At 42.8% G+C, this 57,671-nt stretch carries 54 protein-coding genes and 1 riboswitch (2 of these 55 cut by a window edge); of the genes, 15 read left to right on the forward strand and 39 right to left on the reverse strand.

The window, feature by feature from the left end; all coding sequences use genetic code 11:
- From ISALK_RS06480 to ISALK_RS06490, 3 genes are all read right to left on the reverse strand, one after another.
- A protein-coding gene (locus ISALK_RS06480; RefSeq protein ID WP_160720359.1) for an ABC transporter substrate-binding protein crosses the window boundary here: on the reverse strand, nt 1–149 show its 5' portion. It extends 1,405 nt beyond the left edge of the window; only the first 149 of its 1,554 coding nucleotides appear in the window; it begins with the start codon at nt 147–149; its stop codon lies beyond the left edge, outside the window.
- Between the two features lie 55 nt (nt 150–204).
- Entirely contained in the window at nt 205–1,233 is a 1,029-nt protein-coding gene (locus ISALK_RS06485) for a class I SAM-dependent methyltransferase (RefSeq protein WP_442786237.1), read from the reverse strand.
- Nucleotides 1,189–1,368, reverse strand: a riboswitch (cobalamin riboswitch). Its footprint overlaps the gene before it by 45 nt.
- Nucleotides 1,369–1,835: 467 nt before the next feature.
- Nucleotides 1,836–2,444: a histidine phosphatase family protein gene (locus ISALK_RS06490; RefSeq protein ID WP_160720363.1), complete on the reverse strand. Its 609-nt coding sequence runs from the start codon at nt 2,442–2,444 to the stop codon at nt 1,836–1,838.
- Between the two features lie 328 nt (nt 2,445–2,772).
- Between ISALK_RS06490 and ISALK_RS06495 the strand changes: the two genes are divergently transcribed.
- Together ISALK_RS06495 and ISALK_RS06500 are read left to right on the forward strand one after the other, a co-directional pair.
- The gene (locus tag ISALK_RS06495) at nt 2,773–4,068 is read left to right on the forward strand and encodes a helix-turn-helix domain-containing protein (RefSeq protein ID WP_160720365.1); all 1,296 of its coding nucleotides are present in this window, start codon (nt 2,773–2,775) and stop codon (nt 4,066–4,068) included.
- Nucleotides 4,069–4,179: 111 nt separating this feature from the next.
- On the forward strand, nt 4,180–5,451 hold the full coding sequence (locus tag ISALK_RS06500; protein WP_160720367.1) for an MFS transporter: 1,272 nt from the start codon (nt 4,180–4,182) through the stop codon (nt 5,449–5,451).
- A 13-nt stretch (nt 5,452–5,464) separates the two neighbouring features.
- Here the strand turns inward: ISALK_RS06500 and ISALK_RS06505 are convergent, their stop codons facing one another.
- From ISALK_RS06505 to ISALK_RS06515, 3 genes are all read right to left on the reverse strand, one after another.
- Nucleotides 5,465–6,511, reverse strand: a complete 1,047-nt coding sequence (locus ISALK_RS06505; protein ID WP_160720369.1) for a hypothetical protein — start codon at nt 6,509–6,511, stop codon at nt 5,465–5,467.
- Nucleotides 6,512–6,722: 211 nt separating this feature from the next.
- On the reverse strand, nt 6,723–7,253 hold the full coding sequence (locus ISALK_RS06510) for a flavodoxin domain-containing protein (protein ID WP_160720371.1): 531 nt from the start codon (nt 7,251–7,253) through the stop codon (nt 6,723–6,725).
- Nucleotides 7,254–7,668: 415 nt separating this feature from the next.
- On the reverse strand, nt 7,669–7,932 hold the full coding sequence (locus ISALK_RS06515; protein WP_160720373.1) for a type II toxin-antitoxin system Phd/YefM family antitoxin: 264 nt from the start codon (nt 7,930–7,932) through the stop codon (nt 7,669–7,671).
- 468 nt (nt 7,933–8,400) lie between these two features.
- On the opposite strand from ISALK_RS06515, the gene ISALK_RS06520 reads away from it, so the two are divergent.
- The 5 genes from ISALK_RS06520 (at nt 8,401) to ISALK_RS06540 (ending at nt 14,186) form a co-directional block, all read left to right on the forward strand.
- Nucleotides 8,401–10,086, forward strand: a complete 1,686-nt coding sequence (locus tag ISALK_RS06520) for an ABC transporter substrate-binding protein (RefSeq protein WP_160720374.1) — start codon at nt 8,401–8,403, stop codon at nt 10,084–10,086.
- A gap of 131 nt (nt 10,087–10,217) precedes the next feature.
- Nucleotides 10,218–11,189: an ABC transporter permease gene (locus ISALK_RS06525; RefSeq protein WP_201756854.1), complete on the forward strand. Its 972-nt coding sequence runs from the start codon at nt 10,218–10,220 to the stop codon at nt 11,187–11,189.
- 23 nt (nt 11,190–11,212) lie between these two features.
- Entirely contained in the window at nt 11,213–12,109 is an 897-nt protein-coding gene (locus ISALK_RS06530; protein WP_160720378.1) for an ABC transporter permease, read from the forward strand.
- 2 nt (nt 12,110–12,111) lie between these two features.
- Complete coding sequence (locus ISALK_RS06535) at nt 12,112–13,158, forward strand: ABC transporter ATP-binding protein (RefSeq protein ID WP_160720380.1); 1,047 nt, start codon at nt 12,112–12,114, stop codon at nt 13,156–13,158.
- Entirely contained in the window at nt 13,155–14,186 is a 1,032-nt protein-coding gene (locus ISALK_RS06540; RefSeq protein WP_160720382.1) for an ABC transporter ATP-binding protein, read from the forward strand. The genes ISALK_RS06535 and ISALK_RS06540 overlap by 4 nt, the downstream gene beginning before the upstream one ends.
- A 303-nt stretch (nt 14,187–14,489) precedes the next feature.
- On the opposite strand, the gene ISALK_RS06545 is transcribed toward ISALK_RS06540, so the two are convergent.
- From ISALK_RS06545 to ISALK_RS06555, 3 genes are all read right to left on the reverse strand, one after another.
- Nucleotides 14,490–15,758 carry a putative glycoside hydrolase gene (locus ISALK_RS06545; RefSeq protein ID WP_236660296.1) on the reverse strand — a complete coding sequence of 423 codons (1,269 nt, stop codon included), beginning with the start codon at nt 15,756–15,758 and terminating at the stop codon, nt 14,490–14,492.
- A 152-nt stretch (nt 15,759–15,910) separates the two neighbouring features.
- Nucleotides 15,911–16,585 (reverse strand): YkyA family protein, encoded by a 675-nt coding sequence (locus ISALK_RS06550; RefSeq protein ID WP_160720386.1) that lies wholly within the window; start codon nt 16,583–16,585, stop codon nt 15,911–15,913.
- A gap of 250 nt (nt 16,586–16,835) precedes the next feature.
- Nucleotides 16,836–17,162: a GNAT family N-acetyltransferase gene (locus ISALK_RS06555; protein ID WP_236660297.1), complete on the reverse strand. Its 327-nt coding sequence runs from the start codon at nt 17,160–17,162 to the stop codon at nt 16,836–16,838.
- Nucleotides 17,163–17,467: 305 nt separating this feature from the next.
- Here ISALK_RS06555 and ISALK_RS06560 point away from each other — a divergent pair, with 305 nt between their 5' ends.
- Nucleotides 17,468–18,799 (forward strand): ATP-binding protein, encoded by a 1,332-nt coding sequence (locus ISALK_RS06560; protein WP_160720388.1) that lies wholly within the window; start codon nt 17,468–17,470, stop codon nt 18,797–18,799.
- 109 nt (nt 18,800–18,908) lie between these two features.
- Here ISALK_RS06560 and ISALK_RS06565 read toward each other — a convergent pair whose 3' ends face one another.
- From ISALK_RS06565 to ISALK_RS06585, 5 genes are all read right to left on the reverse strand, one after another.
- The gene (locus tag ISALK_RS06565) at nt 18,909–19,814 is read right to left on the reverse strand and encodes a DUF6933 domain-containing protein (protein ID WP_160720391.1); all 906 of its coding nucleotides are present in this window, start codon (nt 19,812–19,814) and stop codon (nt 18,909–18,911) included.
- Between the two features lie 235 nt (nt 19,815–20,049).
- Nucleotides 20,050–20,352 (reverse strand): hypothetical protein, encoded by a 303-nt coding sequence (locus tag ISALK_RS06570; RefSeq protein WP_160720394.1) that lies wholly within the window; start codon nt 20,350–20,352, stop codon nt 20,050–20,052.
- A 13-nt stretch (nt 20,353–20,365) separates the two neighbouring features.
- A complete protein-coding gene (locus ISALK_RS06575; protein WP_160720397.1) occupies nt 20,366–20,629 on the reverse strand; it encodes a hypothetical protein in 264 nt (87 codons plus the stop codon).
- 781 nt (nt 20,630–21,410) lie between these two features.
- Nucleotides 21,411–22,019, reverse strand: a complete 609-nt coding sequence (locus tag ISALK_RS06580; RefSeq protein WP_160720400.1) for a hypothetical protein — start codon at nt 22,017–22,019, stop codon at nt 21,411–21,413.
- The gene (locus ISALK_RS06585) at nt 22,000–22,944 is read right to left on the reverse strand and encodes a sulfurtransferase (RefSeq protein WP_160720404.1); all 945 of its coding nucleotides are present in this window, start codon (nt 22,942–22,944) and stop codon (nt 22,000–22,002) included. Before ISALK_RS06585 ends, ISALK_RS06580 begins: the two co-directional genes overlap by 20 nt.
- A gap of 1,117 nt (nt 22,945–24,061) precedes the next feature.
- Between ISALK_RS06585 and ISALK_RS06590 the strand changes: the two genes are divergently transcribed.
- Together ISALK_RS06590 and ISALK_RS06595 are read left to right on the forward strand one after the other, a co-directional pair.
- Nucleotides 24,062–25,441, forward strand: a complete 1,380-nt coding sequence (locus ISALK_RS06590) for an MATE family efflux transporter (RefSeq protein WP_160720407.1) — start codon at nt 24,062–24,064, stop codon at nt 25,439–25,441.
- 21 nt (nt 25,442–25,462) lie between these two features.
- Entirely contained in the window at nt 25,463–25,735 is a 273-nt protein-coding gene (locus ISALK_RS06595; RefSeq protein ID WP_160720410.1) for a metal-sensing transcriptional repressor, read from the forward strand.
- A gap of 132 nt (nt 25,736–25,867) precedes the next feature.
- Here ISALK_RS06595 and ISALK_RS06600 read toward each other — a convergent pair whose 3' ends face one another.
- The 9 genes from ISALK_RS06600 to ISALK_RS06640 all read right to left on the reverse strand — a co-directional run bounded on the left by ISALK_RS06600 (nt 25,868) and on the right by ISALK_RS06640 (nt 36,643).
- Nucleotides 25,868–26,293, reverse strand: a complete 426-nt coding sequence (locus ISALK_RS06600) for a GNAT family N-acetyltransferase (RefSeq protein WP_160720414.1) — start codon at nt 26,291–26,293, stop codon at nt 25,868–25,870.
- A 274-nt stretch (nt 26,294–26,567) separates the two neighbouring features.
- Nucleotides 26,568–27,707, reverse strand: a complete 1,140-nt coding sequence (tnpB, locus tag ISALK_RS06605) for an IS200/IS605 family element RNA-guided endonuclease TnpB (protein ID WP_160720417.1) — start codon at nt 27,705–27,707, stop codon at nt 26,568–26,570.
- A gap of 10 nt (nt 27,708–27,717) precedes the next feature.
- The gene (tnpA, locus tag ISALK_RS06610; protein WP_160720421.1) at nt 27,718–28,119 is read right to left on the reverse strand and encodes an IS200/IS605 family transposase; all 402 of its coding nucleotides are present in this window, start codon (nt 28,117–28,119) and stop codon (nt 27,718–27,720) included.
- A gap of 286 nt (nt 28,120–28,405) precedes the next feature.
- Nucleotides 28,406–29,293, reverse strand: a complete 888-nt coding sequence (locus ISALK_RS06615) for a fructose bisphosphate aldolase (RefSeq protein WP_160720424.1) — start codon at nt 29,291–29,293, stop codon at nt 28,406–28,408.
- A 212-nt stretch (nt 29,294–29,505) separates the two neighbouring features.
- On the reverse strand, nt 29,506–31,488 hold the full coding sequence (locus ISALK_RS06620; RefSeq protein ID WP_160720427.1) for a TRAP transporter permease: 1,983 nt from the start codon (nt 31,486–31,488) through the stop codon (nt 29,506–29,508).
- Entirely contained in the window at nt 31,489–32,007 is a 519-nt protein-coding gene (locus ISALK_RS06625; protein WP_160720429.1) for a DUF1850 domain-containing protein, read from the reverse strand.
- Complete coding sequence (locus ISALK_RS06630; protein ID WP_160720431.1) at nt 32,008–32,985, reverse strand: TAXI family TRAP transporter solute-binding subunit; 978 nt, start codon at nt 32,983–32,985, stop codon at nt 32,008–32,010.
- A 228-nt stretch (nt 32,986–33,213) separates the two neighbouring features.
- Nucleotides 33,214–34,578, reverse strand: coding sequence for a sigma-54-dependent transcriptional regulator (locus ISALK_RS06635; protein ID WP_160720433.1), 1,365 nt, complete (start codon nt 34,576–34,578; stop codon nt 33,214–33,216).
- Nucleotides 34,571–36,643 (reverse strand): transporter substrate-binding domain-containing protein, encoded by a 2,073-nt coding sequence (locus tag ISALK_RS06640; RefSeq protein ID WP_160720435.1) that lies wholly within the window; start codon nt 36,641–36,643, stop codon nt 34,571–34,573. Before ISALK_RS06640 ends, ISALK_RS06635 begins: the two co-directional genes overlap by 8 nt.
- A gap of 329 nt (nt 36,644–36,972) precedes the next feature.
- On the opposite strand from ISALK_RS06640, the gene ISALK_RS06645 reads away from it, so the two are divergent.
- Nucleotides 36,973–37,212: a hypothetical protein gene (locus ISALK_RS06645; RefSeq protein WP_160720437.1), complete on the forward strand. Its 240-nt coding sequence runs from the start codon at nt 36,973–36,975 to the stop codon at nt 37,210–37,212.
- 34 nt (nt 37,213–37,246) lie between these two features.
- Here ISALK_RS06645 and ISALK_RS06650 read toward each other — a convergent pair whose 3' ends face one another.
- The 4 genes from ISALK_RS06650 to ISALK_RS06665 all read right to left on the reverse strand — a co-directional run bounded on the left by ISALK_RS06650 (nt 37,247) and on the right by ISALK_RS06665 (nt 41,035).
- A complete protein-coding gene (locus ISALK_RS06650) occupies nt 37,247–38,098 on the reverse strand; it encodes a patatin-like phospholipase family protein (RefSeq protein WP_160720439.1) in 852 nt (283 codons plus the stop codon).
- Between the two features lie 348 nt (nt 38,099–38,446).
- Nucleotides 38,447–38,647 (reverse strand): dodecin family protein, encoded by a 201-nt coding sequence (locus tag ISALK_RS06655; RefSeq protein WP_160720441.1) that lies wholly within the window; start codon nt 38,645–38,647, stop codon nt 38,447–38,449.
- Nucleotides 38,648–38,855: 208 nt separating this feature from the next.
- Nucleotides 38,856–39,947, reverse strand: coding sequence for an AAA family ATPase (locus tag ISALK_RS06660; RefSeq protein WP_160720443.1), 1,092 nt, complete (start codon nt 39,945–39,947; stop codon nt 38,856–38,858).
- 197 nt (nt 39,948–40,144) lie between these two features.
- A complete protein-coding gene (locus ISALK_RS06665; RefSeq protein ID WP_160720445.1) occupies nt 40,145–41,035 on the reverse strand; it encodes a metallophosphoesterase family protein in 891 nt (296 codons plus the stop codon).
- 223 nt (nt 41,036–41,258) lie between these two features.
- Between ISALK_RS06665 and ISALK_RS06670 the strand changes: the two genes are divergently transcribed.
- Complete coding sequence (locus ISALK_RS06670; protein WP_160720447.1) at nt 41,259–43,007, forward strand: LTA synthase family protein; 1,749 nt, start codon at nt 41,259–41,261, stop codon at nt 43,005–43,007.
- Between the two features lie 25 nt (nt 43,008–43,032).
- On the opposite strand, the gene ISALK_RS06675 is transcribed toward ISALK_RS06670, so the two are convergent.
- Together ISALK_RS06675 and ISALK_RS06680 are read right to left on the reverse strand one after the other, a co-directional pair.
- The gene (locus tag ISALK_RS06675; protein WP_160720449.1) at nt 43,033–43,236 is read right to left on the reverse strand and encodes a ferritin family protein; all 204 of its coding nucleotides are present in this window, start codon (nt 43,234–43,236) and stop codon (nt 43,033–43,035) included.
- Between the two features lie 104 nt (nt 43,237–43,340).
- Nucleotides 43,341–44,477, reverse strand: coding sequence for a SpoIIE family protein phosphatase (locus tag ISALK_RS06680; protein ID WP_160720451.1), 1,137 nt, complete (start codon nt 44,475–44,477; stop codon nt 43,341–43,343).
- A gap of 179 nt (nt 44,478–44,656) precedes the next feature.
- Between ISALK_RS06680 and ISALK_RS06685 the strand changes: the two genes are divergently transcribed.
- Both ISALK_RS06685 and ISALK_RS06690 read left to right on the forward strand, forming a co-directional pair.
- Complete coding sequence (locus ISALK_RS06685) at nt 44,657–44,998, forward strand: hypothetical protein (RefSeq protein ID WP_160720453.1); 342 nt, start codon at nt 44,657–44,659, stop codon at nt 44,996–44,998.
- Nucleotides 44,999–45,072: 74 nt separating this feature from the next.
- Entirely contained in the window at nt 45,073–45,429 is a 357-nt protein-coding gene (locus ISALK_RS06690) for a SpoIIAA family protein (RefSeq protein WP_160720455.1), read from the forward strand.
- Nucleotides 45,430–45,496: 67 nt separating this feature from the next.
- Here ISALK_RS06690 and ISALK_RS06695 read toward each other — a convergent pair whose 3' ends face one another.
- From ISALK_RS06695 to ISALK_RS06705, 3 genes are all read right to left on the reverse strand, one after another.
- Nucleotides 45,497–46,504: a DUF21 domain-containing protein gene (locus ISALK_RS06695; RefSeq protein ID WP_160720457.1), complete on the reverse strand. Its 1,008-nt coding sequence runs from the start codon at nt 46,502–46,504 to the stop codon at nt 45,497–45,499.
- 2 nt (nt 46,505–46,506) lie between these two features.
- Nucleotides 46,507–47,973 (reverse strand): M28 family metallopeptidase, encoded by a 1,467-nt coding sequence (locus ISALK_RS06700; protein WP_160720459.1) that lies wholly within the window; start codon nt 47,971–47,973, stop codon nt 46,507–46,509.
- Between the two features lie 245 nt (nt 47,974–48,218).
- The gene (locus ISALK_RS06705; RefSeq protein ID WP_160720461.1) at nt 48,219–49,490 is read right to left on the reverse strand and encodes a RidA family protein; all 1,272 of its coding nucleotides are present in this window, start codon (nt 49,488–49,490) and stop codon (nt 48,219–48,221) included.
- Nucleotides 49,491–49,832: 342 nt separating this feature from the next.
- On the opposite strand from ISALK_RS06705, the gene ISALK_RS06710 reads away from it, so the two are divergent.
- Nucleotides 49,833–51,092 (forward strand): M24 family metallopeptidase, encoded by a 1,260-nt coding sequence (locus ISALK_RS06710; protein WP_160720463.1) that lies wholly within the window; start codon nt 49,833–49,835, stop codon nt 51,090–51,092.
- A gap of 124 nt (nt 51,093–51,216) precedes the next feature.
- Here the strand turns inward: ISALK_RS06710 and ISALK_RS06715 are convergent, their stop codons facing one another.
- The 7 genes from ISALK_RS06715 to ISALK_RS06745 all read right to left on the reverse strand — a co-directional run.
- Nucleotides 51,217–51,951, reverse strand: a complete 735-nt coding sequence (locus ISALK_RS06715; RefSeq protein ID WP_160720465.1) for a metallophosphoesterase family protein — start codon at nt 51,949–51,951, stop codon at nt 51,217–51,219.
- Nucleotides 51,952–52,073: 122 nt separating this feature from the next.
- On the reverse strand, nt 52,074–52,925 hold the full coding sequence (locus ISALK_RS15335) for a CPBP family intramembrane glutamic endopeptidase (RefSeq protein ID WP_160720467.1): 852 nt from the start codon (nt 52,923–52,925) through the stop codon (nt 52,074–52,076).
- A gap of 194 nt (nt 52,926–53,119) precedes the next feature.
- The gene (locus tag ISALK_RS06725; RefSeq protein WP_201756856.1) at nt 53,120–53,377 is read right to left on the reverse strand and encodes an alpha/beta fold hydrolase; all 258 of its coding nucleotides are present in this window, start codon (nt 53,375–53,377) and stop codon (nt 53,120–53,122) included.
- A 46-nt stretch (nt 53,378–53,423) separates the two neighbouring features.
- On the reverse strand, nt 53,424–54,437 hold the full coding sequence (locus tag ISALK_RS06730; RefSeq protein WP_160720469.1) for a nuclear transport factor 2 family protein: 1,014 nt from the start codon (nt 54,435–54,437) through the stop codon (nt 53,424–53,426).
- A 10-nt stretch (nt 54,438–54,447) separates the two neighbouring features.
- Complete coding sequence (locus ISALK_RS06735; protein WP_160720471.1) at nt 54,448–55,137, reverse strand: nuclear transport factor 2 family protein; 690 nt, start codon at nt 55,135–55,137, stop codon at nt 54,448–54,450.
- A gap of 16 nt (nt 55,138–55,153) precedes the next feature.
- Entirely contained in the window at nt 55,154–56,434 is a 1,281-nt protein-coding gene (locus tag ISALK_RS06740) for an MFS transporter (RefSeq protein WP_160720473.1), read from the reverse strand.
- A gap of 43 nt (nt 56,435–56,477) precedes the next feature.
- Nucleotides 56,478–57,671 carry the 3' portion of an ester cyclase gene (locus ISALK_RS06745; protein WP_160720475.1) on the reverse strand. It continues 21 nt past the right edge of the window, so only the last 1,194 of its 1,215 coding nucleotides appear in the window; the start codon falls outside the window, past its right edge — the gene reads right to left on this strand; the stop codon is at nt 56,478–56,480.

The following is a 57,671-nucleotide window of genomic DNA, read 5'->3' on the forward strand; positions in this document are numbered from 1 at the left end:
AGTCGAACCACCGGGTACGTATATTCTCGGCCCTCTTGGGATTCCCGGGCTTTCTCTACCGTCTCCTCCCCGCCACAGGCACTTAATAACAGCAGGGTGGCCACTAGTAACACCGTTAGCCGTAATAATTTGTTATATCCTTTTGCCATGATACTCTCTCCTCTCGTTTATCCTCTCTAAGCTTTGCTTCTTTTATGGGAAGCTTCATAATTTCCAGGTAAGCAGCCCCTGGGTTACCTCGGTTTTTTCAGTAATCTTTCCTTCCTTTTCAAAACTCTTCAGGATTTCCTTAATTTTTTCCCGGTCCTCCTCAAGGAGGGTGGTTACAGCGGCGAGTTTATCCCGATAAAGAGCATAAGCCTCCTCCGAGGTAAACTCATCCTCCCAGGTTCTATGAATATACTCAACCTCCGGGGTATAGCCCCATTGCCAAAGGATGTTAAAGGCATAATATACTTTATTCTGTTTTTTTGCAGACACGCCGTGGCTGCGCTCAAAAAAACGAAATATCTCATCCCCTACTTCATCTTTTCTTTTGACAAAACCACTGAGATAGGCATATTGTTTACCGGCTTTGACCATTTTTTCCAAGGTTTCATAATTAAAGACCCCGGGGGTCATAGAAGCAAACACTAAATCAAAGGCCTTTTCCCAGTGCAGCTTTTTCAAATCCCCATCTTTCCAGTCAAGATGCAGAGGATCGATGTTGAATAACTTCGTTTTCTTCATGTTTTTTCGTAAATGCTCCAGCATATTCTCTGATATATCTAGGGCAGTAACTCTTTTTACCTCCCGGGCCAGGGGCAAGGTATGTTTTCCGGGACCGCACCCGATATCCAGCACCTCCATATCCCTGGTCAGCATATTTTTCGATTTTAAATGATTCACAATCTCACTGCCGAGTTTTTCTTCGGTAAATACCTTTCCGTTAAAAAAATCCGCCCGATTATCCCAAAACCCCTGCTGATCACACCGTTCCCGTTCCCCTTCCTCTTTCCTCCAACGTTCTTTCCAATAGCTTAAATCACGATCCATCCTCTCACGCCTTCCCTTTGTTTTTTGTCCTATAATAAATTCCATAAAAAAAAACCTCTTTCGAGGAATCCATGAACAACCGTTATTCAAAGAATCTTTGTCTTCCGACAAAAATCCTTTTATTACGTCGCCCATCTTCCCACCGAAGATTTCAATGCTTTCCCTTTCATGGCAGGTTTCCTGACTTATGGCTTTCATTCTTCGCCTTCTCGGTTTCCCAATGGCCTAATAAAGAATGCTATACCAAATACAGTAGCGGGGGCTGTAGCGGATTTGAACCGCTTTCCCTTTTAACCCCGGAGCTTCCGGGGCACCATAAAGGTTGATGTAATTGTTATTCTCATCATATCATAATATTTTTCAGGATACAATTAATAAGAGGTTCGATGTTAATACTTTAACATTTTCTTTTTTATTTTAGCAATTATTCATAATGGCCTTAGCATTAGGAATAAAGATTTTTGCCTTCGGAGCCACTTGAATATCTACACGATCTCCAATGAATACTCCCGCCACTTAATTGCTACGAAATTTGAAGTGGGGGAGTATTCATTATCCACTATGCCTTTATTAGACTGTAGCAATCAGGTCCCACATCCCTTTTTAAATTTCAGAAAAAGCCCTTTTCAAAAACAAAGGGGCTTTCGATCCATCGAGGATGTCATGACGCTTTGCAGCTTTTAGACAAAATCGTGAATATGACCTCACGCAGGGACGGTTATAATGTTAGATTTTCAAGCAACCACTCCATTTTTTTTTACGTACCCGCTCGAAATTTTTCCCTATCTTTATTTCACCAATTACTCCAGCTCCTCTAAATGTCCCAATCGATTAATATATTCAATATGGCATTTACCGTCACTTAACATAAACTTATGGATCGACGTATCTCCACAACTTATGGAATGCTCCGTCATCATGGGTAGATTCAGCAGGGAGCGGTAAAGCATATTGATCATTCCTCCGTGGGAGACCATACAAATTTCAGCATCCTTGGGATATTCCTCTTTCAATCTGGACAAAAACGTCTCTGCCCTTGCCCGAAAATTTATCATGGATTCCGTATTAGCATTGGTATGGTGGGGTTTCCTACCATCCTTTGGTAGGGGATATTTTCTCTCGGCTTCTTCCCGGGGCAGTCCTGCTAATAAGCCGTTATCCCATTCCATTAAATCCTCCACTAAAACGATCCTTTTCCCCGTCTCATCCCTAATGAACGCTGCCGTCTCTTTTGCTCTTTTCAACGGACTGGATAGGATTACGTCAAATTCTTCATTGCTAGCGATCCACTTACTAAGCAGTTTTGCTTGTTGTTTTTCTTTGTTTGTTAGGGAAAAATCCGCTCTACCCTCATGGACCTTTAGGATATCGGCTTCCGACTCCCCATGCCGAATTATGATTAATTTCATTTTATCACCTCACAATATTATTCTACATAATCCTCTCCAAATCCTTTATTTTCAGAGAATTCATCCCAAAAAACCTTCGCTATCTTTCGCATGCAAAAACCCATACACACAAAAGGACCCCTTTTTTAGGAGTCCGTATTCTTCTTATCATATTTTAGAAAAAGTGAACAATCAATTTGCTTTGCTCCGATAAAAGAGAGCAAGACTACCATAAACCAAGCCCCAAAGGCAGATACAAGATCCAGCTATTGCTTTGTTAACGCCGATAGTATAGGATAAAAAAAAGAGTTCTGAAGAGCGGATACTACAAGGATACGGGAGGGAAAAAATGAATAATCAATCGATGATGATGGGGATGCTGATAAAAAAATACCGAATCGAACAGTATATGAGTCAAGAGAGTCTTTGCCAGGGAATCTGTGCAGTTTCTTATCTCAGTAAAATCGAAAAGGGAAGTGTTACCTGTAGTGATGAAATTCTACACCAATTGATGGATGTCTTAGGCATTGATTTAAACCACAATCCCGGGAAGATAAAAATGCTAAAGGAGGCCATCGATCATTTTTATCGAAGCTATTTCCTCCACAAACAGGAAGAAATCCACCGATGGATGGACCTATTGAACGAGGAGCAAGAACTGCTACAGCACTCTTCTTTAGCCATTGATTATATGCTTATCCAGGGATTATTCGGATTGACCCGAGTAAGATTTCTTGATGAGGATCCCCAGGGATTTAAAAATCGTATTTATGAACTGTTAGAGTACGTAAGCTATATGAGCCCTAGCCAAACCCACTTGACCCATTATCTGATCGGCTATTACGAAATGATCCATCACAGTGATTTTAACAAAGCCTTACTGCAATTTCAACGGTCCGCAAGGATCAAACAGGATGGGATCATTTTGGAAGCCCTGGCCTCTGCGAATTACAATTTGGGAAATTATGCGGAAAGCATACGTTTAGGAGACTTAGCCTATAAGCAGTTGATGGAAGAGGGGTATCTTGAACGAGGGATCGAGGTGAATTTTGTCATTGCTGCGGCCTATGCCAATGTAAAGGATATCGACAACATGCTTACCTATTACCAGCGACTCCTTACCTTAAATGAACAAAGCAGTAACTCCAGAGAAGCCTTCGTATACTACAATATCGGCTCTACCTATCTAGCAGTGAGAAATTACCAGGAGGCAAAACAGCACTTAGAAAAATCCTATGCCGCTTATCATAAGGAGGATTCCGTAGGCTCCGATAAGTTCTATGTCCTGCAAAAATTAGCCCTGGTCGCCTATGGGCAGCAAAACTATGACTTAGCAACTACCTATACAAAAGAGCTACTGGGAATCTATGACCGCATTAAACATCAACGGCTGGAACCCTCTATGAAAGTTTGCCTAGACTGGCTGATAACCCTTTGTATTAAGAAAGAGAAACTAGAAAGTGAAACCTCCGTGGAGATCCTTCGAAAACTATACAAACAGGCAAAGAAGGACTCTCACCATGGCTTTCAAACGTTTTACGGTGACTATCTAATCGAGGCGTTAAAAGCCCAACATAAATACAAAGAAGCCCTTAAAATCACTGAAGAGATCTACGTTAAATGGAAACTTTCTTCAAACCTATAAAATAAGACCGCTTATACCCCTTTATCCCCTCTTATTTTCCCAATACTAATGGGTACCCCAAGAATCCATACCATGATAAAATTTTCTTATACAAATGAAGGGGTGATGGTTTTGGAATGGAAGCTGATGAAAAACAAGAACTTAGCATTATTGGTAATCGGTCAGTTTGTATCTCATTTTGGCAGTGGAATGCAAAGTTTTGCCCTATCTTTATACATTCTCCATTTGACAGGTTCCGGTACGATGTTCGCTTCGGTACTGGCTATCGGAATGGTGCCTCGGCTGATTGCCGGTCCCATCTGTGGCGTGTTCGCGGATTGGTTTGATCGAAAAAAAATAATTATCTATCTGGATTTACTCTCTGCGGTTATCATCGGAGGGTTATATGTCCTATCTAGAATCACAGAACTTAGCATTTTTCATATTTACCTTACGGTCATCAGCATGTCGCTGATTTCCGCACTTTTTTCTCCTGCCATCGGCACCGCAATTCCCTCGGTTGTAAAAAAAGAAGAACTGGTCGGGGCAAACGCTCTCAATCGATTAGCGCTGACCCTTTGTTATATGCTTTATCCTGTGGTAGCGGGCCTGATCTTTGGTTTATATGGAATATCCGTATTACTTCTCATAAACGCCGTTTCTTTTGTTTTATCCGCCATATCAGAAATGTTTATTGAGCTTGAGAGCCCCAACAAGAAAAAAACAAAACTATCTTATAAGGATTTTACCAGGGATTTTTCCGAAGGGATTAAAGTCGTTCAAAGACATAAGTTGATTCGTAACATCATGGGGCTTGCCCTTGCGGCCAATGCTTTGATTTCCCCTGCCATTTCCGTGGGTCTGATATATGTAGCCAATCAGCTCCTGGAAGTTACGGACTGGCAATTGGGAATTTTGCAAACGGCTTTAGTATCGGGTTCTTTAGTTGGAAGTCTGTTTACGGGCGTTCTAAGCAAACGTTATCCTTTGGAAAAATTATTGGCTTATGCGGTCATGGCCATCGGTGCACTCATTGTAGTAATCGCCTTTATTGCATCCGACTTTTATATCCAACAATTTGCCTTCAATACCGTACCTTTTATCACCATGGTTGCTGTAGCGATCATGATCACTTCCATCGCCATAGTTACTAATATAGGCGTATCCTCCCTGATGCAAAGGGAAGTTCCATTGGAAATGCTGGGCCGTGTAAGCTCCTTAAAGGAAACCCTCTCCATGGCAGCGGTGCCCATGGGTCAGCTCTTCTTCGGAATGGTATTCGACTACACCTTAGCCTCCATTCCCTTTATCCTAAGCGGTACCATGACATTACTGATCGGTTTCCTTTTCTTCAAATCAATTTCCGATTTTCAGGTCAATGAGATTTCAACCATGTCCAAATGAATACTCTCGCCACTTAATTTCCATGAATTTTGAAGTGGGGTTTCCGGGGTATCGACTGCAAGCATGACAATTCTTGATCAAACCATGTTTCAATGGCATCCCGTATCCCTAAAACAGAATCATCCAAGGATATGGGAAGTCCACGGCAACCGCCATCACAATGACCGATTTCTCTTTTTCTGCCGCAGCCATACCCCTTTGCAATCATTTCCTGCAAAATTGGGGGAAAGGTTTGGATGGTGTCAGTGTATTCGTAGGTCTTTGTCGATTTCACATTGATATGATAGCCGTTGTTGAGGGAAGCGTTAATTCCCCATAAAACTTTCCGTTTATAACAATACTTTATATAGATATGAAACCCTTTTACTTCCACAACGCAGGTAAGTCCTTTATTCAGATAGCGCTGATGCAGTTGCAGAATGAAGTCCTGCACCTCTTCGGATAAAGGCTTTATCGTATCCTGTAGAATGGAAAGCACATCGGTTTCATCCTTTTTCAATACTCTGTAATCACAGCGCAAGAAAACATCCTGGTTGATGAGGGTTCTATGGTCTATTTCGGCGATTGCCATGACCTTCAGGCCTGTGAGCATAGTGGGGTTATCCGGATATGTAATCTTTATGGTTTTGATGTCTGACAAGTTTTGCTTTTTTTTATTTGTATCTATGCCCTCAATGCAAATACCACAATCCGCCAAAAACCTCAGGCACTCAAGGGTCTTGGTAGTAGAGAGCTTCCCATTGAATAGGGAATTTCCACAGGCCAGCAATTGCCCGTTTTCAACTGGTATACCATGATAACCTATGTTCTTTAGTAGGGTGCTTACATTGTGCAGGAATGGATAATACACCGAAAGCGTGGTGCGGTTTTCATATTCATGGGCAACTTTTTTACTATTATCATAGACATTGCCCTTGGTGTATAAAACATCGTAAAGCCGAACCAAAAAAGCTCTGAAGACCAGAACGCCCTCACGTATGCTCTCTTCATCTGAAACATTTGTATAGATAGGATTGATCCCATATGTTTCCTGGCTTTCAGGCACCATAATTTCCGTCAAATAGCTTGCCACATCCTGAAGCGTTTTTCTCATGTGTTTCACCTCTTGTCATTTACTTTTCCTCTCAACCTAGATAATCAAGAATTGGTTTTATATTTCCCTTGTCTGTCCAATCATTATTGGAGCCAACGGCTTGCATCAAAGCAGCTTCCCAAGGTTCATAGTTTGCAGCATCTTTCTTTGCAACAGACTTTTTTAACTTTTATGATGGTTATTTCATCTCCTGTACACATTGAACCAAGGGCAAAACATATTCACGGGATGAGATATCATAAGAATCCCCAATGGCTTCTTCGCATCCGACCTCATCGGAGGTTTTATCTTTTTTTCTATTTAGCACCTTGGCCAGGGTTTTCATGATCAGGCGATCGCCCCTTCCCATCTTTTCATAATTCAGACCGCTTTGCATATAAAAATGGGGGATTTCTTGTAATTCCTCCTCAGAAAAACTGGCTTTCCAAATGCCGCGAATAGCACCCTCTACCGCTGAAGGTGTTCCCCCGGTAGCAAAAACCATAAGCTTGGGTCTATTAACCTTTTCAACCAAATCTTTGATCTTTTTTAGGCCATCTACTCTTCCCGCATGGATACGACTCCCATAAATAACCAGATCATATTCCGCAATCATCTCACGAAAAATATTTTCATACGTGGTAATATCACACTGCAGTTCCTCGACAATCCACTCTGCATACCTTTTGGTAAAACCGGTTTTCGATTTATAAACAACGATCGCCTTCATAGTACCTCCTTAATTACTAACAAATTTTTATCCCGCCATGATCCCTTCTTTCATGAAATTAGCTTCTCTAAAAAGTCTACTATTTCTTATTATAGCGTGAAAAAAAGAATCCCATAAGGGACCCCAGGCGGATCGTTTCTACTGTTTTGGAAAGAGAAGACATCAGCCTTAAGACGGAGTGACTCGGACAAAGCCGCAAAGGACAGCGGGACGTATCTTTTGTCCTCCCGTTCCAAAGCTTATATTTTTCAGAATTAGGACCTCACGCGGAGACGCTTCTAAATTTAGGTAAGCAACCACTCAGAAAAGCATATGATAATCAGATACTCTTATAGTAAACTTTGATATTTTTGTCTTCCATATAAAACTCGCATGATGTTCACTTGCAATGGGTGTAAATTTAATCTCGAAATTTTTACTTTCCATACTTGCCTCTTAATCTCTTAAAGACCTCTACTGCATCTTCCATGGGCTCTCCATTTTCCAACTGCTCTTCTGCTTTTGCTAACTTCTCGTATAGTTCAGCTTTAGCCAGTTTCTTTTCATAGGTTTCCATACTCATTACAACCATATCACCATAGCCATTTTTCGTAATAAAGATCGGCTCTTTATTCTCATGGCATAGTTTTGAAATCTCCGTTGTATTTCGCAAATCTTTAATCGGTCTAATTTCAGGCATTGTCAACACTCCTTTCACACATTCATATTATGTCTTAATTATATCATAATTATGTTCGACTTTCTACAGACCTCATGTAAGGTTTCCAAGCAATTATACCGTTTTTTGAGGTATATCAAGAGGACAGCGGGACGTATCTTTTGTCCTCCTGTTCGATAATTCCACCGATCTTTATTCCACCAAAAATCCTTTGATATTTTACATGCAAAAGCAATATAAATTAAATTTTATGTATAAAGTAATGAATAAATATAATTGAATGAATAAATAAAAAATTAAAACACCACTTAGAGAGAATGAATAAACTCCTCTGAAGAATGTTATTATTCCCCTGATCATTGTTATAAGAGGACTTAGGCCTCATTCTGAGAATATGCGTGAATTTTAATTTGACAGAATTATCAGAATGGTGTAAACTGACTTATGCATTTTTATAAATGTTGTGAATAAAAAAAGGAGGATGACAAAATGAAAAGAATCAATCGAAAGAAAGTTTGGTTGGCGGTCATGATCGCAGTGCTCATGTTGTTTACCGCATGTGGTGACGACGACACTAACGGTCAGGATGACACAGGGTCGGATATACCAGATGAAGAAATGGGAGAACTGGTTCCTGACCTTACTTTTTTAAGTTCATTACCGGAAGCTAACATGGTAAACTATGAAATGTCTCAGGAGGTTGCAGAAGAGCTGCAGGCACTGGGAGTAAATGCAGAATCTCAACCAATGGACTTTGCAGTATTGCTGGATGTTTTATATGGAGATGACATGGATTATGATGCTTACACAATCGGATGGTCCGGAAGAATCGAACGATTAGACCCGGATATGTTTATCCATTCCATTAACCACTCGGATAATGCGGGACCCGGAGGAAACAACACGAATCGATACCGAAATCCTGAATTTGATGAGATCGCCGATGCACAACGTCGGGAAATGGATATCGAAGCACGAAGAGAATTAGTATTTGAGGCTCAGCGAATCCTTGCAGAGGATGTTCCCAAAATAACAATGTACTCCAGAGCCAATATGCAGACTTATAACAAAGATTTGTTTGAAGATGTAATTAACATTCCCGGAGAAGGCTTATTTAATGAATGGACGCCATTCTCAATCAAGCCTTTGACAGATGAAACCGTATTGACCGTGGCAAGTAATGTAAATATTGATGATATGAATCCCTTAAGTTCCATCAGCGTTTACGGATGGAGAAACCTACGGTTGATTTATGACAAATTGGTCCGATTATCACCGAGTATTGAACCGGAAGCTTGGGCGGCGGAAAGTTGGGATGTAGTTGATGACACCACAATTGACGTAGTACTTCGTCAAGGTATGACTTTCCACGACGGAGAGCCGGTTACGGTTGAAGATGTAAAATTCAGCTATGAGCTATTTATCGATGAAAACGTTGAATACTTTGGTTCTTTCTTAACACCGATCGATACCATCGAGATCACCGATGATAATACCATTCGGTTTAACTTAGTAGAGCCCTATGCTCCATTTATTACAAATACCTTGGCTCAAATTCCTATATTACCGATGCATATCTGGGAGAATATTGAGAATCCTGTTCAATATACCAATGAAGATGCAATCGGAAGCGGACCCTTTAAGCTTGAACGTTTCCAAACAGGAGAAGAGTTAGTATTATCAAGATTTGACGATTACTTTGAACCGGTACACATTGACGGATATATTTTCCAAATTTTCGCATCTCCTGAGGGTGTATTGACTGCATTGGAACTCGGAAATGTTCACATGGTATCCTATGACTTGGTCCCTTCTCATACCGAGCAAATTGAGAATAACGACGGTGGACGATATGACCACCTTGAGTTAACAGAAGGAGACGATATCGGTTTCTTCTATATCGGTATGAATCTTGATCGTGCACCTTTCGACAACAAGCAGTTTAGAATTGCTATGGCACATTTGGTTGACTATGACCTTGCTTTAGATGTTCACTTAAACGGATACGGCGCAAGAGGCGGCGGTGGATTAACCATCGTTGAAGCCAACGAGTTCTGGCACAACCCTGATGTCCCGATATATGACACATATGATCCGGAACGCGCTCGAGAAATCCTCGCGGAAGCAGGATTTACCTGGGACAGCCAAGGTCGAATGAGAATGCCCGTAGAGTAAACAGGATTCACGGAGCTAAATTGTACAAGTTAAATTTGATATAAAACTAAAATATGAAAGTCGATTATTCGACTTTCATATTTTATATATTTGAACTCATAAGGGTAACTCTTAAGAAAGAAGGTGACGGTTTGCTAAATTACTTTTTGAAACGACTATTTGTAATGCTCTTAATGATAGTCCTGGTTTCCACAATGATATTTTTCCTCTTTCGCACCATGCCCGGAGACCCAACGGCATATGTTGTAGATCCGTCAATCCCTCCTGAGGCAAGGCAACAGCTTCTTGAGAGATATGGACTGGACGGCAGTCTTTGGGATCAATACAAGGTTTTTATTACGGATTTGGCAAGGCTCGATTTTGGAGATTCCTTCTTCTATAATCGTCCTGCGATTGAAATTATACAGGAAAAACTTGCCGCAACTTTAATATTGATGCTTTCAGCCATGGTTTTCGCCTATACTATGGGAGTTTTCGGCGGAGCATGGATGGCCTGGAGGCGAGGTTCAAGATTAGAATCCATAGGAATTACCGTCTCTTTGATTTTTAGATCCGCACCGACCTTTTGGGTGGGTCTGATGATGATTTTGTTTTTTTCCGTTCAGTTAGCCTGGTTTCCCGCCCAGGGAATGCGAACCGCAGGTACGGGCGGAGGGACTTTTGCAGAGATGTTTTTAAATCTCGATTTTTTGAGACATCTCATTTTGCCGGCTTTAGTGGCGGGGCTTTATTTTATGGCAACGCCGATGTTGATTATGCGTAACAGTATGCTGGAAGTAATGTCGGAAGACTATATAGAAATGGCGCGGGCCAAGGGTACGAAGGAGCGTCATATTCTTTACCGCCATGCAGCCCGAAATGCCTTATTACCTGTAGTTACGGCTGGGGCTCTGTTTATAGGAGCATCCATCGGTGGTCAGGTATTGATAGAGGTAGTATTCAGTTGGCCGGGACTGGGACGTGAAATTGTTACTGCGGTAACTCGACATGATTATCCCCTTGCCCAGGGTAGTTTTATCATCATTTCAGCCATGGTAATGTTTATGAACCTGATTGCTGACATGTTGTATGCCTTACTGGATCCCCGAATTTCCTATAATTAATTCAGAAAAGAAGAGGTGAAAATATGAATATTGCAGCATTGAACAAAAAGGGGAACAGCAAAAGTATCTCTCGATTATTTCTGAAAAACTTAAAATACGATAAATTAGCGCTATTAGGCGTGGTGTTACTGGTGTTTTTCATTGGGGTAGCCATTTTTTCCGATGGGATTGCACCTCATGGTCCAAGGGATCGTCATTATGATGAAGAAGGTACCATCAGAAGATTAGAACCCCCTTCGAGGGAACACCCCTTTGGAACCACGGATGTAGGACGTGATATTTTTTCCCAGGTGGTTTTAGGGACGAGAACTGCGTTGACTGTTGGGTTATTGGCAGCTTTTCTGGTAACGGTGGTGGGTTCTATCGTAGGAATCGTGGCCGGATATTATGGAGGGTGGGTTGATACCGTCATGATGAGGGTGGTCGATTTCTTTTATGCCATTCCTTTTATCCCCTTTGTAATCGTACTCTCGGCGGTTTTGAAACCGAGTATATGGAATGTTATTTTAGCGGTCTCCCTGTTATCCTGGAGAACCGTTGCAAGGCTTGTTCGTTCCCAGGTGTTATCGATTGTGGAAAGGCCCTATATAAAAGCGGGACGGGTTGCCGGTGCAGGGGATTTTAGATTAATGTTTAAATATATCCTGCCAAATGTTATTCCCTTAATCCTTCTGGAGATGGCATTTATGGTAAACTGGGCCATTGCTGCGGAAGCAAGCATTGCTTTTTTAGGATTTGGTGACCCTTCGGTTCCCAGTTGGGGACAAATTCTGCATATTGTATTCAGTACCGGTAACTCCAGGGTTGCCTGGTGGTGGATTACCACTCCGGGTCTTGCCATAGTATTATTGCTACTTTCCATCTTTTTTGTGGCAAGGGCATTGGAAGAAGTTGTAGACCCCAGATTGAGGAGGCGATAAGGATGGCATTATTGGATGTGCAAAATGTAAGCATTGAATATACCACGGAGGAAGGCAATCTCAAAGCCGTAGATGACGTATCCTTCTCGTTGAAGATCGGAGAAAGTGTAGGTTTGGTGGGCGAAAGCGGCTGTGGAAAAACCACCTTAGCTAAATCCATTATGAGATTATTGGCGAAAAACGGAAGAATCAGTGAAGGAAAGATGCTTTTTAAAGGAGAAGATCTGGTTACAAAAAACGATGAAGAAATTCGCAAAATTCGTTTGAAGGAAATCGCTATGGTGGCACAAAGTGCAATGAATGCCTTGAATCCCGTTCAAACCGTGGGGGATCAGTTAATTGACGGCATCCGGATTCATACGAAGATGAATCGAAAAGAAGCCATGGAACGTTCCGTCGAGGTCTTTAAAATGGTTGGGTTGGAGGCTAAAAGACTGAAGAGTTATCCCCATCAAATGAGCGGGGGAATGAAGCAGCGGGCTATCATTGCCATGGCCTTGACCTTAAACCCATCATTGATTATTGCAGATGAACCCACAACCGCTTTGGATGTGGTGGTACAGGATCGGATTTTACAACAGGTCGTGGAGATTCAAAAGAAGATTGACAGTTCCATGATTTTAATTACCCATGACATATCCGTTGTTTCCGAAACCTGCGAGACCATAATAGTAATGTATGGAGGCAAAATAGTAGAGAAAGCTTCAACAAAGGCTTTTTTTACAAAGCCCTTTCATCCCTATTCCTTAGGTCTTAATAATGCTTTTCCGAGCATTCATGAAATCGGCGAGGAATTGATCTCCATACCGGGAGCCCCGCCGGATCTTAGACAGCTCCAGACCGGCTGTCGATTTAATAAACGATGTCCATTCAGAACAGAACTCTGTATAAAAGAATTACCACCCTTGGAAGAGGTAGGACCGGATCATTTTTCCGCCTGTCACTATAATAAAGATGTTGAAAAATTCCGGGAAGCTTCGGGACATCGGGAAACCTGGGAAGCGGTTAGAGAACGAATAATTAAGGAATTGGGGAGTGATGCGGAATGAGCGAAAGCCCTTTAATACAAATAGAAGATTTGAAGAAATATTATTTGGTGAAAAAAGGAATTAAAGATTATTTCAAAAAAGAAAAGGTATATGTTAAAGCGATTGATGGTATAAATTTAACCATTGAGAAAGGAGAAATCTTAGGCTTAGCCGGTGAAAGCGGTTCCGGAAAAACCACAACGGGAGAAATTTTAGTCCGGCTTCAAGACCCTACCAATGGTTCGATTACCATCGGGGGACATCCCTTGAGCGGAACCGACAGAGAATCTCAGAAAGCATTCCGTAAGGAAGTACAAATGATTTTTCAAGATCCTTATGAAACTCTAAATCCTCGATTCAATGTTTTCGATACCATAGCGGAACCTCTTAGAATTCACGGGTTGAAGGATAAGAAAACCCTCTATGAAAAAGTCATCGAAGTATTGGAAATTGCAGAGCTTAAGCCAGCGGAGCATTATGTTCATCGATACCCCCACGAGCTCTCGGGTGGTCAACGGCAACGGGTGGCCATTGCCAGAGGAATTGTTGTTAACCCCTTGGTATTAGTGGCGGATGAACCGGTATCCATGCTTGATGTATCCATCCGGGCAGACATTTTAAATCTACTGAAGGATCTTCGTAAGAAAATGGGACTGACCATGCTTTATATATCCCATGATTTATCAACGATCAAATATCTTTGTGATCGAATGGCCATTATGTACCTTGGCAAAATTATGGAAATCGGTCCCGTGGATGAAATCGTAAAAAATCCCCAGCATCCCTACACCCAGGTGCTTTTATCCGCAGTTCCCGTGGCGGATCCTAACTATATTAAAGAGCGAATCCTCATTGACGACGAGGCTCCGGATCAAATTAATCTTCCGGTAGGCTGTCGATTCAGCCCGAGATGTCCCTATGTAAAAGATGAATGCAAAACCTGTGATCACAGTTTTCAAGAAGTTTCGAAGGGACATCACCATGCTTGCATCTTTAAAAAAGAAGATCTTGTTAAAAATGAAAATCATCAAATAAAAGCACTAAAATAACAATAGAGGACAGGGGGACGTACCTTTTGTCCTCCCGGCCAAAACCTATATTTTTCAGAATTGGGAGCTCAGGCGGGGACGCTACCAGGTCCTCACGCGGGGACGCTTTTAATTTTAGGTTTTCAAGTAATCCCTCCATTTCTTTGTTATGTACCTTATCAATAATTCCACTTATCTTTCTTCCACCAAAAAAGAAAACCGCCTGAAGGATCGATTCCAATCGATACCCCAAGGCGGTTTTCTAATTTTTCAGCAGAAATTTTTGTTACTTATGCTTATTACTTTGCAAATATTCATCGGATATTACTCATCAAAATCGAAGGTTGCCCCTTGAGAAAAGTTGCTTCTTGAATTCCAAATCAGATATTCCTTAACACCGTGATCATGCAGGGCACGAATTTGTTCCGACACTTCATGGTCACCGTATGTCCTATAATTTCCTGCTCCGAGATAAGAAGCGGTAAAATCCTGGATCCAGGGTCTGGTTCTAGGTGCGTCGTCTCCTAAGGTTGCCAGCACTTCATTTTCAACTACCATATAATTATACACCAGATTATAGGGTTCCAAATCCGGCTTCTCAATGCCTAAATTCCATGGTCCCCAGTGACTGGGATAAATCATGGAGGAAATCACATCCACATTCTCGGAAATTCGCGTAAAACTCTGGCCTATATTGGGCTCTTCCCGAACCAAGGCGGCAAACCCGAAAATATCCACGGAAAGATCCACACCATAGGGCTTGAGTTCTTCCCGGGCGTAGGCAATGAAATCCGTTACCGCATCCACACGCTGCTGTACATTATCCGAGCCACTCTCTGCATACTCGCCCCGGGAATAGTTTAAATGCTCATCCATGGTTGCAAATCCTTCCGGGAATCGTACATAGTCAAATTGAATATCCTTAAAGCCCAGTGCCGCTGCCTTTTTGGCAACTTCCACATTGTGTTCCCAGACTTCCCGCTCATAAGGATTGACAAAGCTTGCTCCCGCTCGATTGGACCATACTTCTCCGTTCTCATCGGTAAAGGATAGATCCGGACGTGCCCTGGCTAAACGACTATCCTTAAAGATCACAATCCGTGCAATGGGATAAATGTTATGTTCTTCCAAGTGCTTCATTAACTCTTCCGCATCAACATAGTCCCGAGTGAACTCCTGGACATATTCATGATCGGAATCCAAATCCATCACGATGGTTCCGTCATCATCTTTGACGTCGATCACCATGGAATTCAGTGCTGTAGTATTGAGTAAGTCTGTTAATTCATGTAATCTTTCGCTGGCCGCGGTTCCTCCCGTAAGAAAAATGCCTTTGACCCCATCTTCCGGATAATCAATATTCACCAAACTCTCATACATAAACTGTCGCGGAAATTCCTCCGGAATAGATAAGATCGGCTCTTTTGAAAGCGCTAAGTAGGTTGTTTCCCGCTCATCAACCTCAACCGTCTCTTCTACCGCTTCTTCTGCCGGCTCCTCTACTGACTCTTCTACCGACTCTTCCTCGGCGCTTTCCTCAGCGGAGTCCCCCTCAGCGAACACACTTGTGGAAAGAAGTGTTACCGCTGTCAAACCAACTAGCCCCATTATCAAATATTTTTTTAGATTCATTCGTCTATTCCCTCACTTTCTTCCTGATTCGCTAATTCCCCAAAAGAATAAATGCCCCTCGTCACCCTCTTAAGCATCATTCTTTTCAAACCACTCTTTTTCATTTTTATCTTTTATTCCTCTTCTTCTTGTATTTCTTGAATGGTTTGCTGCAATTCTTCAATACCTTGGGATAGAACACTTAATTCTTCATCCAGTCCATAAAAATGTTCTCTCATTATTTCGTGCTGCGCATTCAAGGAATGGATCCCTTCCGTAAAGATATCGTATGTGGCATCTTCAGCCGCTAATCCTTCAAAATAAGTCTCTTTTTCCTCTAAATTTTGTACATATTCCCCACGAAATATGCCCAGTGTTTCAAAAAACTGAACAAGATCTGCTGCTAAACTATCCAATGCATTTTCATCTAATAGACTTCCATTATAGCCTCTTAAGGTCTCTGCATGCCTAGCGTACTCTTCTTCTAATTCTACTAATCGTTCCATACGCTCTTTTCTATCGGAAAGATTCCGAAATACAGGAGAAGTACCGTCTCCAAAGGTTGATAAATCATCATCGGTTTCCAGGGTCTCTTCAAAGTCTGTTTGCAGCTCTGCTTCCTCTTGTAAAAGAAGGTTCAATTCCTCCACGGTTTGCCCATGGGTTTCTTCCAACTCATTTGCCGTTTCCGCAATTGTTTCGATTCCATCACTTTCACAGCCTAGTAGTAAAGCCGCACTGCTTAATGATAAAAGCAAAAGCAACATACCTGTCCTAAAGACCCCTCGTGTTTTTTTATTGTCTCCCATACCAATCTCCTCTCTTAATATACCCCTCTACTTAACAATCATAATTACACCTCGTTATTATACCATTATATTGAAGTAAATCCAATAAAAAGTGAGAGAAGGACAGGGGGACGGAGTAATTGTCCGCTTTCTCCAAAACCTGTATTTACAAAGAGTTTATCTCAAAAAAACTTTGCAATTTTTCGCAAAATACAAGCCTCTTTTAAGATCAACCGGTACTTGCGGTTATCCAAAATGAGGCTTTCATTACTTAAAATTCTTTTTTGAATACGATTTCCAGTCCTTCCTCCTCCAATAATAAGCAGCCTGCATCTTTATATCCAAGCTTTCGGTAGAAATGCTGTGCAAACTCGTTGGACATTGTTGAAGTCAAAACCAGCTTATGTCCTTTTTCTCTCATTTCTTTTTCCCAAAACTCTACTAAAAGTCTCCCTAAACCTTTTTTCCTGTATCGCTCTTCGATCCTTAACATATTCATAAATGGTATGTTGTCCCAAAACAAACTATATCGCAACCATCCGATGATCTTTTCCGATTCTTTTATTATAATTATCTCTTTATCTTCTATTTTTTTCAAAGTATTTTTCCTAAAAACTCTTCGCCATTTTTTGCATAGTAAAACCAGCGGAGGACAGCGGGACGTACCTTTTGTCCTCTTTTTCCAAAAGCTGTATTAAAGAAGCTTTCATTTTTATGATCCCATGATGGATATCAAAATCCATTATGACTGCGTCTAAACTACGTTGTTCTTAGAGACATCCGACGGTTCCTTTGAAAAAATGTGATATTAACCAATTATTCCTTTGAAAAAGTGTGTAATTATACATTTATTCCTTTGAAAAAATGTATAATAAGAGTTATAATTGATTTGAGGTGATGATGATGATCCGAGATGCAACGGATAAATTAATTGAATGGAAAGGCAAAGCAAAACGAAAACCATTGATCATTCATGGAGCACGACAAGTTGGAAAAACCTGGTTAATGAAACATTTCGGTGAAAAGCATTATAAAAAGGTCGCATACATCAATTTCGAGTACAATCAAAGAGCATCAGGGCTGTTTCAGGCAAACTTAGATATTGATTCAATTATTATGGGGCTGAAAATAGAAACCGGCGTAGATATTGATCCCGATAATACTTTAATTATCTTTGACGAGATACAAGAGTGTCCCAGGGCCCTTACCTCATTGAAGTACTTTAATGAACAAGCTCCCGGTTATCACATCCTAGCTGCCGGCTCGCTTCTTGGCGTGTTTTACCATCAAGGGACATCCTTCCCGGTAGGGAAGGTTGAGTTTATGAATTTATATCCGATGAACTATTTAGAGTTTTTAAATGCGGTAGGAGAAACCGGACTGAGAGAGTTGATCATGAATAAAAATATAGAAATGATCACGGCGTTTAAGGACCGGTATATTTCTTTGCTAAGAGTGTACTGTTTTGTTGGGGGAATGCCTGAAGCCGTTGCTGAATATGCTGAACGTAAAGATCTGAAGGAAATCCGAACAATACAAAAGAATATCTTATCCGCATATGAACAGGATTTTTCTAAGCATGCTCCGGGTATAATTGTATCCAGAATTCGGATGTTGTGGAACTCCATTCCCGGACAGTTATCAAAGGAAAATCGCAAATTTATATATGGACAGATAAAGTCCGGTGCAAGAGCAAAGGATTATGAAATGGCACTGACATGGTTGGAAGATAGCGGCTTAATATTAAAAGTCAACAGAATTAAGAAGCCCCACCACCCACTTTCCTCCTATGCTGATTCCGGAGCATTTAAAATCTTTTTACTGGACGTAGGGCTGCTCGGCGCTCTCTGCGAAATAGATCCCAGGATCATTCTTGAAGGGAATCGTCTTTTTACGGAGTTTAAGGGGGCTCTCACCGAGCAATATGTGCTTCAGCAACTTAAATCATTTTTTGATCTATCAGTATATTACTGGACGGCTGACAAAGGGACTGCAGAAGTTGATTTTATACTTTCCACGGGTGATCAAATACTGCCGATTGAAGTGAAAGCGGAAGAAAACGTGAAAGCCAAAAGTCTAAAATCATACTACGAAAAATATAAACCCCATCGATCGGTGAGAATGTCGATGTCTGATTATCGTGAAGATGATTGGCTGACAAATATTCCATTGTATTTTGTACCGAAGCTGGAGGACAGCGGGACGTACCTTTTGTCCTCTTTTTCCAAAAGCTAAATTTTCAGGATTAATTATACAGCCCTCACAATTTTTCACAAAACAAAAGCCTCTTTCAGATCAACCGGTACTTGCGGTTATCCAAAATGAGGCTTTCATCACTTATCCCTTACACCAACCCCCTGGATTCCAACCATTCTTTCACTTCCCTCTCCTGGGCTTCTTCTTCATACTCATACCACTCCTGCTGAATATCAGGATACCGGGATAATAAGTCCTTAATCCTTCGAATAGCTCCTTTTCCTAATTTCACTTCGTAGGCTTTTGCCAAAAATTCCTCATCTTCCAATCCTCTTAGAAAATTGCTGTAATGATAAATAAAATCGAAGGTTTCCGTTTCAATCATTTCATAATCCTCATCAAATTGTATATCTTCATATTCTTCAGTGCCCCTCTCTATCATGGAAATACTGCCGTCGTGGATATTCAGGAAAGGCACCGGTCCGAAATCATCTGCATTGAACATGAAAAGGGCAATTTCCCCCAGGTCGAAGGGTATTTTCTTTTTTTCGTAATGCTCTTCCAGTAAGGTTTTCATCGTATTTTTCGGTGTTACATAATCTCCGTCGTCATGCTTTACGATCATCTGATTTTGCTGGATACAGAGATCCCGTTGAAGAAGACCCTCCTGGTAAAATTCATCAAATATATACTCCGCCCCCAGGGCCGAATTATTCAATACACCCAGCTGCTTTCTCGTTCCCGAGGAAGTAAAGATTCCCTCCCCGGCCTCCTTTAGATACCCATCGATGATATCCTCCGCCACATCACAGTCCCTTAGCACTTCCCTTATGCCTTCCTTCACGTGGTCGTCAAAACGCTTAAACTCCTTCCCGGTCATCCCATACAGGATCACCGAGAGCTTCGACGCATCATTCATCAAATAAACCAGGTTTCTTCGCCCTACCTTCATCACTTTCCCGTTCCAGGAAAACAGCTCATTGTATATATCAGGTTTATCGGTTTTTTCCATTTTTAATGCTTTTAACAGATCCTTTGTACATTGATAGATCATGGATGCTTCTCCTCCTTTTTTTGTTATATGAATAGTCTATGATTCCTACTCAGACATTATTGAGTCTTCATTACTTTTTACGGTTCTTCTTACACAATACTATTCTATAAAAGCCTCTCGAAATCCTTTATTTTTTGTGCATTTCCACGAAAATCCCTTCGTAATTTTTCCCAGCATAAAGCCTCTTCTAAGATCAACCGCTAATTGCGTCTGTCGTAAAAGAGGCATTTGTTAATTAAAGTTCAAACATGAGCCCACCAACAGCATATGAAAGGATCCTGATTGGAAAACAGTTCTTTGGATTACAAATTTTCCTCAGCATGCCGGCAATTTTAACATGGTATTTTTCTTCTGAGATTTGTTTCAAAGCATTTAACTCCATATACTCTGCACTGCCTTCAATTTGCTCTACCCCGGATTCATATCGGTATTCATATTCATAATTGGATAATCGATATTTTCTAAGGGAAAGAAGGCTCTCAAAATCAGCTTCATTGAAATTTTCCATAAGTTTTGATATCAGACGGTTCTCCTTCATTTTCATAACTCCATTAATCATTTGATTTTAAAGCTCTTTTGAACATTTTCTTTACAGGAACATAAAAGGCTAATGCAGTAATTAATACTGCAACACTTAATAGATAGGGATATACTCCTCCTGAAATGTAGATATCTGTCAGTCCCTCTGCACCTCCTATTATACCCATACTGGAAGGTTCATTTAGACTGTTGCTAATCCCTACAATAATTATCCAAATTATAAAACAAGAAACAGCGTGTTTCAAAAGATTCCAATTGTAAAAGAATTGCTTCATAAAACAGACTCCTTTACTATTTATTTCCCCGTACCTTCTAAGGCTTATTTTGCAAACCTCGTATTACTAAAATTCCGGAAATGACGGCCAGTATATATTGTGCATGTGTCGATTGATTCAAAGGTCCGACAATCATATTTATACCAAAGCCCCCTTGTGGAAAGGGAAGCTGAATGCCCGTGCGGGGTAATAGGATTATGGGATGAAGTAAACTGATTGCAAGCAGTATAAGTCCGGGAATCAGCAGCAGATTTAAGTTAAATGAAGTCTTTCCGGTAACAAGGTTCGTAACCCTTCGCCATTCCACTAAAACACCTAACAAAAAACAGTACAGCGTCGCTAGAATATGTAGCGGTATTATCCCATCCGTTGTCAATCCCTGTGTGGCTTCTCTAATATCCATCAATGTGGAGGTGTACAAATTTAATAAAAACACCCCGATTAAAATCACCACAAAATATTTTATGAAATCTTTAAACTTGATACGATCTCCTCCTTATCTACGCTGTTTCCCCTTATTTCATCGTCTTTACGGAAGGTAACGGAATGGTTACTCTCTCATCATCGAAACTGACAGTTAGGATTACCCCACCACAATAAACAGTAAGTTGGAATCATTTGCCCCACTTCACAATACTATTCTAGAAAAACCTCTTCAATTCCTTTTATTTATTAAAATTTACCCAAAAAACTTTTCCAGGAGGACAGGGGGAGGACAGGGGGACGGAGTAATGGGACAGGGGGACGGAGTAATTGTCCGCTTGAGGGAAATATTTAATCTTCAAAAAACCGATGTGATTGTGCTAAACAATAAAATGCCCAAGGTCCCTACTCCTACAAAAATGACTCTCCTCTTGGGATGAAAAATCAGCCCTAGAAAGACCAGTGTCCCCCAGTAGGTAAGAGACGAGAAAAAGGGTGCGGGAATAAGGATGCCTGCAAACATCAAAGGGATCTTTCTTCCTTGAGATCCTAAAGTCCATCCTTGGGAGTGAACATGATCCCCACTTAAATTAACCACACTCCGAATCAGTTCCTTTAACACTAGTATAATAGAAAAAATATAAAAAATTCCCACTAAAGCCCCTATGATGCCAGAAAGATAGAGAGCAGGGTAAGAAAAAAGAAGGGTTCCCGCATTTACCAAGGGGGAAATCGCAAGGTTAGGTATTAGAATACCCATTAGCAACATCAGCTGATATACCAGAGGGCCCCGTTCCCCGTAGGAATATAAAAACCGTTGTATGCTACCCACATCCTGGCGAGCCATTAGAGAATAACCGGTTCTTAGAATGTATGGAAGGTCCATCTCCAATAGAAAAAAAATCCCGACAACTGCTGCCGGGATCAGAATCACTGCAAAGTCAAACTTATTCCACCGGTAAATCATCGATGGCACTCCATTCATAAAAGGATGCATCATAGTTTTTTGCATTTTCATAGCCGGCCATACGAAGTACCAGGGCTGTATGGGCAGACCGAATTCCTGCAGTACAATAGGCAACGATGGTATCACTCTTTTCAACCCCAAGATCCCCCATTATCGATTCAATCTCCGATTGGGTTTTTACTGTATAATCCAGATTGAACAAATCCGCCCAGAAAAGATGGGTTGCTCCGGCAATGTGCCCGCCTCTTGCTTCTCCAAAGTCCGTGGCTCCGTTGTACTCATTTTCCGTACGGGTATCCAGCACCACTACATCCTCACGGTTCTCCGCAAGCCAATCCGTTGACACCGTCATGTCATCATTAAAGTTGCTTATTTCAATGTTTGATGGAGTTGGCTCCGTGCCTTCCCGGGATACTTCAAAATCTCCTTCGGTCCATGCAGGCCAGCCACCGTCAAGAATATGGGTGCTTTCCAGCCCCGCCATCCTAAACATCCACACCAATCGTCCGTCTTCACCCCATCCGTTGGGATCTGCATACACCACGATGGTCTTGGAATCCTCAACTCCCAGGTTTTGAAACAATGGGCTCAAATCTTCAGGGGCCAGCAACACACCGAACCCTTCTCCATGGCTTGCCTCCACATCGGCAAAACTTTGCCATGCAGTAACCACGGCACCGGGAATATGTCCTCCCTTATAAGCGTCTTCCCCCCTTGCATCAATAACCAGCAGATCCTCATCCTCTAAATTTTCTTGTACCCATTCTACACTAACCAATAGATCGTCATTTATATAACCCCGATCTTCGATAGCCATTGTTTCTACAGGTTCTTCTCCATTGTCGGCGCTATCCCCATTACAGCCTGCGAGCAGGGGTAGGAAAAGAAAAAGTATAACCATTATGAATACCACACGTTTTTTCATTTAAAAACCTCCTTTGAATGATTTTGATTATTTTTTATCAAAAATATCTTATCACAATATTTCATTTAAGTCATATACTGATTATTCATTAAAAACACCTTTAAAATAAATATTTCCTATTATACGTCCTGACACTTTTTACTTTCTAATTGTAAATAAACCCAGGACTTGTAGTTTTCCATAATCATTGCAAAAACTGCATCTTCTTAATTCATAATTAACTATGACCTTGAAAAGTATAGGAAGCGGAACTTTCAATCAATTTAGATATACCCTTTTTATGATAGGGCATCAAACTCTCAGCGGTGGTTTTATCCATCCATGTAACCTCAGAGATTTCATTGGGATCGGAAACCTTAACCTTGCCACCACGGATATGTACTCTGAAAGTAACAAATAGTATATGTTCACCCTTGGAATCAAAAAACACAAAGCCGATTTGATGATTTTCGCCATGGCATTGCCGGATTATCGATTAACCAGGTCAATCCCTAGGTACTAAGAAGAATGGGAACACCGATAAGGATGACTGCGGACTTATAAAGAATGATTCCCGTTTCATGTAAACCACCTCACTTATTTACTTGTTTATTTGATTTTACCAGATTATTTGTTAATATTTTATGAAAAAAATCCATCCCCATGGGCTATAGGGATGGCATCCGATTAATGTATTCAATCTTAACTTTTTCTTCACTTAGTATAAACTTATGGATCGACGTATCCCCACAGTTGGTAGTTTGCGCCGCCATCCTAGATTCCGTATCAGCAATTGTATGGTGAGGCTTGCTGCCGCCCGTTGTAGGATGCGGTTTCCTGCCACCTTGTGTAGGGTGAGGTTTGCTGCCACCCTGTGTAAGGTGAGGTTTGCTACCATCCTGTGGTAGGATGCGGTTTTCTGCCACTCGTTGGCACAGGATCTTTTATCACCTCTATGTATAATTCGATAAAACCTACTTTAAATCCTTTATTTTTATAGTTAATATTCCAAAAATCCTTCGATATTATTCGGATAATAAAAGTCTCTTAGATTATTAATTTATTTGCCACAGACAAACCCTCGTAGTATAATGACAAATATCCCCCCTAGGGGGTTAATGAAGTTAGGAGGGACAACATGGCGAAGACAGAAAAGAACCTGAAAAATACAATACTGAACTTTTTTAAGGAGACGAAAATTGCAAGTATCTTTCTCTTAGCCATACCGGCGATCATTGAAAACATCTCCCAGGTAATGATCGGTGTGGTGGATGTATACTTTGTGGGACGACTGGGAACCGAGGCCATTGCCGGCGTCGGGGTTACAAATTTGACGATGAACGTGTACATCGCATTTTTCTTGGCTTTAGGGATCGGGACCACCGCCGTGGTGTCCCGGGCCATCGGAGGGAAAAATCTAAAAAAGGCGGGCCACGCCGTAAAACAGTCCGTGATTATGACCGGAATCATCGGCGGGATCTTCGGGATCCTGAATCTGATCTTTGCCCGGCGGATATTACTGCTCTTGGGTGCGGAAGAAGGGGTTATCGCCTATGCGATTCCCTATTTTCTAGCGGTTGCGGTGCCCTCGGTGTTCCTCGGACTCAGCATGGTTCTTGCCAGTGCCCTTCGTGGTGCGGGAAACACAAAATCCCCAATGAAAATCGGTATTTTTGCCAATGTGGTAAACGCCGTTTTAGACTACGTGTTGATCTTCGGTATCTTCAACTTTGGAGGCCTGGGGATTTTAGGCGCAGGCCTTGCCACCACTTTTTCGAGGATTCTCAGTGTGGTATTATTAGTACATACCTTAAATAAGGAAAAAGGAAAAATTCATGTAGCTTTTTTTGAAGACTGGAAGCTGGACCTGAAGATGTTTAAAACCCTGACAAAAATCAGCATCCCCGCAGCGGTGGAACGGCTGATTATGCGCTCGGGGCAACTGATCTACGGTGGAATGATCATAAAAATCGGCACCGAGGCCTACGCCGCCCATAACATCGCCGGCACCATCGAGACCTTCTCGTACCTACCGGGCATGGGATTCGGAGTCGCCGCCGCCACACTGGTAGGACAAAATCTCGGCAAGGAGGATAAGGACGAAGCCCAAAGAGCGGGACTGATGTCGTATTTAATGGCCACCCTTTTTATGGTGATCATCGGCGGGGTGTTCTACATTTTCGCACCCTTTTTAGCAGGGCTCTTTTCCGAGGACCCGGCAGTTATTGACCAAGTCGTCCGTGTACTTCGAATCATTGCGCTGTTTCAGCCCTTTTTGGCCATTACCTTAGTTACCACCGCTGCGCTACAGGGCGCCGGAGATACGAAGTTTCCCATGTACTCCTCCCTACTGGGAATTTGGGGCGTACGAGTGGTAGGAGTTTATATCCTAAGCATCCGTATGGACTACGGCCTGGCCGGGGTTTGGACCGCCTATGCCATTGATATTACCCTTCGGGGCATTATTTTAATGATCCGTTTCTTAAAAGGAAAGTGGAAAGATATTGAAATCGAATAACACTAAAAGGAGGAATAGTTAATGGAGAAACATAGCCATCCCAATCAAAAGCAGCTGATTAACCGAATGTCCAGAGTTGTAGGTCACGCAGAGTCCGTTAAACGAATGCTGGAAGAAGAAAAGGAATGCAGCGATATTTTAATCCAGATTGCCGCAGTAAAATCCGCGTTAAACAACGTGGGTAAACTGGTATTAAAGGACCATATGAACCACTGTATCGTGGATGCAGTAAAAAACGATAATCCGGAAGCCCTAAAAAAACTGGATGAAGCCATCGACAAGTTTATGAAATAGCCAGGGAAAACAGAAAGAGGACAAAAGATCCGTCCCGCTGTCCTCCCAAAGCGGACAGCGGAGGACAGCGGGACGGACCTTTTGTCCTGTGTTCATTGAATAATTCCCAAGCGACAAGTTTGTACGAGTGTATTATTCAATATTGTAAACATACATTACATCATCCATATTTTCTCTGACTGCTCCGATTTTCTCATATAATCCCTTGGCTGCATTGTTACTGTCGTTCGTCAAAACAAAAATCTCCGAACACTTATATTTTATAGCGATATCTTTAAGTTCTTCTATTAATTTTTCCCCTACGCCTCTTCTCTTATAACCATCAAAAACATCAATGGAATATAAAAACATATAGGGTCTTTCCGTTTGAAAACATTCTAAAAGATAGCCATATAAAAATCCGCATGGACTTTTCTCATCAAAGGCTACTAAAAATATATTTTTTTCATCGTTAAAAAACTTCCCATTGATCTTATCAATTTTCATTTCAGCCTTTATGCATAGGTCTTTGATCAGATCTGTCTTCAATTCTTCTATCCTTGAAATTGTTACGTCCACAGCCGTTACACTCCTTTACTGACTTTTATTTTTTTACTATTTATCTAGTTTTAGCCGTCATTATGGGTAGATTAACCAGTGACCGGTAAAGCATATTGTCCTTCCATCACCCTTGTATCAATGTTTAATTAAGAATAGCGCCTTTTGAACCTCTCATGACTAAAGTTATGAGATTCTTGGGAACAGAGCGTACTTGCAGGCGTATTTCTTTGCTTACAGCGGTTTCTCTTATTTACCAAGCTATCCCCGTAGTACCTACGGTTCTGGATTCTATTTAAGTTTGTGCTTGTATTCGCAGACCTTCCCTCAGAATATTTTTACTGGCATTGATATCTCGGTCATGATGGGCATCACAAACAGGACAAGTCCATTCCCGGATACTCAGGGGTTTCTTACCGTCCTTGTGTCCGCATTCCGAACAAATTTGACTCGATGGAAACCACTTGTCCACCTTGATGACTTTCCGACCATACCAGTCCGCTTTGTACTGTAGCCTGGACACAAACCCGGACCAGGATACGTCGGAAATGCTTTTCGCCAGTTTATGATTACGGAGCATCCCTTTGGTGTGTAAGTCTTCCATACAGATAATATCGTGATTTTTGATCATTTCTGTACTCAACTTATTCAGAAAGTCGCTCCGTTGATTCATTACTTTTTCGTGTAACCTTGCAACCTTGCGTTTTTGTTTCTGATAGTTTTTGGCTTCCAAGAGATTGATCCCGTTCTTTGTAGCCTGTAAACCTCGTCTTGACAGCTTCCGTTGTTCGCGTTGTAGTCTCTTTTCCATGTTGGAAGTAAATTTATGGTTATCGATCTTTTGGCCGTCAGAAAGAATGGCAAAGTCCGTAATACCCAGGTCCACTCCAATCGCAGAATTGGTTTTCGGCAAGGGCTGAATGTCTTCTTCCAACAGAAGGGAAACAAAGTATTTACCGCTCGCATTTTTCCGGATGGTTGCATTCAACACCCGACCCTTAGGGTCTTGACTTTTAGCGAACTTCACAAGGCCGATCTTGGGTAATTTAATGGATCGATCAACAATTCGGATACTGTTATTCACATTTTTCGTCGTATAGCTTTGCACCGGGTTCTTTTTACTTTTGAACTGCGGTCTCTTATTTTGTTTTTTGAAAAAACGGGAAAAAGCGTCGGAAAGGTTTTTTACTGAGGACTGAAGAGAAATGCTATCCACTTCCTGTAGCCAAATGGTCTGTTCATCTTTTTTCATTTGAGGAATCATTGCTGAGCAGGCATGATAGGTTAACCCTTTACCGGTTTTAGTATAGGCTTCATTCCACAAACTTAAAAAATGATTGTAGACAAAACGGGAACATCCCATGGTTTTGGCAATTAAGATCTCCTGCTCCCGATTCGGATAGATTCGAAATTTATAGGCTTTATGGCGCAGCACGGCTTTAACCTCATTTCTTTTTCTGACTTTTTATGTAGCTCCGGATCTGTTCTTCGGTATGATCACTGACGGTTGCTACAAAGTAGCTGGGATTCCATAAGTGGCCGTCCCGAAGGCGTTGTTTAAGTTCCGGATGTTTTTTAAACAGTAATCTGGCGGAGACCCCTTTAAATGCTTTAACGACACTGGGGATAACGTGCTGCGGCTTACAGTCGATCAGTAAATGGATATGATCTTTATCGGATTCCATCTCAATAATTTGGATATCGTTATCCGAAGCGATTTTTGCTAATAATTGTTTAACATCTGCATCAATTTTTCCGTGCAAAATAGGATGCCGATATTTTACGCACCAAACCAAATGGTACTGAATAGAATAGACATATCCGCGTCCGTAATGCATGGTAGCCATGGGAATCACCTCTACTTAATTATAACATATGTAAGCGCTGAATACTATCGCAAAGAGGCTGTTTAATGGTTAGATCAAACAACATATTACGGTTGCTATCCATCGCTACAGCGATGCCACAACCGAAGCCGATTCATCTACACGACTAAAGTCATGAGTATTCTCGGCTATTTGATAAATCGAATCCCTCCTTCTTAACTATTCTACAGAACCGCCGGTAAATCCTTTACTTTCCCGAAAAAAATCCCCTTATAAACCAAGGGGATTGGGTCTAATTCATTGGGTCTTATTGAATAGAAGCCTGATATATTTTATCGATGGATTCCCGAAGCACCAGGTCGAAGATCTCATCGGACTGCTCCACGGATAAGCCTTCCAAAAGAGCCCGGGAAAAACTTGCGATAACGCCGGGGTTTTTAGCTAAAAGCTCTACAGCTTCATCCCGGCTGTATCCTCCGGAAAGGGCCACCACCCGCAGTACTTTAGGGTGATTCACCAGTTCACTGTAGAAACCTTCTTCGCTGGGGATCGAGAGTTTCAGCATGATCATCTGATCCTCTCCCAGGGTGTTGAGATACTTAAGGATCTCTTCTTTCAGAAGTTTTTCCGATTCCTCCTTATCGGGACTGTGGATGTCGATTTCCGGCTCGAGAATCGGCATTAATCCCCCGTCAAGAATTTCCTTTCCGTACTCGAACTGCTGGCTGACGATTTTTTCAATTCCCGTGGCATTGGCTTCCTTAATCACCGAACGCATTTTAGTTCCGAAAATATTTCGTTTCTGAGCCCGCTGAAGCATCTCTTCCAGGCCCGGTATGGGTTTCATTAGTTGAACCCCTTCAGAAAGATCCTCCATACCTTTGTCCACTTTCAAAAAGGACACAATACCTTTTTTCTCCCATAAATAGTCGGGGGTCATCATCCCTTCCACTTCCCGGTCCATGGTTTTTTCAAACAAAATCACTCCCAGGATTTTATCTCCAGTAAAGGACGGACTGGTCATAATTCGGGAACGCATTCCGTGGACTAGATCAAACATCTCTTCTTCATTGCTGTAGGCGTCCTCTTTAATACCGTACCCCGCCAGTGCTTTCGGTGTGCTCCCCCCGCTTTGATCCAGGGCAGCGATAAATCCACCTCCCTTACGTATTCGTTCTTTCTGTTGATTTTTCACAATACCACCTCATTTCTAAATTATTGATTGCTTTTCTTCCGTTTCACTCTCTACAATACTTTATACAACTCTGTTTTCTTATATACCCAAGTTTATATGGCGGTAATCAAATTAGCATAAAGGAGACGGAGCATAAAGGGGACAGAGGTGTTCGGTACCTGATGTACCGAACACCTCCGTCCCCTTTGTAGGTCCTTTTGTAGGTCTATTCACTATGCAGGATTTTCAACCTCCCGGGAATCCGAGAGCTCCGCGCTTTCCTTTTTCTTCTTAGTCATTGCCTGCTTCACTAATACCGCTGCAATCATCAGGAGTCCTATTCCGTCTTGCAAAGGATTGGCACTCATCATCAGAAGCGCTCCCGATAAGCTGAGTAGCCGAACCGCTATCGGCATTTTTACGAAGAAGTACCCTTCAACAGCGGCTCCTAACATAATCACACCGATTACGGCGCTTATAGTAACGATAATTCCTTGTCCCAGGGTGGTATTGCTCAATAACAGGGAACTGTTATAAACAAACATATAGGGGACAATAAATCCTGCAACCGCAAGTTTAACCGATGCGACTCCGGTCTTCATTGCATTTCCTCCGGAGATTCCGGCAGCGGCAAAGGATGCCAGAGCCACGGGTGGAGTGATATTTGCAAACATCGCAAAATAGAATACAAAGAGATGGGCTACCATTCGATCAATCCCCAGCTCCACTAAGGCAGGCGCTGCCATGGTTGCTGTAATCAGGTAAGCGGGAATACTGGGAAGACCCATGCCCAGGATAATACAAGCCACCATTGTAAAACCTAAAGTAAAGAGCATACTGGATCCCCCAAGGGTCACGATGGCGTGGGCCATACTTAAACCGAAACCGGTTAGGCTTGCTACTCCCACAATAATTCCAACAGATGCACAGGCTACAGCTACCGGTACAACGGATCTCGCCCCGTCCTCCAAAGCCTCCAAAATATCTTTAAAACTCATCCTCGTAGACTTTCTAAACATGCTGACGATCACCGTAACGAAAATCGTAAGCAGTGCCGAATAAACCACGGTATATCCGGTAAAGAACAACATATACATCAGGAAGAGTAGCGGAATCGTTAGATGGCCCTGTACCTTCATAACCTCACGAACCTTGGGAAGTTTGTCCTTCTCGATTCCATGAAGTTCATTTCTTGAGGCCCTGAGATGGACTTGAGTCAGGATGCCCAGATAGTATAGCAGCGCCGGCAGGATTGCCGCAATAACGATGGTACGATACTGCACCCCTAGAAGCTCGGCCATAATAAAGGCTGCGGCTCCCATAATGGGCGGCAGCAATTGCCCTCCCACAGAGGCGGTGGATTCTACGGCACCGGAAAACTCATTATCGTATCCGGTCTTTTTCATCAAAGGAATGGTAAAGGTGCCCGTCGTTACAACATTGGCCACGGCGGCTCCATTGATACTTCCCAAAAATCCGCTGGCAATCACCGCTACCTTTGCAGGACCTCCGCTTTTATGTCCCGCCAAAGCCAGGGCCATATCATTAAAGAATTGTCCCATACCGGATTTTCGCATGAAGGCCCCAAAAAGTATAAACAGGAAAATATAGCTGGCGGCAACCCCCACGGCGGTTCCGTAAATTCCATCAGTGGTAACAAAAATGTGGTTGATCAGATCCGGGAAATCATAACCCCGATGTCCGAAGAACCCGGGCATATTCTGGCCCAGCATGGCATAAAGCAGGAATACTACCCCGAGTATGGGTAGGGCAATCCCCGCCACCCTTCTGGTTGATTCCAATACCAGTACTAGCAAAATCACGCCGAAGACCAGGTCTAATTGATTTGGTATTCCTGCTCGGTGAACGATGTTGATGTAATCGATAGCGATATATGCCGCTACGGAAACCCCTCCGATGGCAAATAAAACATCATACCAGGGAAGCTTGTCCCGAGGGGAGTTCTTCCTAGGAGGGAATAACACAAAGGCTAATACCAGAATCATTGCCACATGGGTGGATCGGTGAATCAATGTTACCGGACTTCCAAAGGCCGATGTATAAAGATGATAGATGGACACCGCCAAGGCAATGAGTTTTACTATGAGCTTAATATATTTATTACTAAAATCACGGAAACGTGATTCGCTGTCGTATTTTTCAAGAACTTCCTGTTGTTCATCATTGAGTTTTTCTTCCATTACAATCTTATCCATTTAATCTACCTCCTCAACCTTCATCCTCAGGGGGATGTGATGCTTTACATCTTCCCCTCGTAATAGGACCTCTCCGTCAACAACGATTTTTATCGTAGCACTTTGGGAATGGATCCAGTCATAGGAATTAAAGGTTTTATCCATTCCATCCATTATCATAAAACCCTCTTCGGTTTTTTGCTCTCCTTCTTCAAAGTAGGGCATCCCCGCCCCGAAGGTTCGAAATCGCATTTCTATCAATTTTAATTTTCCATCGCTTTCAACCTCAAAAACTTCCTGCCAGGGACTGTTTTCCACGGAATGCAACCAGTGAAATTCTATTTGATCTCTTTCTTTCACGGGATATTCATACAGCACCTCTTCGGTTTGTTGCCGGGAAACCACCAGCATCAAAGAATCATTTTGTCCGAATGTCCAGGATATCCAAAGGAACATAACAGCTCCTACCACCATTACCCCAATGATCACGGTCCAAGGGAAAGCTTTGTAACGCTTTCCCCAAACCTGCTTTTTCTTCATTTACTCCAAAACTCCGATTTCTTCATAATACTTTTCCGCACCGGAATGCAGGGGCACAATCATCCCTTCAAAGGCGGAGTCCAGATTTATATGTCTTTCCGCTGCACTGTGGGTATTATGGATGGTTTCGATATTTTCAAAAATGCCTTTGGTAATTTCATAGACATCCTCTTCTGATAAATTCTTATTAACCAGCAGAATATTCATGATGGTTGCGGTATGGATTTCTTCTTCATTTCCATAGGTATCCTCCGGTATCACATTCGCCGTGAAAAACGGATAGTTGTCTTCCAGATAGTCCATTCCTTCTCCTTCAATGGGGATGATTTTCACATCATGGGTTGTGGATAAATCCATAATCGTTGAATTAGGAATTCCACTGGTTACGAAGGCCGCATCAATTTGTCCGTTTCTCATCTGATCAATGGCCTCACCGTAATCCAGATAATCTTCCCGTACATCATCATAACTCATGCCATGGGCTTCAAACATCAAGCGTGCATTTACTTCAACACCGGAGTTTGGCGCCCCGACACCAACCTGTTTTCCTTCCAGATCCTCAAAGGATTCGATGCCGGAGTCCTGGGTGGTTACCAGTTGTACGTAATTTGGATATAGACTCATAAGACCTCTCAGTTCCTCCTTCGGCGCCTCGTCTTCAAAGGCTCCGAACCCTTCGTAAGCTTGAAGTACCGCGTCGGACATGGTAATGGCAACCTCCGCCCGGTCACTTAAAATCAGGTTGATATTCTCCACGGTGGCACCGGTGGATTGAACCGAAGATCGGTACCCCAGATCCTGCTCGATGATGCTGGAAATCCCGCCGCCAATGGGGTAATACACCCCGCTGGTAGGTCCTGAAGCTACGGTAATATAAGTATCCGCTCCTTCAACCTCATCCTCAGAAGCTTCCCCGCATCCAACAAAAATGCCTGCTACCAAGATCATTACTGCAAAAATAAGTACTTTCTTTTTCATAATTCATTCCTCCTTTTATTATCTGCCTTATATATCGCAATCTTTATGCCAAATTCTTCGATTTGTTATAAGATTAACCATAAAAATGGTGTGTATCTTGAAATTTCAATTGTTTGATAATTTAGAATATAGTTTGATATCTGGTACCCGTTTTTTCTTTTTGATCCAAAAATCAAAAAAGGGGAAAAATTTTCCCCTTGTATGAGGAAAAAAGTTCCCCTTCCCCCGTTATTCTACTATTAGTTCACAGCGTTGAATTTTATTTCTGAGACCTCGAACGCTGATTCCCAACATTTTCGCCGTCTTTTGTCGATGCCCCTGATTCTTATCCAGTGTTTCCTTGATCAATTTGCATTCCACCTCTTCAAGGGTCAGCCCCACCAAGGGGTTCACCACATCCTTCGACGGATTTTTTCCAAGACTGTAGTCTTCCCGGACTTTTTCGGGCAAATCATAGATTTCGATTTCCTCTTCTTCCGACATCACCATTGCGTGTTCGATTACATTTTTCAGTTCCCGGACATTTCCCGGGTATCCGTAGCGAAGCAGGCATTCCCGGGCTTCTTTCGATATTTTCTTAGTGGTCTTACTTAACTCTTTATTATAGTAATGTAAAAAGTGTTCAAATAAAAGAGGCAAATCCTGCCGCCTTTCATTGAGGGATGGCACATGCACCTCCACCACATTTAAGCGAAAATACAGATCTTCACGGAATTCTCCGATTTCCACTTGATGCCTGACGTCTTTATTAGTGGCACAGAGCATCCGCAGATTAAGTTTTATCGGCTCCGCTGCCCCAAGGGGGGTAATCTCTTTTTGCTGGATCACTCTTAAGAGCTTGGCTTGCAGAGCCATGGGCATATCCCCGATCTCATCTAAAAAGAGGGTCCCCTCCTTGGCCAGTTCGAACTTCCCTTTTTTATCCCTTGTCGCCCCGGTGAAGGCTCCTTTTTTATAGCCGAAGAGCTCGCTTTCAAATAAATTCTCGGGAATCGCCGCACAGTTCACCACTTCAAAATGTTCGTTCCGCCGCCGGCCGCCAAAATGGATGGCCCGGGCAACCAGCTCCTTACCCGTGCCGCTATCCCCGGTGATCATGACACTGCTGTCCACATCCTTTACCTTCTCAATGAGGCTGAAGACTTTTTGCATTTCCCCGCTTTTTCCCACAAGATCCCGGTACCGATACTTTTGTTCCAGTTCTCCGCTTAAATAGTTCACCTTCTCATGGAGCCGCTTGTATTTAAAGGCCTGTTCCAATAAAGCAAACAAACCTTCCATTTGCAAAGGTTTCGTTAAATAATAATAGGCCCCTTCCTTTACCGCCTCGATGGAAGAGTCGATGGATCCGTAGGCGGTCATCATAATAACCAGAACTTCTTCATTCATCCCTTTGATCTTTTTCAAAACCTCGATGCCGTCCACCTTTCCGATCCGTAGGTCCAGTAAACAAAGATCGATGTCCTGTTCCTTGATGATCTCTAAGGCTTTTTCAGGCTTTGTAGTTGTAATCACTTCATAATCTTCCTCTAAGGCAAATTCAAGGGAAGTGCAAATTGCCTGCTCATCATCCACAATCAGAATTTTATCCACGCTGATCACCTCCGTCAATATCCACCGCCTGATCAAAGATCAGACTGATCGTCGTTCCTTTTTGGTAAATACTTTCTATGATCATTTCTCCCCCGTTTTCTTCGATATACTGCTTCGATAAAGCAAGGCCTAAACCGGTTCCTTTTTCCTTGGTGGTGTAAAAAGGATCACAGGCAACCTCTAAGGCCTCCGCCGTCATTCCGATCCCTTCATCCAGCACTTCTATGATCCCTTTGTTTTCTTTTCCATATGAGCGGATGAGGATGCCGGGCTTATCCCCTTTCCCAATCCCCTGCTCCTCTGAACCTTCTTCCATGGCCTCGATCCCATTGAGGATCAGATTGATCATCACTTGTTTAAGCTGATTAGGGTCCACATAGAGGGATACGTTCTCCTCGAGGTCCATACCGATGTTAAAATTCTTTTTACGGATGATCCCCTCGTAAAGAACGATACAGGACTGTATCACCTCATGGGGATACACCAGGGTCTGGTGAATGGATTTCGGTTTCGCATAATCGATGAGATTTTCAATTAGCCGATTTACCCGGTCCAGCTCCTTCGGTACATAGTTTACAATTTCTTTACGGAACCTCGGGTTCTCAATCTTTCCCGGAATCAGTTCCACAAAGGTTTTAATAGAGGTGACGGGGTTTCGAATTTCATGGGCTATCCCGGCAACGATACGGTTTAATGCTCTGGCTTTTTCCTTTTCAAACAATTGCGCCCGGAGTTTCTTCTCCTTTGTGATGTCCTCTAAGGTCAGTATTAAGCCGATGGCCCGATTTTCAAAGTTCAACAGGGGATAAGTGCTTGCTCCCACGGTCATCCACTTTCCTCTGTGATGTTTCAAGTCCTTTTCAATTCCTGTGTATACCCTCTTTTCTTCCAGAACTTCCTTAAACCTGTCCTTGAGAAGATCCTCAAACAACGGAACGTTCCGGTAAAGGGTTCCTGTGTAATCCCCTTTCATATTTGCAAGTTCCTCCCCCGCAGGATTCACGGAAAGGATTTTCCCCTCAGTATTTAACATTATAACGCCCCTTGGCGTGTTCTCCAGTATTTGATCTCTTAACAGATTGGAGTTTTTGGTTTTGTTTATTTGTTTTTCCAGCTTCCGGTTGGTCTTTTGAAGATCCAGGGTTTTCCGATCCACTTGTTTCTTAAGCTGTTTATTCCACAGTAAGCCTCCTATAAAAACCACAAGAATAAGAAAACCGCCGATGGTAAGCACCCGCATGACTAAATCAAATCGTCTTTGCAACAGCAGCCGGTCCTCTTCAAACCAGCGATTGTAAATTTCACTGTAACTCCCGTCATTCCGTATGGTCTGCAACCCTTGATTGATCCTACCTATTAACGGATAGTCATCCTTTTGTGCCGCAATGGTATACTCGGAGGGCAAGAGATAGCCCGTGACCATGTCAATATTATGTGCTCTCTCACTATCATTGATTAAATACTGCCCGACCACCCGGTCTCCGATAAACACGTCTCCCCGACCAAGGGCAAGAAGCTCCAGGGCATAGGTTTGATTAGAGGCAACATTGAATTGAATGCCTCTAAAACTATTCAAAAAACTATATTCCACCGTATCCTCCTGAATGGCTACTGTATACCCGGATAAATCAACGATATTTTCTATTTTACCGGTGTGTTCTCCTGCAACAAACATGGCCACCGAGGAGTTTAAAAAACTTTCACTGAACTCCATGTCTTCCGCCCGATCCGAGGAATAGTTAATCCCCAGAATTCCGTCAATTTCTTCCCTCTCTAAGGCGCTTTTGCTTTCCGATAAGGTCATGGGAAGGTATTCTATTTCAAACCCTTCCACCTCGGCCACACGATCCATTATTTCCACACTGTATCCTGCGGCAGTACCGTCTTCCATATATTGTATCGGTGGTAGATGAGGGTCAAAGGCAAATATAAACCGAGGTTCCTCTTCCGGTTCAGCCTCCACTTCAGCCGTCACGAAGGAAGAACTTATCATTATAAGCAGGATGATCGCCATAAAAAAAATGGTCGCCGAACCTCCCCGGAGGGAATTTTTCTTGAGTTTCATGATAAGCCTCCTTTCATAACCTTTATTATACCAGTCATTCTTATTTTCACAAAATTTTCTTATTTTCCTCTCCTATGGATTTATCCGATATTTCTCAACAAAGAGGTGCAAAAAGTGTAATTGATTGTTTGATAATTACTTATTGGGGTATAAAAGAAATACCTAAAAGGGGACTTTGAAATTTGACGAGTAGTTGGACGCTTTCGTCAAATCTAGTCAATAGCGTAACCGACCAGTCATGGTCGGTATTTTTGTGTTTCAATTCCTTTCGTGTCGGTTATTAGTGTCGGGAAAAGGGCTTTATCACTATTGTGATAGGTGGGGATCCTATGAAGAAAATAATAGTGTTTTTGTTGGTTATAATCATGGTGATGGTATTGGTGATGGTGGGAATACTTTCCAATACAGAACAGGACATCGGGCCTTATAGTCATCAGTATTGGGAGGAGTGGTTGCAACAACATGATAGAATTTCAGTTTGTTCCCACTGTGCGCAGATTGCAGTCTATCGTAATTTAGTTCCTCGTCGAACCGGGTTTTATCGATGCTTTATTGACTGTAAAAGATAAAAAGAAAGGACCAAGACGCCCCTTGTTATTTTCTTCAACAAGAAGCCCTTGGTCCTTCCAAATGGTCAAATTCTCTTTTTGCATCATGGTACCCTTCCCAATACAAGTTTTTCAACTTTTCCACATCCCGTTCAACCCGGTCAATCTCTACGGATTTTCTCGGCCGGAAAACCAGCACTTTATTTTCCCTTTCCAATTTTTCAATGTAGTCCAGCGTATCATTGTAGACCTTATACCGGTTACAGATCGCCTCAGCCAATTCTTTGTTTTTCATATAGGTGGTCTTCGCCAGTTTTTGAAGGACCGAAGGGCTTTTTCGGTATCCCTTATGCCTTGTTAAGACTACCACATTGAAGGTGTTCCCATCCTTTAGGGACTTCACAATGGGTATGGGATCCGCAATGCCTCCGTCCAGCAGTTGATACCCTTCCAGGGAAACCATTTTTGAAACGAAGGGCAGACTGCTGGATGCTTTTGCCGCAGTATAGATACTTTTGCACTTATCTTTCTCGAAGTACACCGCTTTCCCAGTATTGCAATCCGTTGCAGGAATCACCAATCTTTCCGATGCCTCTTCGAATGCCCGGTAATCAAAGGGAATTAAATGATCCGGTATGTCATTAAAGGCGAACTCCATATTAAAGAGCCCTTTTCCTTTTAATAAATTGGTATAATTAATATATCGGGGATCATTGGCATAATTGATATTGATATCATGACTCCTACCCGGCTGCCTGGATATATAAGAAAGGGCATTGCAGGCCCCGGCAGAAACCCCGATTACATAGGGAAAATACAGTCCCTTCTCCATGAAAAAATCCAGTACACCGGATGTATACAGCCCTCTCATGCCTCCCCCTTCTAACACCAACCCTGCATTTTTCATCCTATTCTCCTTCCCCCTTTATTCCATCCTTAGTGTTAATTCGATTACATCTTCCTCGGTGCCGTCTTTCGCGAAGATTGAAAAAATTTCCAGTTCAAATTCTCGAGAAACTTCCTCAATATTATTCAACACATTCAACGGTCTTACCGACCCTTTTACAAGTCCTTTTTTAGAATAAATAACCTTACAACGACCATTATGACCGTTTTAACGAAAAGAATTTTATAAAAGAGGATGAAAACAGCATAAGGAACCTTTGTCGGTTCCCTATGCTGAGATTTTTTGTCTTATACTGTTTTTTCTGCCAGTCGGTGAAAGTTTACCCGAAACAGAAGTTAAAAATGCTTCTTACTTAACGAGAAAGGAAACCTTCGCATTCACTCGATATTTAACAACCTGATTGTTTTCAACTATAGCTTGGAAATCCTTTACATAAACCGATTCAATATTATCCACTGATTTGGATACCTCATTTACGGCTTCCTGTGTAGCAGCTTCCCAGCCTTCTGTGGATTGAGCTAAAACTTCAATAACTTTAACTACTGCCATTTTCAAACCTCCCTTCATTTCACTTTTTTAGAGAGGATCCCTGTCCGTTCATCGAATCCTCACTGGATAAGGAAACAAATTCCCCATCCACTCCGACATCTTCTCTTCTTTGGTAGAAGGCAACAATTTTCGTTAAATAATTAGCAGTTATTCCATTACTTACCCGGAATTCATAAGAGTAAACTATATAACAGGCTTAAATCCTGTCTCAATTTTCTTGGTTCAGCACTTCCTTCGCTTCTTTAATATTCTCGGCTTTACCCTCCCGGATCGTTTCCGCCATTTTGTCCAGTTTTTCAACCGTAAGTACTTCCTTACCCAGTATACTTTCGTATTCCGTGGAAACTTTTACCGATAGATTGTTCAGCTTTTCCAGGTTATCCTTACGCTCGTCATAGATCCTTTGATATGCTTCTTTTAAAGCCTTTAACTCCTCTTCATGAGTCTCTTTGATCTGTCGCTGGATTTCCTGTGCGGTCTCCTCATCAAATTCCTGTAAAGCCTTTTTCTTTTTTTCCGTAAGTTCCTGGATAGATTTCTTATATTCTTCAATTTCCCGATCAAATTCTTTTAGATCATAGGGATTTTCATCCTCATCCTTCTCAATTTGCCGCTTGATTTTTCGTTGTTCTTTCTGATTTTCCCGGATCTGCTTTCGTATTTCCTTAACCCTTTTCAGCGCATCCAAATGCTTGTATTTCGTTTTGCTTATGATAAGATAAAGTCCTCCAAATACCAGAATAGCAATAACATAGGACATTCCCAGATACAGGGTCCCCATTCCCTCAAAAAATATGTTATAAATCCCAAAGGGCACTGCAAAAAACGCCAGAGCCAACGTCAATATCACAATACCGATATCCCCCAGGCCGCTGGGAAAATACAGGGCAAAAAACCATCGATTGTTATACATCAGGGGAATGTTCTTTTCTTTAAAAACCGCCCTTCCTGCGAGGCTTAATTCCTCCTCTTCCTTTCTTAAATCCGCGGTTTCCTCATGGATCCGTTGGCTCATGGCCTTCTTCTTCGCTTTTTCTTTATTGGCCTCCACTTTTTTCAGTTTTCCTTGTACACTCTCCAACTGCTTATCGAAGGTGGATTCCAATTCTTCTCTTCGTTGTCGGGTCACGCTCTTAATTTCACTCTCAACGGCATTTTCTTTTTGTGTCAGGTTTTGCTGTGCTTCCTTTTCTTTCACTTCCAGCTCATTTTCCCGCTCCCTGCAGTTGTTCAGTTCCGTCAGCTGTTCTTTAATCCCTTCTACCTCCTCGATACCGCCTTCCAAAATCCTCTTGTCCATGCTCTCACCTCTCTTTTAGGGAAATCGTCTGAGCGATCCCTTTTTTATCCACTCTATAAAATATTGATATCCTAATACCGTCCTGCTAAACACTCTTCTTTCGGAAACACATTTCAGATACATGAGGGCGTTTCCCTTTGGTCTTTCAGCTACTTTTCCTTTAGTTTAAAATCAAAGATCTCCGGTACCGGTTTTCCTCATCGGATATCAAAATTCCCAAAGGGCTCCGGTCCCCTAAGGACCTTTCTTTTAACTCTCATAATCCCCTCTTCGTCCGGCACCATCCGCCACTGTATTAACAGGATATTGCCCTCGGCGATTTCGATGCCGGTAACCCTTCTGGGGTACACACAGCAACCGGTATTAAAATAGGGAAGCTCCTCGGGCTTGGGATATTTCACCCGATGGGTGTGTCCACAAATAAGCATGGTTTTCTTCTCGTCAATCCATTTTTTATAGTTTTTTTCGATTTTGTGCTGCTTATGAACGTTTTTCACTGGACTTGCAGGGTTTCGAATGCCGAAGGAATGGAAAAACCGCCAAAAGTACTTCAAAGAAAACATGGCAAAGGGCCATAATTGATCATTCAGTAAATCCCCCTGATGTCCATGAACGATAAAAATTTCCTGTTCGGTTTCCGGTACTTTCAGCACCAGGGCTTCCTCGGGCTTAACGCCCTTTAGAAGACTGTACTCCGCTTCATCATAGTGGTCATAGAAAGTGTCATAATTTTTCCGGACATATTTTTCCTTCCTCAAGAAGATATTATGATTACCGTAAATCAAAATAAAGCGACCCTCCTCATGGAATTTTCGGATCCTGCTGAATACACCGGCATGGGCTTTTTTGATATGTCCAAACTTATGCTCCCAAAGCTCATCTCCATCCCCGGCTTCAATGTAGGTATACCCCTTATTAAAGTAATACCGAAGAGCATATAAATAAGTGTTTTCATTTCTGCTGAACTCATCGTTCATACTGCCGTTCCCTCTATGGCAGTCACTGAAAATAATGTACTTGGATTTGTCGTCAATCCTTATAACCTTCGCATTTTCATAAGCCTTCGTCAATAGTTGGACGGTTCTCAATACCATCACTCCCATAGGATTTAAGGTTTTATTACTTTATACCCTGTTTTTTCAAAATCAAAAACAGGAATTTCCCACAGGGATCGGATCCAGAGACAGGGCGGGGCATGGTCCGCGACTCATGGATGAAACATTTTCTTGGTATAATCTAGTTCCATAGTATGTAATTATAAAAAAATTCTGTTATTTCAGAGCTAAAAATCAATGGAATCGAGGGATCCCTATGAAAGAAAAAAACCGTTATCTATTAAAATTAGGGTTGCTGATGAGTCTACCGATTATTTTCAGTGAGTATCTGTTTCGAACAACGATCACCGAAGTTTTGCAGTGGATCGTGGGAAATCCCATTATTTTTCTGGTAAATCTCACGTTGCTGATGGCGCTGGCTGTTCTGTTCGGTTTTTGTTTTGGAAAGCTTTACCGCGGGGTTTGGTTTGTCTTAGTGGGAAGCATTGTCCTTGGCGTGGTCAACGGCAACAAAATCAATCTTCGAAGTGTGCCCTTTCAGCCGAAGGATGTTTTCCTGGTCCGGGAATTTTTCGCCTTAACCCCGAATTTAATCACCCCCCTTTCCCTTGCCCTGATCCTTTTGGGAGGACCGGTGCTTTATGGTCTGTTGCGACTGATCAAGAAGTGGTTTGGGGAGCCCCCCTATCAGAATATGAAACTCAGTGCCCTTTCCGCTCTGGGAATCTGCCTGGGGGTTTTATTGCTTGGGCAGGGCCTATACGCTGAAGCCTATGGTCCCTGGGAACTGGGCTTTATCTATTCCCTTCCACGAGCCGTCGTAGAAGGGGAGCCCGATACTTCCATGGAATGGGACGACCTGGAAGACCGGTTGATGGACGAAGCGCCTTCCGGGAAAGACCAAGAGGCCAGGGAACTTGAAGACCGGGATCCTAATGTGATTATCTTCATCAGTGAGGCCTTTTGGAATATAAATCTGCTGGATGGAGATTTTTCCCCGAACCCGATACAAAATTTTGAAGACTTACAGGAGGAAAGCATCCACGGCGAAATATACGTTCCGGTATTCGGCGGCGGTACCGCCAATACGGAATTTGAAGTGTTAACCGGTATTAGCCTCAAAACCTACTCCGCCGATTGGCACATCGTTTACCGTAATGACATCTACGGGCCCATGCCCTCCCTGGCTTCCATTTTCAAGGAACAGGGTTATCGAACCGAAGCCCTGCACCCCTATCATCACTGGTATTATCGCCGGGATGAAGTGTTTCCCCATCTGGGATTTGATAATTTTACGGCCCTGAAGGATTTAGATGACCCTCCGACCTTGGGCCCCTTTGTATCCGATGATTATGTAACTGATCAATTGATAGAGCAAATCGAAGCATCCGAGGAGCCGATCTTTAACTATACCCTGACCATGCAAAACCACGGGCCCTATCATGAACAGAGAAATGAGCCTGTTATTGATTTTGACCACAACTTAAACTCAAGACAGGAAACCATACTGCAAACCTATGCCGACGGCCTCTATTTCTCCGACCAGGCCTTAAAACATCTGGTGGATTATCTAAGAGACTCCGATGAGCCCACCCTATTACTGTTTTTCGGAGATCATTTACCGATGTTTGGAAATAATTACGATCTGTATCGGGAAATGGGCTATGTGGGAGATGAAACCTTAGAAGAGCTCAAAGACGATTTACGCCTCCATACCGTCCCTTACATCCTCTGGGCAAACTACTCCCTGGAGGAAGAGGAATTGCCCTTACAAAACGCCACCGGCCTGTCCCCATTGGTACTGGAACAGGCCGGCGTGGAAGTGCCCAAGCATTTACAACTGGTGAATGAAATCCATGATCATGCCCCCTTAATCCAAAACGATCACTATACCGATGCCGACGGTAACCGCTATGATCAGGAAAGCGAAGAGTATCAAGAGCTTATGGAAATGTATCGAAGCCTTCGAAACCGTTTAATCGACGAAAAAGAGTGGGGTGAATGATGACATACACCCCACTCTTTTTCTGTTATTTATCCGCCTCCAGCATTTTTGCAAAGGCGTCGTACCGTGAGCGAAGCACCCGTTCATGCTCTTCTTCATCCAACCTGAGCTGTTCAAAAAATTTTTTCGCCTTCGGATCCTCCACCTTCTCCGAAAGGTTTTTATAACGTTCCTGGGCTTCCACCTCATCTTCAATCGCCTCTAAAATCCAATCCAATACCTCTTGCATTTTGATTTCCTCCCTTTACCAAAGTATTTTATCCTATTGTTGCAAATTGCTGCAAACCCTTCTCCCATTATACGCAGTGGTCCGTTACTTCAATCCTCGGGGATTCAAGTTAATTGCGCCACCACTAAAGTTATATCATCTTCCACTTTTCTATGTTTTACGTGATCTCTAAAGTCCGCTTGAACTTTATCGGTTATCTCCCCGGGCCTTAGGGAGTGGATTTCCTCGACCAGTCTCTTGAATCGGTAATCGTAACACTGATTGTCTCCCCGTTGCTCCGGCAGCCCGTCGGACATCATAAACAGGGTTATTCCCGGGGATAAAGAAACCGAGGTATCCTCATATTTTAACCATTCCCTGTCAATCCCTGCGGAAATCGGCATGCCTCCTTCATCCAGTTCCATGATCTCGTTTCCCTCCCGGATGAAAAAGGGGGGTTCATGAAAACCCGCAGCAGAGTAAGTAAGTTCCTTGGTATTTACATCAAATACCGCGATAAAAAGACAGACCAGATATTCGTCGGGATACCCCTCTTTTATATATTGCTCCACTAAAAAATGTAGAATCTCTTTCGGGGACAAAACCTGTCCCGGGACATGCTTGAGCTTAAAGTAACTTCTTATGGTGTCCTTTATAAAAATCGACAGCATGGCACTATCCAGCCCATGTCCTGAAACGTCGGCGATAAAGCACACATATTGCTCGAAATAGTCATCCAACAATCCGTTATCCACTTTGAATGCATCAAAGATATCTCCCCCCAGTTCCTCGGCGGGAAGATGCAGGAAAGAAAAGGACAGTTTTTCCGTATCGGGCAGGGTCTTCGGAAGAGCTTGCTGATGGATTTTCATCGCATTTTTAACCTCGATGTCCAGTTTCCTTCGCATTCTCTCATATTCCATATATTTTTCATTGCCATGAATATATAAAAGTTCCTTCTGCCGGCTAAACCTCAGGGGCAGTTTCTTCGTAGCCCCTCTGCCCCGGAGTAAAAACTCTTGCCAGTCCGAGGGCTGTTCCTGGGGCTTTTTCATAATGGATTTCACCCGGTCTATGTAGTTTTTTTCAATAATATCTAATATATGTTTCTCCTGAAGTTCACTTTCCCCGTAGCCTAGATATGCGCACATGGCTCTATTGGAAAAGAGGATTTTCCCTTGGCTATTGCATACCAGAATTCGGTCCTCAATCATATGGGAGATGGTCTCCGTTATTTCTTCTTTTCCGATGATCTTTTTCATGAATTTTTCCTCCCGATTCCTTATGTCCTCAATTATTATAACATAAGGAGTGGTTCCGGAAAATCCATGGTCTATAAGAAATCCGTTAATTATGGATAAAAATGGGTAGTTAATTAAATAACAGCAGACTTAAAATACAAAGTGATATTTTATAAGTGGTATTGAAAAGGAGGATCTTCATGCAAAAAACAGGAGGAATTATCGCGATGGTTGCAGGTGCCATCGTTGTTGTGATCGCTTTTGCCACATTAATTTTTGGCGGGGGCATCGATTGGGAAGCCCTTACTCTTGTTGAGGATATTGGATGGGGAGGCCTATTCTTTTCTTTCCTCGTCATTATCTTTGGCACAATGGCCATCACAGCAAGGGATAAAATAATAGGAATCCTTTTGATTCTCAGTGCGATCCTGGCCGCAATCCTTGGTGGACTGTTTGTGGCAGTATTCATGGTGATCGCCCTTATCGGAGGGGTTATGGCAACAATGGAAATGAAAAATAAGGAAGAAAATCGCGCAGCATAAAGTCCACCATGGGATAAAAATCGTTGCTGATTAAAAACTCTGAACCGATACGGTTCGTCTCTGGAGGGATGCAAATGGTAAGAGTAATTAATAATCAAGGTGTTCCGGTTTTGGAACTGGAAATCAGTGAAAAAATAAGAAAAGAGGATTATGAAAAAATCCGCCCGGCTTTAGAGGATAAGGTCGATAAATTCGGAGAAGTCAATATTCTGATACGTATGCAGGAATTTCCGAACTTTACCCTCGGTGCCCTATTGGAAGACTTGAAATTAGCAGTAAAGAATTATAGCCATATGAGTAAGGTCGCCATCGTTGGAAATGATGATAAACTGAAACACACTACAAAACTTGATAAAGTGTTTCCCGGTGTGGAGATGAAAACCTTTGAAAACCGGGAGTTAGATGACGCCTGGCATTGGCTGAAAACGTAACAAAATCGCTTAAGAAGCTTGAATAAGTTTCTTAAGCGATTTCCTGTGTTAAGGGATAGGATCACCCCTATTTCTTTGCAATCCCCCGTAAGAGTCTCTCTAAAATATCAGATCCGGTAATAATTCTCCGTTCATCACTCCAAAGTAAAACAACATCCTCGTCAATCCCATGATCCTTCCTTTTCTTACCCAAGGCCATAAATCGAGGCAACACATCCCCGATAGAAGTTTTTCCCTCTCTGATAATTATCGGTCGGTGACAAGCTTCCAGTGGATTGTTGCTGTTTGGTCGGAGCATCGTTTCCCGGAGAAAATGATCCGCATCCAACACCATCCGGGGACGCTCCCGCTGATCTATCAACACCACCCATTTATGACGGGATGCGTCAATCTTCTCGATAAGTTCTTTCCCTTCCTTTTTTTCAACCTCCGGAAAAACAGGATAACCTTTTTTAAAAGGGATTTTCAAAATACTTTCGGACTTCAGTGGTTCTCCCTCTGAGGACAGCGGCAGATCATCCATCGAAAGAAAATTCATTGCCCCGCGGCCCTCCACTTTTTGAATTTCACTGTCAGCGGCTTTCATATGCATGGCAATCAGCTCTTCGAGATCTTTTTCCTTAAAATATTCAATAGCCTCTTCCCCCAGCCAATGGTCCAAGACCCAGGCTGTTGCTTTGGCAATGGGATAGAGTATGATCTGATATACCCGAATCAGCGGCGAAAGAAAGGCTGCTACGGTTAACGCTCTTCTGGTGAAGTATGCCTGGGGTAGAATTTCCCCCACAATTGTGATCAGGATCGTAGAGAAGAAAAAAGCAACAACGCCTGTCATAACCGATTCCGACAGCAAAGCCAGAAGCACATTAATGGCAACATTCGCCCAAAGAATTGTCACCAGAAGAAAATTTGAATTTTTTCGGAGCTTCATTACCTTTTTCGCATCATTGTTATCTCTGTTAACTTCCAACTCCAAACGCATTTTACTGATACTGAAAAAGGCCAGATTTGACCCCGATAAAATAGCTGACTGTGATAGACAAAAGAGGATGCCTAACCAGGTAATCGTCTCCACCTTTAATCCCTCCTTGCTTCACGGTCTGAAAATAGGGAGTTCCTCTGCAGGGTTTCCAGCAGAATGTTGCCGAAAAGCCCTAGTCGCTCCTGATCAATAATGTCCATGGTGTCGTAGTGGTTGTGATAATGGTTGTCGAATATCTGATGGGAATAATCCAGTAGCAAGAGTACATCTGCCCCTTTTAAGGAAAAGGGAATATGGTCGCTTCCTCCGGAGTTTCGTTGTAGCCGGTAATCGATTTCCTTCTCCTTTAGGATACTCTCCACAAGGATATAAAGGCTTTCTTCCGGAACCCGGTCACTGGGATCGATCAACAGATAGTCCACATCACTGGCACCGACCATATCCAGATTGATCACCTTTAGGTCCTCGGGGTCATGGTCCATGGTATCCGCGTAATGAAATGATCCCAGGAGACCGTCCTCTTCGCCGTTAAAGGCAATGAACTCGATGTTGAAGGGAATCTCCATGTTCTCTTCCGTAATAACCCTTGCCATTTCCATCATCACTGCGGTGCCCGAGGCGTTATCCAGGGCTCCGGGATTAACAGAACCGTCGGAATCCTTCCCTAAATGATCAAAATGGGCGATCAATAACAGGGTGTCCTTGGTATCCTCAGGACTTTCATACCCTCCGATCACATTAGCTACGGAGACCTCTTCATGGGTAAATCCTCCCTTTGCTTGAAGGGTATACCCTTGATCCTTTAAGGATAGAATTTCATCAAAGGTACTTCGTGTGATATACATTACATCGGGAGTGTTCTCTTCCATCGTATCAGCGTCCAGGTATAAAAATCCCGGTTTTATATACATTGGTAGAGATTCTCCGGTAAAGTTGCTGACGGGGTCCTGGGGAAGGAGAATAAGACCTTCGATTTCATCCCGGTGATCCTGTAATAAAACATGCAGCTGCTCCATATTCTCCGCAAGAATAATCGGGGATTCGATTTCCAAACTTGAATTTTCCTCCATCGCCTCCTCTTCGATCAACGTAATGGATGATTCCAGGGAAAAGTCGGAATCCATGGCCACCCGTTCAAAACGATTTGAATGCTCCCCGGAAACCGACCTTCTAAGGAGTATATAGTCTTTACGGTTTGTAAACTCTTTATGGATTTCACCCTCATCATCCAACAAGGTCAGGGAAGCCTCCTTCGTAAAGGTAAGATCCTGTTGGGTATACCACTGATAATAGCTCTCTTCATCCCCTAAGGGCGAAAGACCCAGGGATGCAAAGTGATTTTTAATATATTCTTTGGCCCTCCGGTTTCCTTCAGTGCCCGCCCGTCTTCCTTCCATCGCCTCCCCGGTTAATGCCTCAATATGATGATAGGCCTCTTCCGCAGAAAACGCCTCTTCTAAATTAAACTCCGTACTTTTGTCCGAATCCAAATCCGATTCATTACAGGCTAGCAGTGGGAAAATCAATAATAAGATCAGAATCAGTGTGCCTTTCTTTCTCATAACTCCATCCCCTTTTATTAAATTTTCTTGAGTAAAAGACCGATACCTCTTCGCTTTTCTCACCTTTTCATAAAATTGTCATTATTGCTGTTGTCCTTATTTTAACAAAAGAGTTAGGTTATTTATAGTGAAACCTGTCACTCTTTCGAGATAGCTCCGCCGCCGGACAAAAAAAATCGCCGAAAAGTTTGTATACCCCTTCAGCGACTTTCTTTCTTGCTATTTTTAATAACTATCGGTTTTCCCTAAGCTTTTGGCGGTGTTCCCTCCGCATTGGATACCACAGCATCGATTTGAACTAATGCATCCGTGGGTAGATCGGAAACGCCCACGGTTGTACGGGCGGGAATGCCCCCGGGGAAGAAATCTTTGTACGCGTCATCCACAGCATTGATATCCGCCATGTCCTTAACAAATATATTCACTTTTACCACATCTTCCAGTACATGGTCAACACTTTCTACAATCGCCTTCATGTTTTTCAGACACTGCTCCGTCTGAGCTTTCACACCGCCGGCAACCATTTTCCCCGTTGTTGGGTCCATGGGTAACTGGGCCGAAAGATGGTTGTAGTGAGAAAATGCCACCGTTTGGGTAGATAAAGAGCTTTTTGGTGCTTTCTCCGTATTATTGGCTTCGATGATAATTCCATGCCGGTCTTCCACCGCTTGAGGAGGGGTGCCGTCTCCGTGGGATACCACGGCTTCCATTTGTACCAAGGCATCCATCGGTAAAGCTTCCACTGCCACGGTCGTACGGGCAGGAACATAGGACACCGCCCTTGCGATGGCCGAATCGGGGAAAAAGGTTGAATAAACCTGGTTTACAGCTTCAATATCCTTGAGGTTTTTCAGGAAGATATTAATTTTAACAATATCGTCAAAGGGCACGTCGATACTTTCCAAAATCCCCTTGATATTCTTTAAGCACTGGCCTGCCTGATCTTTCACATCGCCGGTTACGATTTTTCCGGATTTCGGATCCATGGGTAATTGGGCGGAAAGATTATTGTAATGGGAAAAGGCCACGGTTTGAGTAGCTAAGGGATTCATTGGGGCATTTGCCGTGTTATTGGTCAGTTTTATAAGGTCTCCTGCCTGGGGGGCGTTGGGAATGGTACCTTCACCATGGGATACCAGTGCATCCACTTGAACTAAGGCATCCATGGGTAGCGCCGCAACCGCCGCTACCGTACGGGCAGGAACATAAGTTGGGAAGAAAGATTTATACACTTCGTCTACAAGGTCAACATCTTTGATATTTTGAACAAATACTGTGATTTTAACAACGTCGCTCATTCTATGGTCGATGCTGTCCAGAATGGCCTTAATATTGTTAAAGCACTGCTCCGCCTGCTCTTTCACACCGCCGGCTACCATTTTCCCCGTTGTTGGATCCATAGGTAATTGGGCGGAAAGATTGTTGTAATGTGAAAAAGCCACGGTTTGAGAAGATCGCCCCTTGTTTTGGGGAGCCTTTTCCGTATTTCTTGCTAATACTTCGTTATAGTTGCTCATTATCGCATTCTCCTTTAAATATATTTTTTTATAACATCCTTATTTCAAGCTTGGGTTAACAGGTCTAAAGTAGCACCACAAGTTCAATACTAGCACACCCCCTTCCTTATTGCCACCTATTTCGTCTGAATCATTTCTAAATTTTGATTTTTTGTTATACTTTCACAAAGACCCTCCGTAGCTGCAATTAATACGTTGAAAACATTGTTTTATTTTGTTTTCAAACGAAGTTGCCCCCCGATTTATCGCAAGGCCTTTCTGCTGTGAATTATTAAAGGAGTTGGGTATACAAACTAGAAGATAGCCCTTTAAGGGCTGTATAAAAAAATCAAGGAGGTCTCTATGAATAATCGAAAAGAAAAATACGGTATTCTGCCGTTAAAAAAGCAATACGAAATCATCGATAATTTGCTGGAGCATCGTTTGGACCACCTTCTTCCGAAACTAATGAAGGAAACAGGAATTGACCTATGGATTCTTCCCTCAAGAGAGTATAATGAAGACCCGGTTTTCAACACCCTGATCCCTCCCCTGCAGAAAACCGCCTCAAGGCTTTCCATTCTCGTTTTTCATTTCAACGGAGAAACTATGAAGCGCTACAGTATTTTCGGCCCGAATCAGCGTTTGGAGCGATTTTATGAGAATATCTGGGATCGGGAAAAAGAAGATCAGTGGGCCTGTCTTAACCACCTTGTGACAAGTCTTCAACCGAAGACCATCGGTGTGAACTACTCGGAAAATGCCGGCCTTACCGATGGGATTTCCCACGGCCTCTATGAAAAACTTAAAACGACGCTGGGCTCTTCTTGGGAGAAAAACATGGTAAGCGCCGAAAACCTAAGCCGCCGGTGGCTGGAAACCCGTACAAAAAAAGAAATTGCCCTTTATCAAGAGGTATACGCGGTGGCCGCATCCATTATTGAAGATGCCTTCTCCGGAGAAACCATCACCCCCGGTAAGACCACCACCGAAGATCTTCAGTGGTGGATCCATGAAGTCATCAACGACTTGGGACTCCGGGCATGGTTCAGTCCCGATGTAAGTTTGCAAAGAAAAGGGGATCCCCGTTTTCGAATATTTGATCAGGTGATCCAGGAGGGGGACCTTCTGCACTGTGACATCGGCATCGAGTATCTTACCCTTTGCACCGACACCCAGCGAATGGCCTATGTACTGAAAGATGGAGAAACAGAAGTACCCAAAGACCTTGTGGAAGGCTTTGAAGAAGCCAAGGCCTTTCAGGATATCGTCGCCGGAGAGTTCAAAGAAGGCAGAAGAGGCAATGAAATACTGGAAAGCTCCTTACAACTCGCGAAGAAACAGGGGCTTCATCCCCGGCTATACTCCCATCCCATCGGCCTCTACGGCCACGCCATCGGAATGAATGTGGGGCTGTTCGAGGAACAGGAATTTGTAAAAACCTCGGGGGAACACCGATTAAGGGACGCCACTTGCTATGCCTTGGAGTTGAATATCTGGAAATCCGTGGACTGCTGGGAAGGACCAAAGGTTTATTTCATGCTCGAGGAAACCACCGCCTTTATCGATAATCGTCTTCGTTACCTGCCAAAACGCCAGGAGGAGCTACTCCTTATTAAATAGCTATTAATCTTAGAGCTTTCACAAAAATAACCGCCGGGAGTTCATCATCGTAATTGATGGCTTCCAAGGCGGTTTTCTTATGCTTCTTCAGGGATATTGATCCCGAGTATTTTTAAAAGTTTTTTTAGGTTCTGCCGTAAAATATTTTCTTGATATATTCTTTGGCCGGTACCTTTCTAAGATCCAAGGCCTTTACCGCCTTATCTTTCTCATAGGTCACTTCCTTGTGTCGGATGTTAAAACCCGTTTCATTAATCTCCAAGATACTGTAGTTCGCAAAACTTCCCCTTTGACAACCCAAAGCGCTGGGATTTACATACCGGGTCCCGGTTTCCTTGCCTCGACACTCCAACAGGGGGTGATGCTGATGACCGAAAAAAATGATGTCGTAGCCTTCAAGTTGAAAAAATGCATCAATATTAGTTTCTGTAAGGTCCTCCTTCACATCTTTAAAGCTTAAGGGTTCCTTTCCTTCGGGGTCTACCACGTAATGGATAAATCCCAGGTTTAATCCCACCAACTTATCATTTTCCAGAACCGGAAACTTCGAAACCGCTTCCTGATATTTTATACCCAGTTCTTTTCGTACCCACTTATGGTGATCAACCTCTCCTTTTGTAGTGCCCTTTGGAAATTGAAAGCCTTTGGTTAAGTAGTAATATTCATGGTTTCCCATGATCATTATGATGTTTTCCTTTAGCATGACGTCTAAGGTTTCCTTCGGAAAGGCCCCGATGCCGATGGCATCCCCTATGTGATAGACTCTATCGCATTTCTCCTTTTTAATATCCTCTAAAACCCGGGTGAGTGCCGGTAAATTTGCATGTACATCGGACATAACCGCTATTTTATATATCATAATCCCCTCCCGTAAGCATTTGATATACCCCTGGGTCGTCTATTGAACCCTTTAATTCTTAGGTTTATTATAACATTTATTAGAATTTTCAAAAAGGACTATCCACTACTAACGCGACTACATTATTCTTTCGGAGAGTGCATGTTTACTTTGATAGCAGACCGACCTCTATCACCGGGACGGCAATTGACCGGTATATTACTTTTTTCAGCGAAATGAAGAGCTGAGGCGAATCCTATAAATAGTAGTGCAAGAAAAACAAGTACTCCTTCGTGTACTTCCATGGGAATGCCAAAGCCCAAATTTCCGAAGGCATTAATACCGGCGTGCATTAATACTGCCAAGAGGATGCTTCGGGTCTTGTAAACCAACAGTGTTAAAAGCAAAGAGTAAACGATTGCAAAAAGAAAGTAAGTGGAAAAAGCATAGTTGTAATGGGCGAAGACGTCAATCAAAAACAGCGGTCCATGCCAAATAGCCCAGATAATCCCGATAAGGATCCCTGTTACTACCGGATGAACCTTCTTTGAAATTGAATTCTGCAGGATTCCACGCCATCCCAGTTCTTCCGCACCTCCGGCAAAAATCATGGCCCCAAAGGTAAGGGGAAATGCCGCAATATGACTCCATTGTATATCAGGGTTCCACCATCCTCCGTGATAAATCAGATTGGCCCCAAGACCGATGACCAGTGGGGAAAGCAAGGCCACCATCCACCAAAACCAATGTGCTTTATAGAGGTACGCCCGATTCCAGTAGTTTTTTCGCTCCTCTTCGCTGTACATTTTGTATACCATAAACAGCGCCGCAAAAGCCGGCGAGCCGCCACCGATAATCCCGAGGATATTCAAGGGAAAGTCCTCTAATTCCATGGCTGTAGTTTCCAATAACAGGGCAATCAATCCATGGGACAGGTACATTAATCCGAAGGTTACGGCTAAAAACATTACAATTCTTTTAGTATTCTTTGACACAATAAAACCTCCTTGCTTTATTCTTACCTTAAGCTTAACAAAACAAAAAGGTTATTATAGTGAATACTGTCACGGTAACCTGTGACATTTGTCACTTCAATGATACCAGTGATGCTGGTGTTATTATTGATGCCGCTGATATCAGTGCTTCTGGTGTTATCAGCGATACTAATGATGTTGGTGATACTGACGGTTCAAGACAAAAACTTCAGCACATCCCGGTCAAATGTCTTACTCTCGGCGTAGGCGCCGTGGCCAAGACCCGGATAAATTATGGATTTGCTTCCCGGAATTTTCTCCCCTATTTCTTCCGAGGTATTGATACCCACCACTTCATCCCTGCCTCCACCAATGACCAGGGTGGGGCACTGAATCTTTTCCAGTTCATCATAGGCACTGTGCCCCAGGCATGCCTTGGCCTGAATGATAAAACGGGTGAGATTTTTATACAATGATACTTCTTTTTCGTCAATTGAATAATTCTATTTTTCTGCCGAATTAATATTTAGGATTTTCAATAATCGCGGTGCGTTCAATAATATCCACCCCTTGTTGTTTCAACCAGTAAGGAATATCAATAAATACCCAGTTTTCCAACAATTTATCACCTTTTCGATAATACACATCCACCACTTGCATATCTCCTCGCGCTTCCCCTCCAGGAAGTCCTAAAAATCCTCCGGTGGGTGTGTTGGAAAGGTTCGGCCATCCAAAGAAGCAGGCGAAATTTCCTTCTGCAAAACGGCATTCATGACCGTTAAACTTTTTGTCCTTTAAATTGTTTCGAAAGGGTAGCTGGTGTTGCAGTTGATACCGAGGGATCGTATAACTTGCACCGATACCTCCTGGACCGTACCAGATCATCTCTTTAGACCAGGCTTTCTCAAGTATTTCCGGCGGGCATCCCATGGCTCCGCTCTCATTAAGATCCGAAAGGTCCTGCACCATTTTATTAACCAGGGCCAATGTGTCTTTTCCTTCTTTCGGATCCGCATCCTCAAAAAGAAGTCCGTTATGATCTCTTGGTCCGGGATAAACGAAATAATTTCCCGTTGATGGGGGCAGGGGATTGATTCCTGCCTGAAGCATAAAGCCGATGATGTCAATAAAAAGTCCGGTCTCTTTGATCTTTCCCTCCTCCACACAGTTAAACTCCGCATAACGGAGATTGATCATTTTTCCAGTGGGAGGGATGCCTAACCATTCCCGATCGAAAAGCCCCATAAAATGGCCCATGCTCATAACCCACTGTTTACCATCTATTTCATTATCCCCGGCAATAAAGATATCCTGTCGCCGCTGCATGTGATTTAGGGACTTTTTAAGAGGTACCCAGAATTTTTTCGCCACATTTTCAATCCCTTCCTGCTCCCGGTAAGGATAAACCCCTCGCCATCGATAATCCTTCGAGGTATATTTTTCTAATATCCCCGGCAATTCCTCTTCATTTGCTCTTTCCAACCCATTGAAAAAATCTTGTACGATTCCTTTCGCTTCTTGAAACCTTCCCATAATAGCCCTCCTAATATGTTTTTTTATCCTTCGATTTTTGCACCTCTTCTAAAACATCTATCCCTTGATCCAGCTTCAACCGCAGCTCATCTCTCATCCAATAATGATCCAGGGGAAGATCCCCTCCATGGCTCCACCAGTCCATCCGCCGGATATCCTCTTTTTGAGCACTCCCTTTTACCCAGCTCAGAAGGGCATGGAAGGAACCGTCGATCAAATGAAGGGTTTCCTCCTTTGGTCGATAGGGAGTCTTCTCCTTACTTTTGTCTTCCCTAAGGACCGTCCCGGATTGTTTTATCAGATCGGGAAGATCCAAAAGCATTCTGGTCTCAATGATCTTTCCCTGTTTCAGTCGGTGAAACTCTCCATAGCCAAGATTCATTTCTTTATAGGTGGGAGGTATATCCAACCATTCTTTATTAAAAATCCCTCGATATACACCTTTACTGCTGATCCATAGGTCTCCTCCGACCTCCCCCGCTATACAAATCGAGGGCGTCTTTTTAAGTTCATCAAAAGAAGTGCAGAGAGGCTCATAAAAAATACTAATAATTTCCCCCACGCCCACCAACTGATTAAAGGGATGGCAGAGATACATTAAGGCATCCTCATGGAACCATTCAGTAATATTATTTTTGATAAGCGCTTTTTGAAACTTACATCCCCCTGATAAAAACTCTTTAATCATAACACCCTTCATTTCCTTTCCTCACGACTTATTCTTCCCTCGGCTTATTCAACGTCTCCGGAAGGAACAACCAAAGAACGGCTCCCGCCACAAATACGGCCATTACAATACTGAAGATCCCTGTCATCCCCGCAGCGCTGGAACCTACTCCCGCCACAAAGGGTAGGGCAATCGATGAAATTATCCGACCACCGTTAAAAGAAATTCCCGGTGCCAGTGCACTGAAGCGTTTCGGGAAGAGCTCCGTATAGTAAGCTCCCCAGGCGCCGGAGAACCCAACACTAAAACCGATCATTAATGAGACCATTCGAAAAGCCGTGACGTTTTCCGGGTTCAGCTGCATATAGATAAATACCCCTACCGCGGCTAATGCCATCCCGATGGCCGGCACTTTTCTTCCAAACTTATCCGCAATAAAGCCCCAAATGTTGTATCCGATCAGTTGACCGATTCCCTGCAAACTGTATATGGAACCTGCTACGGCTGCGGCCATCCCCAACTCGTTGGTTAAATAGGTGGTGGCGTTGTTGGCAAAAGCGGAATAAGCTAAAAAGTTAAAACCGGAAAGTACAATCACGCCGATCCCGATAAAAAGATACTTTCCTTTATACATACTTAAGTAACTTACCTTTTCTCCCTTTTCCTTTGCTTTTTTCTTTAACTCCTCTGCATGCTGACGATCACTGGGCACAAAGAAGAAAATCATCACGGTTCCTACCAAAGGAGGAATTACCGCGGTATAAATCAGCATTTCCCAGTTTCCATCCCCTAACACACCGTATAACCATCCGGCAAAAATCATTGCTACCGAGAATGTACTGGTTAGAATTGCCGCAAGTTTCCCTCGATGCTTTTGAGGAAACATTTCCGCCACAAGGGGTACCGCGGTTCCAAATACCCCACCTAGGGACAGTCCCGTTACAAACCGGGCAATTCTCCAAAGGGTAAAATTCGTCGGCGCCAATAAGGGTAAGTAAGTGGTTGTGGCAAACATCACTGCAATAATCATCAGTGTTCGTTTTTTTCCGATGGTTCCTGCCAACTTTCCATACATCAATGTACCGGGAATAGTGGCAAAGGACATTATCGCAAAGATGGCTTCCGCTTGAGAGAGGGTGAATCCGAATCCTCCGGCGGCAATTTCCGTAACCATGGTGGGTCTTACAAAGGTTCCGATCATAAAATTATAACAGTAGAAAAAATACACGACCAGGATCGAAAAAAATGCCACTAACCGTTGGGGATTCGTTCGGTCCTTCCCGAGAATAACCAGTTCATCATCTTTATTGATTGCTTGTGCATCTGTCATTTTTATACCTCTTTTCTTATTTTCTTATTTTAAATATCAATTTTTAATCTTCTTTTTCCGGGGTTTCATCGGTATCAACCACTTGTCGTAGGACATCCAATGCATCAAAGGTAACCCATTCCTCTACAATTTCATTGTTTTTTACATGGTAATGATTGATTCCTAAAATATTTACCGGTTTACCCGTGGGCTCTTGGAAAAAACCAATCCCTTCATGGATTCCGTTGATGCGCCATCTTACCGCCACATCCCATTCGCCTTTTTCCGGTTTTTCATTACAAGTCACCCGGTCTACCATAAATTCCGCATTAGGAAAAGATGCAAAGAAGCTGATGAACATTCCTTGAATTTCATTATGGCCATGAAGATCTTTATTACCCACATAATGCATACAAGCACTGTCGCTATAGTAGTCCCGGACTTCATTAAACAATCGATAGTTGTATACATGACTGAGCATTTCCAACATCCATTCCCCCACGGATTCATCTTTCCGTGTGTATTTTTCCGGCATATACTGGCCCCTCATGTTTTCTCCCAGGCCGAAGCTTTCCGGAGTGACCCGGTCATTTTTATCATGCTTCTTAGCCATATTTTTTGCTACCGCCTTGGGATCCAATCCCATTTGCTCTACAATGGTAAGATTATCCCGAACCAGCCATTCTTCGTAAATTCGATTGTTTTCACAGGCACAGTCGATAACCGTACGGAAGGTCAGTTTTTTACCCGTAGCCTTGCCAAACATACTATCTCCTGTATTGGTGGCCGTAGACATTACCCGGTGGGAAGAAAGGTATCCGTTTTCTCCTAAGGGAGACCAAATAACATTTTGTCCGATCAGCCGTCGATCCGGCATTGAATGCAGGGTTTGCATGGTTCCGGAAATAATCTCCTTAATACCTACAATGCTCTTGGATCCCGTATGCATTGTGACATTGTTGTGATAAGTATCATAAATCACACCGATTCCTTTTTCTTCCCAAATATTATGGGTAATTTTCATGATATAATCCACAAAATCCCGGTACTGGGGATCAAAACCCTCCATCTTTTGGTTTTTACTTTCCAGCTTTACATAGTCATTAAAATCGTAATGCCCAACTGCACTTACTTTAGTACTGTCTCCATAAAACACCTTTTCACTTCCAGGGGTTTTTGAAGTTTTAGATCCTTGATTCTTAGTATTTCCCATGGTTTTTTCCTCCTTTAAGGCCAGGGTCTCTTGTTGCTTCTTTTT

It is taken from the genome of Isachenkonia alkalipeptolytica (genome assembly GCF_009910325.1).
GTDB classification, from domain to species: domain Bacteria; phylum Bacillota; class Clostridia; order Peptostreptococcales; family T1SED10-28; genus Isachenkonia; species Isachenkonia alkalipeptolytica.

What these genes read in the sequence shown, in the direction of transcription:
- ISALK_RS06485 (WP_442786237.1), bottom strand. Translation starts at nt 1,233, where the DNA reads ATGAAAGCCATAAGTCAGGAAACCTGCCATGAAAGGGAAAGCATTGAA.
- ISALK_RS06490 (WP_160720363.1), bottom strand. Translation starts at nt 2,444, where the DNA reads ATGAAATTAATCATAATTCGGCATGGGGAGTCGGAAGCCGATATCCTA.
- ISALK_RS06495 (WP_160720365.1), top strand. Translation starts at nt 2,773, where the DNA reads ATGAATAATCAATCGATGATGATGGGGATGCTGATAAAAAAATACCGA.
- ISALK_RS06510 (WP_160720371.1), bottom strand. Translation starts at nt 7,253, where the DNA reads ATGAAGGCGATCGTTGTTTATAAATCGAAAACCGGTTTTACCAAAAGG.
- ISALK_RS06515 (WP_160720373.1), bottom strand. Translation starts at nt 7,932, where the DNA reads ATGCCTGAAATTAGACCGATTAAAGATTTGCGAAATACAACGGAGATT.
- ISALK_RS06520 (WP_160720374.1), top strand. Translation starts at nt 8,401, where the DNA reads ATGAAAAGAATCAATCGAAAGAAAGTTTGGTTGGCGGTCATGATCGCA.
- ISALK_RS06530 (WP_160720378.1), top strand. Translation starts at nt 11,213, where the DNA reads ATGAATATTGCAGCATTGAACAAAAAGGGGAACAGCAAAAGTATCTCT.
- ISALK_RS06535 (WP_160720380.1), top strand. Translation starts at nt 12,112, where the DNA reads ATGGCATTATTGGATGTGCAAAATGTAAGCATTGAATATACCACGGAG.
- ISALK_RS06540 (WP_160720382.1), top strand. Translation starts at nt 13,155, where the DNA reads ATGAGCGAAAGCCCTTTAATACAAATAGAAGATTTGAAGAAATATTAT.
- ISALK_RS06550 (WP_160720386.1), bottom strand. Translation starts at nt 16,585, where the DNA reads ATGGGAGACAATAAAAAAACACGAGGGGTCTTTAGGACAGGTATGTTG.
- ISALK_RS06560 (WP_160720388.1), top strand. Translation starts at nt 17,468, where the DNA reads ATGATCCGAGATGCAACGGATAAATTAATTGAATGGAAAGGCAAAGCA.
- ISALK_RS06565 (WP_160720391.1), bottom strand. Translation starts at nt 19,814, where the DNA reads ATGATCTATCAATGTACAAAGGATCTGTTAAAAGCATTAAAAATGGAA.
- ISALK_RS06570 (WP_160720394.1), bottom strand. Translation starts at nt 20,352, where the DNA reads ATGAAGGAGAACCGTCTGATATCAAAACTTATGGAAAATTTCAATGAA.
- ISALK_RS06575 (WP_160720397.1), bottom strand. Translation starts at nt 20,629, where the DNA reads ATGAAGCAATTCTTTTACAATTGGAATCTTTTGAAACACGCTGTTTCT.
- ISALK_RS06580 (WP_160720400.1), bottom strand. Translation starts at nt 22,019, where the DNA reads ATGATTTACCGGTGGAATAAGTTTGACTTTGCAGTGATTCTGATCCCG.
- ISALK_RS06585 (WP_160720404.1), bottom strand. Translation starts at nt 22,944, where the DNA reads ATGAAAAAACGTGTGGTATTCATAATGGTTATACTTTTTCTTTTCCTA.
- ISALK_RS06590 (WP_160720407.1), top strand. Translation starts at nt 24,062, where the DNA reads ATGGCGAAGACAGAAAAGAACCTGAAAAATACAATACTGAACTTTTTT.
- ISALK_RS06595 (WP_160720410.1), top strand. Translation starts at nt 25,463, where the DNA reads ATGGAGAAACATAGCCATCCCAATCAAAAGCAGCTGATTAACCGAATG.
- tnpA (WP_160720421.1), bottom strand. Translation starts at nt 28,119, where the DNA reads ATGGCTACCATGCATTACGGACGCGGATATGTCTATTCTATTCAGTAC.
- ISALK_RS06620 (WP_160720427.1), bottom strand. Translation starts at nt 31,488, where the DNA reads ATGGATAAGATTGTAATGGAAGAAAAACTCAATGATGAACAACAGGAA.
- ISALK_RS06625 (WP_160720429.1), bottom strand. Translation starts at nt 32,007, where the DNA reads ATGAAGAAAAAGCAGGTTTGGGGAAAGCGTTACAAAGCTTTCCCTTGG.
- ISALK_RS06630 (WP_160720431.1), bottom strand. Translation starts at nt 32,985, where the DNA reads ATGAAAAAGAAAGTACTTATTTTTGCAGTAATGATCTTGGTAGCAGGC.
- ISALK_RS06640 (WP_160720435.1), bottom strand. Translation starts at nt 36,643, where the DNA reads ATGAAACTCAAGAAAAATTCCCTCCGGGGAGGTTCGGCGACCATTTTT.
- ISALK_RS06645 (WP_160720437.1), top strand. Translation starts at nt 36,973, where the DNA reads ATGAAGAAAATAATAGTGTTTTTGTTGGTTATAATCATGGTGATGGTA.
- ISALK_RS06650 (WP_160720439.1), bottom strand. Translation starts at nt 38,098, where the DNA reads ATGAAAAATGCAGGGTTGGTGTTAGAAGGGGGAGGCATGAGAGGGCTG.
- ISALK_RS06655 (WP_160720441.1), bottom strand. Translation starts at nt 38,647, where the DNA reads ATGGCAGTAGTTAAAGTTATTGAAGTTTTAGCTCAATCCACAGAAGGC.
- ISALK_RS06660 (WP_160720443.1), bottom strand. Translation starts at nt 39,947, where the DNA reads ATGGACAAGAGGATTTTGGAAGGCGGTATCGAGGAGGTAGAAGGGATT.
- ISALK_RS06670 (WP_160720447.1), top strand. Translation starts at nt 41,259, where the DNA reads ATGAAAGAAAAAAACCGTTATCTATTAAAATTAGGGTTGCTGATGAGT.
- ISALK_RS06675 (WP_160720449.1), bottom strand. Translation starts at nt 43,236, where the DNA reads ATGCAAGAGGTATTGGATTGGATTTTAGAGGCGATTGAAGATGAGGTG.
- ISALK_RS06680 (WP_160720451.1), bottom strand. Translation starts at nt 44,477, where the DNA reads ATGAAAAAGATCATCGGAAAAGAAGAAATAACGGAGACCATCTCCCAT.
- ISALK_RS06685 (WP_160720453.1), top strand. Translation starts at nt 44,657, where the DNA reads ATGCAAAAAACAGGAGGAATTATCGCGATGGTTGCAGGTGCCATCGTT.
- ISALK_RS06690 (WP_160720455.1), top strand. Translation starts at nt 45,073, where the DNA reads ATGGTAAGAGTAATTAATAATCAAGGTGTTCCGGTTTTGGAACTGGAA.
- ISALK_RS06700 (WP_160720459.1), bottom strand. Translation starts at nt 47,973, where the DNA reads ATGAGAAAGAAAGGCACACTGATTCTGATCTTATTATTGATTTTCCCA.
- ISALK_RS06705 (WP_160720461.1), bottom strand. Translation starts at nt 49,490, where the DNA reads ATGAGCAACTATAACGAAGTATTAGCAAGAAATACGGAAAAGGCTCCC.
- ISALK_RS06710 (WP_160720463.1), top strand. Translation starts at nt 49,833, where the DNA reads ATGAATAATCGAAAAGAAAAATACGGTATTCTGCCGTTAAAAAAGCAA.
- ISALK_RS06715 (WP_160720465.1), bottom strand. Translation starts at nt 51,951, where the DNA reads ATGATATATAAAATAGCGGTTATGTCCGATGTACATGCAAATTTACCG.
- ISALK_RS06730 (WP_160720469.1), bottom strand. Translation starts at nt 54,437, where the DNA reads ATGGGAAGGTTTCAAGAAGCGAAAGGAATCGTACAAGATTTTTTCAAT.
- ISALK_RS06735 (WP_160720471.1), bottom strand. Translation starts at nt 55,137, where the DNA reads ATGAAGGGTGTTATGATTAAAGAGTTTTTATCAGGGGGATGTAAGTTT.
- ISALK_RS06740 (WP_160720473.1), bottom strand. Translation starts at nt 56,434, where the DNA reads ATGACAGATGCACAAGCAATCAATAAAGATGATGAACTGGTTATTCTC.